Genomic DNA, 56,868 nt, shown 5'->3' on the forward strand with positions numbered 1-56,868 from the left:
AGCCGGGCCAGCTCCACGGCTCGACGACGGAACTCAGGACTCTTCGGTGCCGGCATACGCACTCCTCTCGGACGACCATCGTCGCCTCACTCAAGGTGTCCGGGCTACCGGGGGCACTTCAACCTGGACGTGTTTTCGAGACGACTTCGCGAAAAAAGCAATGCGAAAGCCAGAGACACCACCGCGACCAGATACATGCTGGTTGTCGCAGCGCCGCTCCCTGGCCACATCCAAGCGGCCCCACTGAGCAGCGCTCCGTAGAGTAGCGCCGTTAGGATCACGCACCGGTTCACCCGCTCGATCGCGCCCCGAGCAGCAAACCAGGGATAACCGAGAAACGCCGACAGGGAATCTGGCACAAGGGCTAGCGCGAGTATGAAAAGCATGAGAGTCGGCTCTCCACCGGAAACTTGGCCCGAACCGAAAATCTCTATAAGCGCAGACCCAAGCCATGGAACGCTCGCCGCCAAGGCCGCAAACACCATTGCTGCGACTATCGCAAAGATAGTGACGACATCCCCCCGGGCGGTCCGCGCAGCCCAAGGCAAGACTGCATCTGCCACTGCATCACGCAACCCCCGCGCGGCCTTGGACAGTTGATCAACGAGACTGTACGCGCCTACAACGGCGCTTGGCGCAAGGTTCCCGAGGACCATCAACCCGGCAGAAGAGAGGAAGGCATAACCCAAGTTCGCGCCTCCGAAACCCCGCGCTTGCCAGAGAACCTTGATCGCGCCCCTTGGATCCAAGAAACCACCGAGGTCGGACCTGCGGCGCATGATCACAGCACCAAGAACGGCCGAAAATGACAACGTACAGCTCTGGAACAGACCCACCAACTCCGGACTTTCCGAATCTTTCACGAAGATCAGCACTAGGGCAACGAATGCCGTGCGCCCGAAAGAGAAGATCAGGAGGAAGTCGCTGGGCCGTTCTATTCCCCGGAAATACCACACCGGCTGCATGCACTGCGCCAAGACTGCAGGTGCTAAGCAGAGCATAATCGAACGACGGTCACCGCCCTCCATCGACATAGCTATCAGCACGAGTAGCACTGACCCAGTACATCCGGACCAAAACCGCGCACCGTAGATTGCCGACGCTACTCTTCGCCTTCTAGCGCCCGTCGCTTCACTTACTTGATGCGTACCACGGACCAGCAAACCAGCATCCGCGACAACCGTGATAAACACGTAAACGCCGAGGCAATAAGCGACATCGCCGTACACCTCGATACCGCAGACTGCAATCAAATATGGCGTGATTATCAACGGCGCGAGATAATTCACGCCCTGCAGGCACACCAGCATACCTACGTTTCGAAGTAGACTAGTCACTGCGAAGTGTATTCCCCAGCCAGATCCGCGGATCCGAGAAGAAGTGCCATTACACAGACACCGCATCTCGTCCCGATGCGGCGACTAACTGCCGCCACCCCAAGGCGACATACACCGCTAGAAACAAGATGCTCGCGGCTGCGGGCTGATAGAGCGTTCCATTGGCGAAGAACGAATTGAGCAACAGTAAAAGAACTGCAGCGCAACTAACTCGAACTAGCTTATGCGCGACCCGGTGTGTGCCGCGCAGTTCTTTGGATGCGCCACGAAGCGCCCCAATTAGGGCGATCCCCGAGGCGAAAATCAGAACGGTCGGTAACGCCCCAAATACCGTGAGGACCTCGACGAACTGATTGTGCGCCATGGGAGCAGAGGAGTAATCGGCCGAGACAAGAGCCGTGTCGCCCATGCCGAAGCCACCACCCACGACATACACCAAGGGTTCGCGAAAGTGCGCGAGGGCCTCGAAATTTGCTAACGGTAGATCAGTCAGGCGCGCCCACGCCGATTCCGTGACGGACTGATCATAGTTCCGCACGGACGGTTGATTATCGAATCCGAAACTAGACCCAAGCGCTAGAAGTCGCTCCGACAAGGGTGAACTCAATGAGAGCGCCCCCACCAGTGCCGCCCCAGTCATGGTCATCTTGATGACAACAGAAGGAAATCGCTCGCGGTTGATCCAAACTAACGCCGCAATACCGATAGCTACGTTCGCGAGAGCGGCCTTTGACAGTGAGATAAAGGCGATCGCGACGATCGCCAGAACTACGATTTCTCGCGATGGTGAATTGTAAAGCGCGGAAAGTATGAGGTAACACCCGGCGACAATGCCGAAAGCAGTGAGTGAACCAAGTAGCGACCCAAACCGGATAAATCCCGCGCGCTCGCCTTCAGCCGCGAACCACGAGACCGGCCCCAGAATTAGCTGCATAGGCATGGTTGCAGCTGCGATGACGAAGAATCCGACCATGAACTTCACTGCTCGGACCGCAGTCTCGGGGCTCGGACAATAAGCGGCAAACGCGAGCAGGACTGGAAGCGCGAAGATTAGTCGACTGAAGCCTGTCACCGCCGGCGTTAGGCCAACGTTGAAGAATGTAACTATAGCGCCAAGTGCGCAGACCGCTACCCATCCACCAAAAACTACTAAGGCGCGCCGCGCCACAGGCGTGTCGTCCCGAGCCGTATCGACAAGCACGAGAAAAAAGACGAGTCCGTACAGCGGCAGGTAGACAATTGGGAGAGCGTTTCGCAGCATGTGCAGATTGACCGCCAGAAACGCTACCCGGAAGGCCACTGTAGGACCGAGTACAGCTCTCATTGCGTCCCGCTCGACATGAAGTTATCGTCCTGGCAGAATTCTCTTGGACTGGCAGCGAGAGCTACTGCATTGACGAAACGATACGCACTGTTTGCGTAGAGTCTCGGATTCTTGTCAACGGCATCTAACAAGCGCGCGACCAAGCCAGCGATTCGGAGACCGTTTGCGAAACGAAAAAACTTCCTGGCGAGGCGCACCTTCAGCCGGGCCTGGCTGCCGGGCACCGACAACTGAAAGGTCATAAGTTGCCGCAACTCAGGGTGCTTTCCTACAAGCCGGGGTGCTGACGACTGGCTCGCGAGCTCAATCTTCGCGATATAACGCCGCATGGTAGCGCTACTTTCTCGATGCTCTGACTTTGCCTCCATTGAAGTGACGAGTTCATAACCGGCGCTCGCGCAGCGCATGCCAAAATCAATATCCTCGCCACCATAGCGACGAAAGCCAGTGTCGAAGCCGCCAAGCGAAGCAAACGCGGTGCGAGGGATCGAGAAACTCATCGCAACGACTCGGTGTGGCGGATTTGGCAGAGAACGATCCTCTGGGCCAGCAGTCAAACGATGCTGCGCATCTCGGAATCTGTAGAAGTTCGACTCCCGCACCCACTCCTCCGGAAACCGAATCGAACTGGAAACCACCGCGCCGCCGAGCTCGATCTGGTGAGAAACATGTGCCGCAAGGAAGCGGATACCTATCCGCAGGTCATCGTCGAGGAAAACGAGAATTTGTCCACGACTGGCTCGCGCGCCACAATTCCTCTTGCAGGCAAGATTGTTGTCGGTCAGAAGTCGAGTGACATTGAGACCCTTGGTGCGAGCGCTGGCCACAACTTCACTACAGTCCTCACCCTGAGGAGAATCGACCACGACCACCTCGATCAAACCGGCTGGGTAGTCCTGGCTGCGGAGGTCATCTAGGAGATCCGCAAGGGGTTCGATTCTGCTGTGAGTCGCGATCACAACCGAGACAGACTTGAGTTCGGCTTTCATCGAAGCCCAGACCATTGGCTATGCCGAGACGCTGTCGACACAATGAACCTAACTACGCGACTACTAGTGTCCACTACTTCATAGCCAGCGGGGCACGAGGTTCGCGCCCCCCCCTGCGCCATGGCAATAGCGACACCGCGTATGGCATCCTGTCTGCTCAGCCCAACCATTATGATTGCTCCACTGTCTACCGCCTCTGGACGCTCAATAGCGTCCCGCAGAGTCACGGCGGGAAAGTTCAGTATGGACGATTCCTCGGAGATTGTGCCAGAGTCCGACAACACGCACGCGGCTTCAATCTGAAGTTTGTTGTAGTCATGGAACCCGAACGGGTCCGAAAATTCGATGCCGCTCAGGTCGCGTTTGACGCCGAGTGCGTCAAGGCGCTTCCGGGTGCGCGGGTGGGTGGAAACGACGACACGCTTGCCCCACTTGTCACGTACCGACACGAGGCAGTCGAGCAGCTGATGGAGTCGTTCGGGATTGTCCACGTTTTCCTCCCGATGAGCGCTGACAAGGAAGTACTCACGCGACGTCAGTCCCAAACGGCCCAGGGCGTCTGAAGCGTCGATCTGAGGACGGAACGCCTCGAGTACCTCACGCATCGGGGAGCCCGTCACCAGTATCCGACGCGGATGTAGGCCCTCGGCAAGCAGGTTGCGGCGGGCGTGCTCGGTGTAGGCCAGGTTGAAGTCGGCGACGTGGTCGACGAGGCGACGGTTGGTCTCCTCCGGGACGTTCTCGTCGAAGCAGCGGTTGCCGGCCTCCATGTGGTAGGTCGGGATCCGCATCCGCTTGCCCATCACCGTGGCCACGCAGGAGTTGGTGTCACCGAGCACGAGCATCGCGTCGGGCTTCTCCTCAAGCAGCACCTTTTCGGTGCCGATGAGCACGCCGCCCAGGACCGCACCCAGGCTGGAGGTGTCCACGCCCATGTAGTGATCGGGGCCGCGCAGACCCAGGTCGTCGAAGAAGACCTGGTTGAGGGAGTAGTCGTAGTTCTGGCCGGTGTGGACAAGGACGTGCTGGATGCCCGGGGTGGAGTCGAGCCGCTTGATCACGGCGGCGAGTCGGATGATCTCGGGGCGGGTGCCCACCACGGTCATGACCTTCATGCGGTTGTCTCCTGCGCGATCGTCTCGGGGAACTGGTCGGGGTTGTCCATGTCCAGCAACTGGTCAGCCCAAAACATGGTGATCAACTCGGTGTCTCCCACGTTGCGGATGTTGTGGACCCACAGGGCAGGCATGTCGACGAACGACGGTTTGTTGCCGCTCAGACGGAAGGTCACCACCTCGTCGTGCAGCAAGCGACGCAACTCGATCTGCGCTTCGCCCTTCACGACGAAGAAGCGCTCGACCTTGTGGAGGTGGTAGTGCTCGCCGCGCTTCTGGCCCGGCAGCGTCGTCGACATGAACGCCATCCCGGTGCCGCCGTGGGAGCGGACCGTCTCGTACAGATCTCCACGGTTGTCGCCGTGCACCTGCGGCGACAACGGCCACATGTCGGGGAAGGCCGCAGCGCGGTAGGTATTGAAGAGGTTGCGGCGCATCGGCGTCGAGATGTCGGGCACCTCGCCACGGGTCGCGTACACCTCATGCGTCTCGAGGAAGAAGCGAAGCACCTCGCCGATGCCGATGGCTTCGCCGGGGACGACCTCCGAGACGTCACGGCCCAGCGCGCCGATGAGCGCACCCGCGGCGTCCTGGGCGTGCAACAGCTCGATCTCGCGGTCACCGGTGACTGCGGGCGTGCGCCCCGCAGCAACCTCGTGAGCGAAGGTCGCGACGAAGGAGTTGTAACCTGGGCGGCCGTGCTCACCGAAAAGGTTCGGCAGCAGCAGGTCCGCGAAGTGGCCCCCGAGCTCTTGCGTCGCCTCCTTCACGACCCTAGCGGCCGCGGCCTTGCCGCGACCGTACGGGTTGTCGAGCTGGGCCTGGATCGAGTTGGCGAAGACCACGTCGACCGGCTTTCCGACATTTCTGAGAGCCGCAGCCAGCGTCGTAGCCAGGTCGATGTTGCCTTGCTCGACGGCCTCATCGGACTCCGCGCGATTGACACCGGCGATGTGGATCACGGCGTCGACGCCACCCAGCGCCTCAGCCAAGCGAACGGAGTCCGTGAAGTCCTTTCGCCCCAGTCGTACGGGCTCCCCCAGTTGCAGTGCCCGCAGACGGCACGCGGTGTGCCAGCCGAGGAAGCCGTATCCCCCGGTGATGGCCAGACGTCGGTAGCTCACGGGGTCGGCTCGGCGCTGCGGCCGGCATCCTTCAACTCGCGTTGGATAGCCGGAAGCGTCAAGAGCAGACGCTTGACGCCCTCGACGTCAAGCCGTTCGGTGTTGTGCGAGGTGTAGTCGTGGTCCACAACCTCTGACTCACCCTCCTCGAAGAACAACTCGTACTCGAGAGACCGAGCGTCGAGAGGCACCCGGTAGTAGGCGCCCTGGTCCTCTGCTCGCTGCAGTTCTTCGCGGCTCAACAAGGACTCGTAGAGCTTCTCGCCGTGACGCGTCCCGATCACCCTGATCTCCGGGTCGTCCACCCCAAAGAGCGAGGCGACAGCGCGTGCTAGATCCTCGACAGTGGAGGCTGGCGCCTTGTACACGAACAGGTCACCGGGCTCCGCGTGGTCGAAGGCGTACTGCACCAGGTCGACCGACTCGTCGAGAGACATCAGAAACCGGGTCATCGTCGGGTCGGTGATCGTGAGGGGCTTGCCCTCCTTTAACTGCTGGACGAAGACCGGGATCACCGATCCCCGGCTGTACATCACGTTGCCGTAGCGCGTGATGCACACCGTGGGACCGGACATCCCCCGGTTCCTCGCGTGCGCCTGGGCAACCTTCTCCATCATGGCCTTCGAGATGCCCATCGCGTTGATGGGGTAGACCGCCTTGTCGGTGCTCAGGCATACGACGGACTCGACCCCCGCGCGTTCGGCGGCGCGGATGACGTTGTCGCTGCCGGTGACGTTGGTGAGCACAGCCTGCTGCGGGAAGAACTCGCAGCTCGGCACTTGCTTGAGCGCCGCGGCGTGGAAGATGTGGCGAACCCCCTGGACCGCGTCTTCCACGCTGCGTGGATCGCGGACGTCTCCCACGTGAAACTTCACGCGCCCGTCGCCCAACTCGCGCCGCATGTTGTCCTGCTTGGCCTCGTCGCGACTCAGGATCCGTACCTCGTCCACGCCGGAGGCGAGCAGCCGCCGGACCATCGTGGAGCCGAACGACCCCGTGCCTCCGGTGACCAGGACCGGTCCGTCGTTGCTCACGGCTTCTCCTTCTCAGTGTCAGTGGACGTGACAGCGTCAGCGCCCTTCGTACGGCGGCGCGTTGCCGCTCGTCGCAGGAGTTCTGCCAGGCGTCCTGCCCCGATGTCGCGAGCCATCAGGCGCTCGTACGCCTCGCGGCCTCGAGCGCCCATGGCGGACAACGATGTGTGGTCCAAAGCATTGAACTCGTTGACCGCGGATGCGATCGACGCAGCGTCACCCGGACGCGCCGCAAACCCGGCGCCGTGCTTCGTCACGATGTCCGCGCTGTCGCCGGGCGCTACCACGAGCGCTGGTGACCCGGATGCCAGGGCTGACTGCAGCTTGCTCGGCATCGTCACCGCGAACAGTGGCTCGTCGGCCAGCGCCACGACATGGACGTCGGCCTCCGCTCCGATCCGTATGGCCTCGGGGTACGGGACCGGATCAAGGAAGTGGATACGGGAACTGTCAGCACTCCTGCGGACCAGGTCGGGCTTCGACACCCCATCGCCGAGGAGCACCAGGTGCGCCGGAGCGGTCGCAGGGTCGGTGAACGCATCGATGAGCCCCTCGAGGGCCTGCGCACGTCCGTGGTTTCCGGCGTATAGGAAGAGGCGGGTACCGCCGGGCAAACCGAGCTCTTCCCGTATCGGCTCTCGTCCCACCACTTCGACTGGTTCACTCTCGGGCAGCCAGTTGTAGACCACCGTGACCTTGTTACGCGAGACTCCGCGATCCACCAGGAGATCGACCATACCGGGCGAGATGACAGCGATGTGGTCAGCCATGGCGTAGGTGCGACGCACGAAGCCATCAACAAGTTTGAAGACCGCGCGTGACGACCTCCCGCCGAGAAACCCGGAGGCGAAGATGGAGTCCGGCCACACATCCTGCAACAGAAGCACGTAGGGCTTGCGCCACAGAACGCGGCTGACCATGGCCGGCAGCGCGGCTGTAGCCGGCGACGAATACACGAGCGCGGCGTCGCTGCGGCGCAGCGCGCCTTGGCCCCACAAGGTGCTACTCACAGCCCACGATAAGTAATTCGCCATGCGCTTCATCGGGCTCGAGTTGTGACTGGGGAACAGCGGCGTTCGGCGGACACGGACCCCCTGGCGGTCTTCGACGGAGGCCCTCTTCGCGGAGTACCCGTCGGCAACCCGGCCCGACGGGTAGTTGGGCACCCCGGTCAGGACGTCCATCTCGAGGCCCTGGCCTTTCAGCCCATGCACGATGGACTCGGGCACCCCGGCAGGTTCAGGCGGATACCACTGACAGACGAGCGTCACCCGAGCAGTCACCGGGCCGGAACGCCCTTGACGACAACACCCGGCGGGACATCCCTCACGACGCAGGCACTTCCGCCCACCGTGGCCCCCTTGCCCACCGTGACCCCATTAAGTACGACGCCCCCTACCCCGATCAGGACGTCGTCCTCGAGAACGCAGTCTCCGGATACCGAGGCCAGGGGGTTGACGCTGACGAAGTCGCCGAGTGTCGTGTCGTGTCCGACAGTGCCGTTGAGGTTCAGATGCACGTGACGGCCGAGGGCAATGTTCGTCGTCAGCCGAACTCCCGCGCAGACGACCGTCCCATGGTCGATGCTGACGTCGTACCCGTGCGTCGCCGTCGGATGCACCAACACTGCCGCCTGGAACGAGGAGGCGTCGTACCTCTCGGCGAGGACCCTCCGAACGCTGGGGCTTCCGATGCCCACGACGTAGGACGATGGCTCCTGCCAACCAAGAGGTACCTCCGTTCCACCCAGGTAGGTGACACCCCGCTTCTCAAGTCGGGCGAGGTTCGCAGGGGTCGGAGAATCGTCGACCACGCCAAGCACTTCCCAGATCGCTTCCGGCGAGGCCTCATTGATTGCGCTGATCACGTCCAGGACTTCTCGCCCGAAGCCGCCCGCACCTATGACGACGATCGGCTCAGCCATGATCGCCTCCGACGAACTCGCTCATGGTGACTTCCCCTTCCGCAGAGATCCCGTCGCGACGGATCACTCTGGTAACGGTCTTGACGAGGATGCTGAGATCCAGCAGCAGGGACCGCGAGTCGACGTACTCAAGGTCCCTGGCGAACTTCTGGTCCCACGTGAGGGCATTGCGTCCACTCACTTGGGCGAGTCCGGTGACCCCGGGACGCACCTCGTGGCGTCGGCGCTGCTCGGGGCTGTAACGGTCGAGGTACCGGACCAGCAGAGGACGAGGTCCGACGAGACTCATGTCGCCCTTGACCACGTTGTACAACGTTGGCAGCTCGTCCAGACTCGTCGACCGGAGAAACGCACCGAGGCCGGTCATCCGGTCAGCGTCGGACACCAGCCCCGTCGTATCATCTGGGTCGAGCATCGTGCGGAACTTGACGAGCTCGAAGACGCGCTCGCCCTGCCCGGGACGCGGCTGGCGGAAGAGAACGGGCGACCCGAGCCTGCGCCGGACGAGGACTGCCACGATCGCCTGCAGAGGAAGCGACAGCACGAGGGCCACCCCACCGACGACGAGGTCGATGCCCCGCTTGATCGGGTCGTACCGCTTCATGAGGCCGTGACCCGTCGAAACACGTCCTCGACCCGGGCGAACTGCTCCTCGGTGAGCACCGAGCCCGCCGGCAGGGTCAATCCTCGCTCGAAGATGCGCTCGGAAGAACCGTCGAGGGTGCCGGCCAGGCCGGCCGACACCGGTTGGAGGTGCATGGGCTTCCACACAGGACGGGTCTCGATGCCCGCGCTGTTCATGGCCTCGCTCAACTGGGCGGAGGTCCACGACGACTGCTCGGGGTCGACCACGATGGCGGTCAGCCAGCAGTTGTCCTCGGCGTCGCCGGCCACGCCGAGGATGCGCACGCCCGTCTGTCCGGAGAGCAGCCCCCGGTAGCGTTCGCGCCACTCCCGGCGGCGCTTGATCATCTCGTCGAGGCGAACCAGCTGGGCGCGGCCCAGCGCTGCGAGGATGTTCGAGAGCCGGTAGTTGTAACCGATCTCGGTGTGCTCGTAGTGGGGTACGGGCTCCCGCGCCTGCGTCGACAGCTTCCGCGCGTGAGCGGCAAGCGCCTCGTCGTTCGTGAGCAGCATCCCGCCACCCGAGGTCGTCATGATCTTGTTGCCGTTGAACGACACGACGGACGCGTCGCCGAACGAGCCAGCCGCACGACCGCGATAGGTAGCACCGAAGGACTCAGCGGCGTCGCAGAGCAACCGGGCTCCGGCAGCTTGGGCGATCTCGCCGATGGCGTCGTAGTCGACGCACTTGCCCAACATGTCGACCGGGACGATCGCGGGCACCGAGCGGCCCGCCTTGCGCAGCTCCGCAACCGCCTGTTCGAGAAGCGCCGGATTCATGTTCCCGGTCTCCTCGTCGCAGTCGACGAAGTAGGGTTCTGCGCCGACGTACCGGATGGCGTTCACGGTGGCCGCAAAGGTGAACGTTGAGACGGGGACGACATCCCCCGGGCCGACGCCCCACGAGACGAGCGCCAGGTGGAGCGCGGCGGTTCCGGACGCCAGCCCGACCGCGTGACGCACTCGAACACGCTCAGCCACCTCCTCCTCGAAGGCGGTCAGGTCGGGACCGGCTGGCGCGACCCACCCCGACTTCATCGCACGAAGGACGTACTCCTGCTCCAGCTCGCCCACATCGGGAGGCGACAACAAGATGTCGAAAGCCATCATCAATCCGTTCGAACGCGCGTCACTCGACGGTGACGGACTTGGCGAGGTTGCGGGGCTGGTCGACGTCGTGGCCCATCGCGGTGGCCAGCTCGCACGCGAACAGCTGCAGCGGCACGACCGCGACCAGCGGCTGGAGCAGCACCGGCACCTTCGGCAGGCGGATGAGGTGGTCGGCGTACGGCTCGATCGAGGTGTCACCCTCCTCGGCCAGGCAGATCGTCCGCGCACCACGCGCGCGGACCTCCTGGATGCCCGAGATCATCTTCTCGTGCAGCTGGTCCCGGCCCCGGGGCGGCACGACGCACAGCACCGGCAGCCCCTCCTCGACCAGCGCGATCGGGCCGTGCTTGAGCTCACCGGCCGCGAACCCCTCGGCGTGGATGTAGGCCAGCTCCTTGAGCTTCAACGCCCCCTCCAGCGCCACCGGGTAACCCGCGTGCCGGCCCAGGAACAGCACCGACCGGGTGCCCACGTGGGAGCGCGCCAGCTCGTAGACCTCGTCGGAGCGGGACAGCACCGACGCGATCTGGTCCGGCACCGCCTCCAACTGGTGCATGATCTCGCTGATCTCGTCGCCGTAGCGGGTGCCCTTGACCTGCGCCAGGTAGAGCGCCAGCAGGTAGCAGGCCACCAGCTGGGTCAGGAACCCCTTGGTCGACGCCACGCCGATCTCCGGGCCGGCGTGGGTGTAGATCACCGCGTCCGACTCCCGCGGGATCGTCGAGCCGTTGGTGTTGCAGATCGCCAGCACCTTCGAGCGCTGCAGCCGCGCGTGCCGGATCGCCTGCAGGGTGTCGGCGGTCTCCCCCGACTGCGAGATGGCGACGACCAGCGTGGAGTAGTCGAGGATCGGGTCGCGGTAGCGGAACTCGCTGGCCAGCTCGACCTCGACCGGCACGCGGGTCCAGTGCTCGATGGCGTACTTCGCCACCATCCCCGCATAGAAGGAGGTGCCGCACGCGATGATGATGATCTTGTCGATGTCGCGCAGCTCCTGGTCCGACAAGCGCATCTCGTCGAGCTGCAGCAGCCCGTTGCGCGCGTGGCGGCCCAGCAGCGAGTCCGCGACCGCGCGGGGCTGCTCGAAGATCTCCTTGCGCATGAACCAGTCGTGGCCGTCCTTCTCCGCCGCCGACAGGTCCCAGTCCACGTGGTAGCGCGTGCCCTCGGCCGGAGCCCCGTCGAAGGTCGTGACCTCGACACCCTCCCGGGTGATCGTCACGACCTGGTCCTGGCCCAGCTCCAGCGCCTCACGGGTGTGCTCGATGAACGCCGCCACGTCCGAGCCCAGGAAGTTCTCCCCCTCGCCCAGACCCACCACCAGCGGCGAGTTGCGACGCGCCGCGACGACCCGCGACGGGTCCTGCGCGTCGACCGCCACCAGCGTGAATGCACCCTGCAGCCGCTGGCAGACCCGCTGCATCGCGGTGGTCAGGTCCACCCCGGACTCCACCTGGAGCTCCAGCAGGTGCGCCGCCACCTCGGTGTCGGTCTCGGACGCCAGGACGTGGTGCGCCCGCTCGAGCTCGTCACGGATCCCGGCAAAGTTCTCGATGATCCCGTTGTGCACCAGCGCCACCCGCTGGCTCGAGCCCAGGTGCGGGTGGGCGTTCAGGTCGTTCGGCGCGCCGTGCGTCGCCCACCGGGTATGCCCGATCCCCGTCGTCGCCTGAGGCAGCGGGTGCTGGGCGATCGCCTTCTCCAGGTTCGCCAGCCTGCCGGCACGCTTGTCGTGCTCGAGGCGGCCCTCGGCGACCAGGGCGATGCCGGCCGAGTCGTAGCCCCGGTACTCCAGCCGCCGCAGGCCGTTGATGACGACGTCCTGGGCCTGCTTGTCCCCGACGTACCCGACGATTCCACACACAGGTAAAGAGTCTAAGAGCGATCGGCTCCGCCGGTGGCATTCCGGCGAACCCGTGGACGGGGGCGACCCAGCCCGGCCGCCTCAGATCGCGACAACGACCTCGGCGACGGAGCCGACGGCGGCGACGACCTTCTTGTCGACCGGGTTGGCCTTCGGGGCCAGGGTTCGCAGGGTCCACTCGCCGTCGCCGGCGAAGAAGCGGAAGTGGCCGCTGGCCGAGGTCGGGACCTCCGCGGTGAACTCACCGGACCGGTCGAGGAGGCGGACGTAGGCGTTGCCGACCGGCTCGCCCGACCGCAGGACCTGACCCTGGACGATGGCTTCCTTCGCGACGTTCACGCCGTCGAGCGGGAGACCGCCTTCGGTGGCACCGCACATGTTGTTACTTCCTTCGGGTTCGTTGCTTCTGGTGGTGGTTGGGGCTGGCCGGTGGTGGGTCTGGCCCTGCCTTGGCTTGCGGGGTTTCGAGACGGTTGCTAGCGCAACCTCCTCAACCAGCGGATAAGGCTGGTGGCGGTTTCGAGACGCTTGCTGGCGCAACTCCTCAACCGGCCGTTGCGGTGGGGCTGGTGGCAGGGCCTGGACCTCTTGGGTTCAGGCCCTGCCTTGGCTCACTGGGTTTCGACACGGTCGCGCACTAGCGCGCACTTGCTGCTCAACCAGCGGTGGAGCTTGCGGGGTTTCGAGTCGGTTGCTAGCGCAACCTCCTCAACCAGCAGGTGGGCTGGCCGCTCAGCCAGGCGACGAGGCTCAGGCGTTGCCGGGCTCGTCGCCGAGGGCGACGGGGACGCCGACGAGGGAGCCGTACTCGGTCCAGGAGCCGTCGTAGTTCTTGACGTTCTGGTGGCCGAGGAGCTCCTTGAGGACGAACCAGGTCAGCGAGGAGCGCTCACCGATCCGACACAGGGCGATGGTGTCCTTGGAGTCGTCGATGCCGACCTCGGCGTACAGCGCCTTGAGCTCGTCGTCGGACTTGAAGGTGCCGTCGTCGTTGCAGTTCTTGCTCCACGGGACGTTCAGCGAGGTCGGGATGTGGCCGGCGCGCTGGGCCTGCTCCTGCGGGAGGTGGGCCGGCGCGAGGAGGCGGCCGGCGTACTCGTCGGGGCTGCGGACGTCGATGAGGTTCTTGACGCCGATCGCGTCGACGGTCTCGTCGCGGAACGCGCGGATCGAGAGGTCGGGGTCCTGGGCGGTGTACGTCGCGGCCGCGCGGGTCGGGACCTCGTCGGTGAGCTCGCGGGAGTCGAGCTCCCACTTCTTGCGGCCGCCGTCCATGAGCTTGACGTCCTGGTGGCCGTAGAGCTTGAAGTACCAGTAGGCGTACGCGGCGAACCAGTTGTTGTTGCCGCCGTAGAGGACGACCGTGTCGTCGTTGGAGACGCCGCGCTCGGAGAGCAGCTCGGAGAAGCGGTCACGGTTGACGAAGTCGCGGCGGACCTGGTCCTGCAGGTCGGTCGTCCAGTCGAGCTTGATGGCGCCACGGATGTGGCCCTTGTCGTAGGACGTCGTGTCCTCGTCGACCTCGATCACGACGACCTTCTCGTCGTCGAGGTGGTCCTCGACCCACTGGGTCGAGACGAGGGAGTTCTCGCGGCTCATGTGGTGCTCCTTCTCGGGGACTGTGGGTGGTTCTCGGTGCTTGCGGCTGGTTCTCGGTGCTTGCGGCTGGTTCTTGGCTTGCGGGGTTTCGACACGCTCAGGCCTTGGCGGCCTTCGCTGCTCAACCAGCGGTAGGTCGGCGGGTTTCGAGACGGTTGCTGCGCCACCTCCTCAACCAGCCGCTCGTTGGAGGAGGAGGTACAGCTCGCAGCCGAGGCAGAAGCGGAACAGAGCGTTCAGCAGGGCGGCGGCGAGGGCGAGGCCGGTGGCGACCTGGCCGAGGACGGTCACGCCGGCGAGGAAGCCGACGAAGGCGACCGCTGTGAAGGCGAGGCCGACGCCCTGGGCGAACTGGGGCGGGCGCGGGTCCTCGAGCTCGGCCGGCGGGCTCAGGCGCGGGCGGACGACCCGGCGGAACAGCCACGCGTGGGGCGTGCGCTGGACTCCCCCCAGCGCACCGACGGCGAAGAGGACGGCCTGGATGCCGACGAGCAGCGTCGCGGCCGGCGTCGGGAGGACCAGGACGACGGCGAGCACGACAGCCGTGACGGCCGCGGTGAATTGCGGGCCGCGGGGGTCGACGCCTGGCGGCGTACTGACACGCGGTGGTGCGGTGACGGACATGTCTCTCCTGCTGACCGGACGGGACGGGCGGACCGTTCCCGGGGTCGGCGGAGCCGAGCAGGCGGGAACGTCAGGAGGTACGACAGAGCGACGAGCGGACGCGGCAGTGGTCGACTGCGCGTCGGCGGGTCAGCAAGGTCGTGGACATGCGGACCAATGTAGGCGGGGGTTCGCAACGCGCCCGAATCGGCATCTCAGTGCATGGACACCAGTTCCACGATGCGAGACCGAAACGGATCGAGCAGTGCCTCTATAGTTCGGGCGTGACACGGCGCGCATTCATCACGGGCATCACCGGCCAGGACGGTTCCTACCTGGCCGAGCTGCTGCTCTCCAAGGACTACGAGGTGCACGGCCTCGTTCGGCGCGCCTCGACGCTCAACCGTGGTCGGATCGACCACCTGCACGCGGACCAGCGGCTGCACCTGCACTACGGCGACCTGACCGACGGCGTCAGCCTGAGCAACCTGGTGCGCGACATCGAGCCGCACGAGGTCTACAACCTGGGCGCGCAGAGCCACGTCAAGGTCTCGTTCGAGATGCCGGAGTACACCGCCTCGACCGACGCCGTCGGCACCCTACGGCTGCTCGAGGCCATCCGCGCGTCGGGGATCGACTGCCGCTACTACCAGGCATCGACCTCGGAGATGTTCGGCGCCACTCCCCCGCCGCAGCACGAGGGGACGGCGTTCTACCCGCGCTCGCCGTACGGCGCGGCGAAGCTCTACTCGCACTGGGTGACGGTGAACTACCGGGAGGCCTACGACCTCTTCGCAGTCTCCGGGATCCTCTTCAACCACGAGTCACCGCGGCGCGGCGAGAGCTTCGTGACGCGGAAGATCACCCTCGGCGTCGCGGCCATCAAGCTCGGCGTCACCGACCGTCTCGAGCTCGGCAACCTCGACGCGGTGCGCGACTGGGGCTACGCACCGGAGTACGTCGAAGGCATGTGGCGGATGCTGCAGCACGACACCCCGACCGACTTCGTGCTCGCCACCGGCACGGGCCGGACGGTCCGGGACTTCTGCGAGGCGGCATTCTCCCACGTCGGGCTGCGGTGGGAGGACCACGTCGTCCACGACAAGCAGTACGAGCGACCGACCGAGGTCGACGCGCTGATCGGCGACGCCAGCAAGGCCCGCGAGCTGCTCGGCTGGGAGGCGACGACGCACGCCGACGACCTGGCCCGGCTCATGGTCGACGCCGACATCGAGCAGCTCGGCCGCCTGATCGACCGCTAGCCGTGGCCGTCGCACTCGTCACCGGCGTCGCCGGCCAGGACGGCACCTACCTGGCCCGCGAGCTGGTGGCGCGCGGCCTGCACGTCGTCGGCACCGTGCGGCCGGACAGCTCCGAGGCGACCCGGATGGCGGCGTACCTCGACGGCGTCGACGTGCGGCCGCTGGACGTGCGCGACACCGCTGCGTTCGGCGCGCTGGTCGAGGACGCCGGGCCGGACCTGGTCTTCAACCTCGCCGGGCTGACCTCGGTCGGGCAGAGCTGGCGGGAGCCGGACCTGACCGCGGAGGTCAACGGCGCTGCGGTCGAGCGGATGCTCGGGGTGCTGGACGGGCGGGACGTGCGCTTCTTCCAGGCCTCCTCGGCCGAGGAGCTCGGCGACCCGGCGTCCTGGAGCCCGTACGCGCGCAGCAAGGCGCGGGCGCGGGCGGCCGTCGAGCGGGCGCGGGAGACCGGGGCTTTCGCGTGCGTGGCCACGCTTTACAACCACGAGAGCCCGGTGCGTGGGCCGCAGTTCGTCACGCGGAAGATCACCCGGTCGGTCGCGGAGATCTCGCTCGGCCGGCGCTCCACGCTCACGCTCGGCAACACCGCGGTCACCCGGGACTGGGGCTTCGCCGGCGACTACGCCGCCGCGATGGCCGACCTGCTCGGGCTCGACGAGCCGCACGACGTCGTGCTCGCGACCGGGGTCGGGCACACCCTGGACGACCTGGTGCGGACGGCGTTCGCAGCGGCCGGGATCGACGACCCGGCGGCGTACGTCGAGCACGACCCGGCGCTGATGCGGCCCGCGGACACCCCGGTGCAGGTCGGCGACCCGTCGTCGGCGGAGCGCCTGCTGGGGTGGCGGCCGACGCTCGACCTCGTGGCGCTGGTCGGGCACATGGTGCGGATCGACGTGGAGCGGTTGACTTCCGGCGTGGAGGAGCGCCCGTCGTACCTGCGTCCCGTCGGCTGAGCCCTCAGCGGGCGCGGGAGGAGCGGGCGAAGGCGACCTGGGGGTCGAGGCCGGTGCGCAGCCGCCAGGCGGTGAGGGCGACGGTGAGGCCGGCGAGGTGCTGGGAGCTGGCGAGGTCGACCCCGAGGAGGCGCTCGATGCGGTCGAGACGGGCGTAGAGCGACTGGCGCCGGATGCCGAGGCGGCGGGCGGTCTCGGCCTTGGAGGAGCCGGCGGCGAGGTAGGCGTCGAGGGTGCGCACCAGGTCGGCCGCGTGGGCGCGGTCGTGGTCGATGAGCGGTCCGAGCTGCTCGACCACCAGGTCGCCGAGCGCCTGCGGCTCGGCGCGGACCAGCAGACGGGCCAGGCCGGTGTCGCGGGCGAGCAGCACGCCGGCGGTCACGCCCGAGCGGCGGGCGTGACGGAGCACCTCGCGGGCGCGGACGACGGCGGCGGGGACCACGGCCGGGTCGGTGGTGCCGGCCGAGACGCCGACGAGCGCGGAGCCGAGGCCGGACGCCGACGGCGCGGTCGCGACGACCTCCTCCACCACCGCGCGCAGCCGCTGGGCGGACGACGGTGCCCGGAGGAGCACGACCAGGTCGGCGCCCACCGCGCCCGCCAGCACGGGTCCGGCCACGGCGGCGAAGGCGCGCTCCACCTCGGGGAGCACCTCGACCGCAGGGGTCCGGGGGTCGCCCGCGACCGCGACGACCGCCACCTGCTGGCCCTCCGGGAGGCGCCAGCCGGCGTCCTGCAGGCGGCGGGCCACCTCGGTCGCGCCGACGAGCGTGCCGGCGGCGAGGTCGGTCACCACGGCCTGGGCGAGCGAGGGGCGCTGGCCGAGCGACGGGTGCCGACCGAGCTCCAGCGCGACCGCGACGGCCGCGCGTTCGGCGACGGCGGCGACCGCCGGGTCGTCGGAGGCCAGCACCAGCGTGCCGGCCGGGCCCGACGCCGTACGCACCTCGACGGCGGTGGTGCCCTCGCACGCCGGTGCGCTGATGCTGCTGCGCTCGACGACCTGGCCCTCCAGATCGACGAGCTCCACGCGGCAGCCGGCCGCGCGGGCGGCGGCGTCGAGCAGCGCCCGCATCCCCTGGCCTGCGACGACGGTCGCGAGCAGGTCGCGCCACAGCGCCTCGTCGGACCCGGCCGCGCCGAGCTTGCGCTGGACGAGCAGGGAGTGGAAGTCCTCGACCATCCGCTCGAACGGCACGACCGAGGTCAGCGCGAGCACCACCAGTCCGCGGCGGCGCGCAGCGGCGAGCATCGCCTCGGGCACCACGAACAGGGACCGGCCGAGCTCAAGCCCGAGCGCGGCGCATCCCGCGTCGGCGAGCTGCTCGACGTACGCCGCCAGCTGCTCCGCCGAGCGGCCGTGCAGGCCCAGGCCGGTGCTGAGCAGGACCTCGCCGCCGGCGAGCAGGGTGCCCATCTCGTAGACCTCCGAGGAGTGCACCCAGCGCACCAGCACCGCCTCGGGGTCACCGGCGACGACGTCGACGGCCGCCGCGCGGAAGGACGGCAGCGCGAGCACCTCGGCGAGCGGGACCAGCACGCGGCGTACCTCCTGCAGGGTGAAGGACTGACGGGTCGTCTGCCGAACCGTGTCCGGAGCGAGACAGTATGTCTCTTTCCGCCGCCGCCGGGGTCTGGTCGAGTGGGCTGCATCACGCCCCACCACCACTCGCAGACACCTCAGGAGCGCAGCATGACCCACGACGACCGACAGTTCCTCGACCTCGCGATCGAGCAGGCCCGCACCGGCTGGGACGAGGGCGGCGTGCCGATCGGCGCCGCGCTCGTGCACGACGGCGAGGTGCTCGCGGTCGGCCGCAACCGCCGCGTGCAGCTCGGCAGCGCGATCCGCCACGGCGAGACCGACTGCATCGAGAACGCCGGCCGGCAGCCGGCGAAGGTCTACCGCAACAGCGTGCTCTACACGACCCTCTCGCCGTGCTTCATGTGCGCCGGCACGGCGGTGCTCTACGACATCCCGCGCATCGTGGTCGGTGAGAACCGGACCTTCCAGGCCTCCGAGGACTGGCTGCGCTCGCGCGGCGTGCAGGTCGACGTCGTCGACGACGCCGAGTGCCAGGCGCTGATGCAGAAGATGCTGACCGAGCGGCCGGAGATCTGGGCCGAGGACATCGGGGAGGAGGCGTGACCACGCAGGTGTCGCCAGTCCCCGCGGCCGAGGCGGAGGTCGTCGACAAGGACTTCCCGGTCACGCCGGTGCCGGCGTACGCCCGCAAGTCCTTCTTCTCCCTCGCGATCGTGCTGCTCGGCTTCACGATCTTCACCCCGACGATGCTCGCGGGGGCGGCGCTGGGCACGGCCTTCACCTTCGGCGACCTGCTGCTGGTCATCCTCGCCGGGTCCGCGATCCTCGGCGCCTACGTGGCGGTGCTCGGCTGGATCGGTGCGCGCACCGGCCTGACGACCGTGGTGATGGCGCGCTACTCGCTCGGCACGAGCGGGTCGAAGCTGGCCTCGATCCTGCTCGGGGGCACCCAGATCGGGTGGTACGGCGTCATCATCGGCACGATCGGCGAGCTGACCGCCCAGGCCTTCGACTGGGAGTCGTCCGCTGCCAAGGCCGCGATCATGATCGCCACGAGCGTCCTCATGTGCGTCACCGCCTGCTACGGCTACCGCGGGATGTACTGGGTCTCGGTCGTCTCGACGCCGCTGATCCTGCTGCTCGCGGTGTGGGTCGTCTCGCGCTCGCTCGACGAGGTCGGCGGCTGGAGCGGCCTGGTCGACGCGCAGCCCTCGACGTCGATGACGCTCGCGGTCGCGATCACCACGGTGGTCGGCACGTTCGTCTCCGCCGGCACCCAGGCACCGAACTGGACCCGCTTCGGCCGGACCGGTCGCGAGGCCGTGCTCGCCAGCCTCATCGGCTTCCTGATCGGCAACGGCCTGATGATCTTCTTCGGCGCGATCGGCGCGATCACCTTCGGCGAGGGCGACTTCGTGCTGGTGCTCTACGAGCTCGGCCTGGTCGGCTGGGGCGTGGTGCTGCTGTTCGGCAACCTGTGGAAGAGCAACGCCGACACGGCGTACGCCTTCGGCGTGGCCGGGGCCGAGCTGTTCCGCAAGCCCAGCAAGACGCCGTTCGTCGTCGGCGGTTCGATCATCGGCACCGTGCTCGCGCTGGTCGGCGTGCAGGACCACCTCGTCGACTACCTGGTGCTGCTCGGCATCTTCATCCCGCCGCTGGGCGGCGTGATCATCGGCGACTACCTCGCCCGCTGGCGCGCCGGCATGCCCGAGGGGCACCCGCTGCCGGCCGTCGACGGCCGCAACCTCGCGGCGTACGCCGTGGCGAGCCTCCTTGCGTGGCTCTCGGACCACTACGAGGTGGGCATCCCGCCGCTCGTCGGCATCGTGGTCGCGGTCGCGCTGGCGCTGGTGATCGGGTGGATGCGGACGCGGGAGACCGTCGCCGTCTGACGCTGCTCCGGCTCGATCCGGCCGCCTCAGCCGCCGGCGAACGGCGGCAGGAACTCCACCGACGACCCGGGCGCGACCTCCGTCGCGTCCGGGTCGTTCGTGCCTGTCGGCCGGTCGCCGACGAGCGTCGAGCAGGTGCGCAGGATGTCGCCGAGCCGGTCGGCGTCCGGGTGCAGCGCGAGGGCACGGTCGCGGACCTGCGCGAGGGTGAGCGGGCCGTCGACGGGGAGGACGTCCTCCGGGGTGCCGGCGGCCGCCTTGGCCGCAGCCCAGTAGCGGACGCGGATGGTTTTCGTCTCATTCACGTTGGATCGATCCACTGTGTCCACCACGTTTCGCTAAACTTCTGAGAACTTCACGACCGAGGCCCAGTGTTGCGTCCCGGTCCCCGCCCGCTGAACGGGAGGAGACCATTGTGAGCACCTTGCTGTTGCTGACGAGCGCCCTGCAGCCCTCGGCCGAGGTTCTCCCCGGCCTCGCGCTGCTCGGCCACTCGGTCCGCATCCTGCCCGCCGAGGGCAGCGCGCTGCTCGAGGCCCCCGACTCCGACCTGCTCCTGGTCGACGGGCGCAAGGAGCTCGCGCAGGCCCGCGACCTGTGCCGGCTCATCCGCACGACCGGCACCGACGTGCCCGTGCTGCTCATCGTGACCGAGGGCGGGCTCGCCGTCGTCAGCCACGACTGGGGCATGGACGACGTCGTGCTGCACACCTGCGGGCCGGCCGAGCTCGAGGCGCGGATCAAGCTGGCGATCGGCCGGCTCACCGCGCAGCGCGACGCCGCGGACCCCGACGCCCACGTGATCCGCTCCGGCGAGGTGGTCGTGGACGACGCGACGTACACCGCGAAGGTCGGTGGCCGCACGCTCGACCTGACGTTCAAGGAGTTCGAGCTCCTCAAGTTCCTGGCCCAGCACCCCGGCCGCGTCTTCAGCCGGCAGCAGCTGCTGCAGGAGGTCTGGGGCTACGACTACTTCGGCGGCACCCGCACCGTCGACGTCCACGTGCGGCGGCTGCGCGCCAAGCTCGGCCCCGAGAACGAGACGCTCATCGGCACCGTGCGCAACGTCGGCTACCGGTTCGTCGTGCCGGCCAAGGAGAAGGCGGCAGCCGACGATGCGCGGTCCGTCGAGGCTGAGTCGGAGCCGGCGGAGGCCTGACACGCTTTCGGCGGGTCGCTCGGCTCTTGGTGGGTCTTCCATGCGCCGTCAGCCGGGTCGTGTGCCTGAGGACGCGTGTGTCCGCGTCGAGAGGCACACGACCCCTCGACGCCGACGTCTGTCCCCCGCCTCTGCGCCCGGCCTCCGCGCCGGGCGGTTGTCGACGGCCTGACAGACTCGAGCCGTGGTCGATCTCGAGCTCGTACGCCGTGTCGCCGACGCCGCCGAGGAGGCCGACGGCGCCGCTCCCCTCGACGAGGCGACATGGCTCGCGCTGCGGAACCGGCCGGACTCGGTGCGGTCATGGGTCACCGAGGACGGCGTCGCGCTGCTGATCGGCGAGGACCTGTCGCTCGTGGTGCACCCGTCCGCTCGCGGGCGCGGGGTCGGCGCTGCGTTGGCGGCTGAGGCGGTGCCCGCGTCCGGCCTGGTCGAAGCCTGGTCGCACGGCGACCACCCGGCTGCCGCCCGTCTGGCCGACCGGCACGGGCTGGCGCGGGCGCGCGAGCTGTGGGTGATGCGGCGGCCGTCGTCGGTGCCGCTGCCCGACCTGCCGGTGCGCGACGGCGTGACCGTCCGTGGCTACGCCGACTCCGACGCCGAGGCCGTCGTGCGGGTCAACGCCGCCGCCTTCGCCGCGCACCCGGAGCAGGGGTCCATGGATCTGGACAACCTGCAGGAGCGGATGGCCGAGGGGTGGTTCGACCCGGCCGGGCTGCTCGTCGCCGTCGACACCACGTCCGGCGAGGTGCTCGGCTTCCACTGGACCAAGCAGCACTCCCCCGCCCTCGGCGAGGTGTACGTCGTCGGCATCTCCCCCGCCGCCCAGGGCCGTGGGCTCGGCAAGCTGCTCACGCTGGCGGGCCTGCACCACCTGGCCGACAAGGGCGTCGACGAGGTGCTGCTGTACGTCGAGTCCGACAACGCGCCCGCCATCGCCGTCTACGGCGGACTGGGGTTCGAGCACGCGGCGTCCGACACGCACGTGCAGTACCGACGGTCGTAACGCGCCGCCGGCCGGTCCGGCCGTCAGGTCACTCCGGTGAGGAGCAGGCCTCGCACACCTCGAAGTCGTGCAGGACCGAGCCGTCCTCACGACGCAGCACGAACTGCCGGTGGTCCGTCGTTGCCGCGCATCCCGCGCAGTAGCGCTGGCTGGTGGTCGTCGTCTGCATGCTCAGGTGGTGCCCCGAGCTGAGCCGAACGTCACGGTGGTCTGGTCCACCCACGACAGGTTTTGCCTACCGCAGCCGACCCTTCGATCCGCGGTTACCTAGATTCAGGGAGAAGCGCCGCCTCGCAGTGATCTCTGCCGGCAGCCCGTCGGATCGTCTTTCCCATGACCGCGGAGCCGCTCCCCCTCGAGATCATGGAATGGATGGGGATGGACGAGACGATGGTCCCGTTCGTCCTCGACAGCGCGCCCGACCCGGCAGACGCGCCGATGCCCCTCCGGCCATTGCTCGACCGACCACCTCGCTGACCTCGCCTCGGACGGATCCGGCGACGCATGGCGCCGGCCCGGGCGGGGCCGGTCGTGTCGACGGGGATGCGCTCAGCCGAGAGACAGCGGGCCGCGCGCTGCCCCGTCGCGCGCATGGAGCCCGAGGACCAGGTGTCGGTCGTCATAGAGGGGTACCGACAGGTGCAGTCTCCGCACCCGTTGGTCGTGGTCGGTGCGGCACCCGTGCGCTCGGATGCGGAGCCCCGGTCACGCGTACCGGAAGCCGAGGCCGCCTCAGGGGCTGCCGCGACGCCACAACTCCACAGACGCCGCGAGGCCGGCGACCCACAGCACCAGGACGGGGACGTCGCCGACGTTGAGGCCGTGGTTCTCGCTCACTTTCAGCAGGAGCGGGCCGGCCCAGGGACCGTGGCCGGCGATGAGGAGCACCGACAGGATCGAGACCACCTCCGCCAGGACGACGGCGAGGAGGCGGAGCGGCACCCGACGTACGGTAGCCAGCCCTCCAGAGGCGGCCGGCGACCCCAGGCGGTCGCATCCAGGAGACTTAACCCAAAAGGATGAGAAATCGCTGCGGGGAGGCCCGTCGGGCTGACAGGGTCGAGGGTGCGCCTCGTGCTCCCGGGTGCCGTATCTGCACGCCCTGACACCCGGAGGCTTCGGCTTGGCCACCCCATCCACCCTCGACATCCACCGCGCCCTCAACGGCGCGACGCTCGAGGTCCTCACCAGCGACCACCAGGTCGTGGTCGGCCTGCGCGTCGACGCCGTCCGCGAGCACGCCCCTAACGGGCCGCAGCGCGGGCACACCGTCGAGCTGAGCGCACCGGCGGAGTCGCCGCTGGACCAGGACACCTACACGGTGCGCTGGCCTGACGGCACCCTCGGCTGGCTCTTCGTGGTGCCGGTGGCCGAGCAGGACGGGCGACGGACCTACGAGGCCGTCTTCACCGAGCTGGTGACCGCGTGATCAGCCTTGACCGGCGGACCCTGCTCGTCGGGGCCGGCGCGGCCGCGGTCGTCGGCGCGGTCGGCACCAGCACCGGGATCGTGCACGAGCTGACCGGGGCGCCGGCGTACGCCGCGGTGCGGCCGGTCCGCAGCCGGCTCGCGCCCCACCTCGGCCGCCGGTTCACCACCCGTCACGACGGCCGGACCGTCGCGCTGGTGCTGCGCGAGGTCACCGACCTCGACGCCGGGACCCGCGGCGGAGGGCCGGCGGACCCGGAGACCACCTTCCGCGCCCGCTTCGAGACGAGCGAGGAGCTGCCGCAGGGCAGCTACCGGCTGCGGCGGACCGGCTACGGCGAGAGCGACGTCTTCCTCGTGGCCGGACCGCGTGAGAGCGGCGGCACCAGCCTGACCGGCACCTTCGTCGGCGCCCCCGACCCCGCAGGAGCGGCCCGATGAGCAACCCCTACCTCGGCGAGATCCGGATGTTCGCCGGCAACTTCGCCCCGCAGGGCTTCGAGCTCTGCGACGGTCGGCTGCTGCCGATCAGCGAGCACGACGCCCTCTACGCCCTCCTCGGCACGACCTACGGCGGCAACGGCGAGACCACCTTCGGGTTGCCCGACCTGCGCGGGCGGCTGCCCGTGCACCAGGGCACGGGCACGGGGCTCAGCCCGCGCACGCTGGGCCAGGCGTACGGGACCGAGCAGGTCACCGTGACGACCGCCCAACTGCCGGCCCACCACCACGCGATGACAGCCGCGACCGCAGCCACGAGCACCTCGCCCGTGGGTGCGCTGCCCGGCGTGCCGGTCGGCGGGGCGGCGTACGCCGAACCCTCCGCGGCCGCCCACACCCTGCACGCCGCGACCGTCACGTCCGCCGGCGGCACCCAACCGCACGACAACCGCATGCCGACGCTGGCGATCACCTTCATCATCGCCACCGCCGGCCTCTTCCCCACCCAGTCCTGAGAGGCCGCCATGGACAGCGAACCGATGACCGGCGAGATCGGCGTGTGCGCCTTCTCGTTCCCGCCGAAGAACTGGGCCGTCTGCGACGGCTCGCTCGTCGCCATCGCCCAGAACAGCGCGCTCTTCGCCCTCCTCGGCACGACGTACGGCGGCAACGGCCAGACGAACTTCGCCCTGCCCGACCTGCGCGGGAGCGCCCCGGTGGCCGCCGGGTCGGGGCCGGGCCTGTCGCCGTACGCCCTCGGTGGGGCGAGCGGCGCCGCGACCGTCACGCTCACCGGCCCGCAGGTGCCGGCGCACCACCACCCCGTCGCCGCGGCCGCCACGCCGGCGACGTCGGCCGACCCCCAGGGCCGGGTGCTGGCCACCCAGGAGCAGCAGGCCTATCGCCTCGTCGCCCCCGACCGCGCGCTGCGGCCGGCGGCGCTCGGCACCACCGGCGGCTCCCAGCCCCACGAGAACCGCCAGCCCTACCTGGCGATGACCTTCGTCATCTGCCTGTACGGCGTCTTCCCGCAGCACCCCTGAAGCACCCCGAGACACAGGACGACACCATGGACCACCTCCTCGGCTCCCTCACGCTCAGCGCCCTCCCCTTCGCCCCGCGCGGGTGGGCGCTGTGCAACGGCCAGATCCTGCCCATCGCCCAGAACCAGGCGCTCTTCTCGCTGCTCGGCACCACGTACGGCGGCAACGGGACCGTCACCTTCGCGCTGCCCGACCTGCGCGGCCGCGTCCCGGTCGGGGCCGGGGTCGACCCGCGCTCGGGCTGGACCTACGCGCACGGACAGGTCGGCGGCGCAGAAGCGGTCACGCTCGGCATCACGGAGATGCCGGCCCACACCCACGGCCTGCTGGGCAGCGAGGCACGCGGCGTGACCGGCAGCCCGGTCGACGCCGCGCTCGCCTCCGGCGCGGGGTGGTACGCCGCGGCGCCGGCCGTGGCGATGGCGCCCGCCGCCGTCGCGGCGGCCGGCGGCGGCCAGCCGCACTCGAACGTCCAGCCGTCGCTGGTCCTCTCCTGGCTCATCGCCGTCCAGGGCGTCTTCCCCTCCCGCAACTGAGCCGCCCCGCTCCCGGCGGCCCCGCCGCCACCCTGCCCTGCCACCACTGCACCTCCCCTGACCGGAACGGACCCGCCTGTCTCATGGCCGCTCGTCGCTCCCCCGCCACGCCCGCCACGCCCGCCTCGTCCGGTCGACGCCGAGGGCGGGTGCCGCTGACCGTGAGCACGCTGGCGGCGCTGGCGCTGAGCGGCCTGGCGGTCCTGCCGGTCGTGCCTGGCACGACTGCCCCCGCGGCCGCGGCGACGTTGGCAGGGACCTCGGAGACGCAGCTGAGCACCGCCGGCCCGGCCGTCGGCACGACGGCGGTGGCCACCGACCCCGGCAACGCACGGCACCTCGTGGCGTGGTCCGAGGCCGCGACGGCCGGCGGGAAGAGCACGATCCGAGGTCAGTTCGTGTCCACCGCCGGCGCGAAGGTCGGCGGAAACGGTGCGCTGGCCAGCGTCGGCGGGGCCGCCGACGCGAGCCAGGACGTGGTCGACCCTGCCCTGGCGTGGGACCCGGCGAACAACCGGTTCCTCCTCGCCTACGCCGCCGACACCGTCGCCGACGCGGCGGGCGCGGCGGACACCACGGCGTTCGAGGTCTTCGTGCGCCAGGTCAGCGTCGTGGGCGCCCTCGGCGACCCCGTGCAGGTCTCCCATGCGTGCGCCGACGACACCGACACCGGGTGCGACGCCCGCAACCCCGACCTCGCGGTCGCCCCCGACGGCACCGTCACCGTCGTGTGGGAGGGCAACGACGACACCACCCCGGACCTGCGGACGCGGACCGACGTCTGGGCCCGCACGCTCGGCCCCGGCCTCCTCCCGTCCGCCCCCGAGCCCGTCCGCCTCAGCGCGACGGTCGCGGGCGACACCTCCCTCGACCCCGCCGTCGCGGTAGGCCCCGGGCGCAGCCCGGTCGCGGTGTGGAGCACCCTCATCGGCCCGACGCTGCGGGCGTACGCCGCCACGGTGCCCACCGCAGGCGCCGCCACCGCGCAGCTGCTGAACGGCCCGGGCCCGGACGCGGCGTACCCCGACATCGCCGCCGACGACGCCGGCTGGCTCGTCGTCTGGGACACCGGCGCCGGTCAGGTCGCCGGGACCCGCCTCGCCGCCGGCCCGGTCACCCAGACGTGGGTCGGCACCCTCGGCCTCGGGCGGACGGCCTCGCGCCCCCGCCTCGCCCACGGCGGCGGGAACCGCTGGACGCTCGGCTGGGTCGCCGGCGACGCCGGCTCCGTCCGCCAGGTCGTCGCCAGCGAGCTGCGCCAGAGCGGCACCGCGGCACCGCGGCACCGACCGTCGTCGACGCCGTCGACGTCAGCACTCTCCGCGGCAGCTCCACCTCCGTGCCGACCCGCCCGTCCCTGCCGGCCGGGGGCTCGTACGTCGCGTGGTCGAGCGACGCGGCCGACCTGGCCGCGGGGCAGGCGGCCGTCCACGGCCGCGCGATCGCCACTCCGGTCGACCTGCGCGCCACCGTGACCGGGGTGCCCACCTCGGTCGCCTCCGGCCCCGCGGGATCGAACGAGAGCGGCACCGTCCGCGCGGTCGTCACCGTCACCAACACCTCCTCCGTCGCCGTTGCGGCCACGAACCTCGCCGTGACCCTGCCGCCCGGCCTCGCCGTCGACACCGCCGCGCCGATCCAGGGCGTCACCGGCGGGACCGCCACCGTCACGTCCACCGCGCCGCTCTCCGTCGCCCTCGGCCGGCTCGAGCCGGGAGCCTCGGTCAGCCTCACCGTGGTCGCCCGGGTCGCCGACGACCTCCCTGCCGGTGCGACGCTCATGCTGGCCGCGACCGCGACACCGGCCGACGGCGTCGACAGCACCCCGGCAGACAACACCGCCTCCGCGACCACTCGGGTCGTCGTCGCGCCCCGCCTCTCCTCGATCACCCGCACGAGCCCGAACCCCACGAACGCCGCCTCCGTGAGCTACCTCGCCACCTTCGACACCGCGGTGACCGGCGTCGACGCCGGGGACTTCACGCTCATCGCGACCGGCACCGCTGCCGGGACCGTCGCCGGCGTCGTCCCGCTCAGCCCGAGCAGCTACGCCGTGACCGTCACCGGCGTCACCGGGGACGGCACGCTCCGCCTCGACCTCCGCTCCGGCACCGGCATCATCTCGACCGACGGGGTCACCCTCGCCGGCGACGGGACCGGCTACACCGGCGGCCCGGCGTACACCGTCGACCGCACCGCGCCCACCGTCACCCTCACCGCGCCCGCCGGGCCGGTCAACGGCCCCACCGCCGTCGGCGTCGTCTTCTCCGAGTCGGTCACCGGCTTCGCCGTCTCCGACCTCGTGGTCACGGGCGGCACTGCATCGGGCTTCAGCGGCTCGGGCACGACGTACTCCCTCACCCTCACCCCCGCCACCGACGGGCCCGTCACCGTCGCGGTCCCGGCCCTCGCCGCGAACGACGCCGCCGGCAACGGCAACGCCCCCTCCGCGGTGCTGTCGCGCACCGCCGACCTCACCCGGCCCACGGTCACGCTCACCGCGCCGACCGGCCCGGTCAACGGCCCCTTCAGCGTCGACATCACCGTCTCCGAGACCGTCACCGACCTCGTGGCAGGCGACTTCACCGTCACCCGCGGGACCCTCTCGGGCCTCACCGGCTCCGGCACGACCTACCGCATCCAGGTCAGCCCCGCCGCCGAGGGCACCGTCACCCTCGCCCTTCCCGCCAACACCGTCTCCGACGCCGCCGGCAACGGCAACACCGCCTCCACCGTCCTGTCGCGCACCGCCGACCTCACCGCGCCGTCCGTCACGCTCACCGCGCCGACCGGCCCGCACAACGGGACCTTCACCGTCGACCTCGCCTTCTCCGAGGACGTCGACGGGCTCGCGCTGGGCGACCTCGTCGTCACCAACGGCACGGTCGCGGGACTCACCGGGGACGGTGCGGCGTACACGGTCGAGATCACCCCGACCACCGACGGCCCCGTCGCCATCGCGCTCCCCGCCGGCGCAGTCACCGACACCGCCGGCAACCCCAACGCCGCCTCCGCGCCGCTCACCCGCACCGCCGACCTCACCAGGCCGACCGTCGCGCTCGCCGCGCCGACCGGGCCGGTCAACCGGGCGTACGTCGTCACGCTGGACTTCTCCGAAGCCGTCTCGGGCCTCACTCTGGACGACCTCGTCATCGCCAACGCCACCGCGTCGGCGCTGTCCGGGTCCGGCGCGTCGTGGACCGTCACCCTCACGCCGGCCACCGACGGACCCGTCACGGTGTCGCTGCCCGCCGGCGCGGTCACCGACACCGCCGGCAACCCGAACACCGCCTCGGCCGTCCTCACCCGGACCGCTGACCTGACCCGCCCAACCGTCACGCTCACCGCGCCGGCCGGCCCCGTCAAGGGCACCTTCACCGTCGGACTGGACGTCTCCGAGGACGTCAGCGGGCTCGCCCTCGGCGACCTCGTCGTCACCAACGGAAGCGCCGCCGACCTGTCCGGCGACGACGACGCCTACACCGTCGCGATCACCCCGACCACCGATGGCACGGTCACGATCCAGCTCGCCGCCGGCGCCGTCACCGATGCCGCCGGCAACGGCAATCCCGCCTCCGCGGTGCTGTCCCGCACCGCCGACCTCACCCGGCCGAGCGTCACGCTCTCCGCGCCGACCGGCCCGCACAACGGCGCCTTCACCGTCGACCTGGCCTTCTCCGAGGACGTCGACGGGCTCGCGCTGGGCGACCTGATCGTCACCAACGGGTCGAAGGCGGACCTCGACGGCTCCGGCCGGTCCTACACCGTCGAGGTCACCCCCGCCGCCGACGGCACGGTGACGATCCAGCTCGCCGCCGACGCGGTCACCGACGCTGCCGGCAACGGCAATGCCGCCTCCGCGGTCCTGTCGCGCGCCGCCGACCTCACCAAGCCCACCGTCACGCTGACGGCCCCGGCCGGCCCGGTCAACGGCAGCTTCACCGTCGACCTGGCCTTCTCCGAGGACGTCGACGGGCTCGCCCTCGGCGACGTCGTCGTCACCAACGGCACGGTCGCGGGACTCACCGGGAACGGCGCGGCGTACTCCGTCCAGGTCACCCCTGCCACCGACGGTCCCGTCACCCTCGCGCTCCCGGGCGGCGCTGTCACCGACACCGCCGGCAACCCCAACACCGCTTCGGCCGTCCTGTCCCGCACCGCGGACCTGACCAAGCCGACCGTCACGCTGTCCGCGCCGGCCGGCCCGGTCAACGACACCTTCACCGTCGACCTGGCCTTCTCCGAGGACGTGAGCGGGCTCGCGCTGGGCGACCTCGTCGTCACCAACGGCACCAAGGCAGACCTCGACGGCTCCGGCCGGTCCTACACCGTCAGGGTCACCCCGAGCGCCGACGGCGCCGTCACCATCGCGCTCCCCGCCGGCGCGGTCACCGACATCGCCGGCAACGGAAGCACCGCCTCGGCCGTCCTGTCGCGCACTGCCGACCTCACCAAGCCGACCGTCACGCTCACCGCCCCGACCGGGCCGCACAACGGCACCTTCACCGTCGGACTGGCCTTCTCCGAGGACGTCGACGGGCTCGCGTTGGGCGACCTCGTCGTCACCAACGGCACGGTCGCGGGACTCACCGGGAACGGCGCGGCGTACACGGTCGAGGTCACCCCGACCACCGACGGCCCCGTCACCATCGCGCTCCCCGCCGGCACGGTCACCGACACCGCCGGCAACCCCAACACCGCCTCCACCACGCTGACCCGCGCCGCCGACCTCACCGCCCCGACGCCGGTGCTGAGCGCGCCGACCGGGCCGGTCAACGGCCCGTTCGACCTGACGGTCACCTTCGACGAGACCGTCACCGGCTTCACCGCCGGAGCGCTCGAGGTGACCGGCGCGACGCTGGGCACGGTCACCACCGAGCCGGGCGGCACGACGTACGTCGTCACGGTCACGCCCGACGCCGAGGGCGACGTCGAGGTCCGGCTGCCCGCGGGCGCCGCGACCGACGCGGCCGGCAACCCGAGCCGTGCCGCGACTCCGCTGACCCGGCGCGTCGACACCACCCCGCCGACCGTCACGCTGACGACGACCGCCGGCAACCCGACGAGCGGCAGCACGATCACGGTCGTCGCGACCTTCTCCGAGCCGGTCACCGGCCTCGTGGCGGCCGACATCGGGGTCACCGGCGGCACGGTCCGGAGCGTCACCGGCGCGGACGAGCGCTGGGAGATCATCGTCGCGTTCACCGGCAGCCAGGTCGCCGTCCGGCTGCCCGCGAGCGCGGCCCGCGACGCCGCAGGCAACCCGTCGACCGCCTCGGCCACCGTGCGCCGCAGCCGCGACACCTCCCAGCCGACCGGCGCGTTCACCTCCCCCACCCGCCCGGAGACCAACCGGAGCCCGATCCCCGTCACGCTGACCTTCTCGGAGCCCGTGAGCGGGTTGAGCGCGAGCGCGTTCGAGGTCGTCAACGGCCGGGTCGCGGCACTGCGGGGCGGCCCGTCGGCGTACGAGCTCGACCTCGTCCCCACCGCCGACGGCGAGGTCCGCCTGACCCTGCCCGCGGGCCGGGTGTGGGACGCGGCCGGCAACGGCAACGCCGTGGTCGGGCCGTTCGTCCGCGTCTTCGAGAGCACCGGAGCGACCACGACCATCACCGCGCCCGCCGGCTCGCCGACCCGGGTCGCCGACATCGAGCTGGTCGTCGCGTTCTCGCGCGCGGTGACCGGCCTCGCCGCCGACACGGTCTGGGCCGGGCTGACCGGGGCGAGCCTGGTCGAGGTGCGGGCGATCGACGCCCGGACGTACGTCGTCGCCGTCCGCGCCGACGGCCCCGGCGAGGTCGTCCTCGACCTGCCGCGCGGAACCGCCCGCACCCCGTCGGACAACCCGTCCGAGCCCGCCCGCGCCGTCGTCGTCCACGACCCGGTCGCGCCGACCGCAGCCCTGCGCCGGGCCCCCGGCCAGGCGGCGGTCAGCAACGCCGACGTGGTCCGCTTCGTGCTGGAGGCCGACGAGCCGGTCACCGACCTCGCCGCCGCCGACGTGCGGGTGGCGGGCACGACCGGCGCCGCCGAGGTGGAGGTACGCCGCACGGGCCCCGCCACCTTCGCCCTCGCGGTGCGCGGTATGACTCGTCGCGGGGCGGTGTCGGTGGCGCTCCCGGCCGGTGCGGTCACCGACCTCGCCGGCAACCCGCAGGCGGCCGTCGCGTCGCCGGGCATCGACTGGGCGCCCGACCTCCAGCCGCGGATCCGGCTGGTGACCGACGACCTGCGCTGCACCGGCGGCGACCGGACCCGGCTGCGGGTCGAGGTCCGCGGAGCCGGGAACGTTGCGCTGACCGCGTCCACCGGCAACGACCGGCTGCTCCCGTCCGGCTCGCTGAGCACGTGGGGCAGCGGCCTGGTCCGGACGCTCGCAGTCGACCCCGCCGACGCCCGCTCCGGCTCCGCGAACATCGTCCTGCTGGCCACCAGCCCCGCCGGCCGGGACCGGCTCGTGGTCCGCCTGCAGGTCGGCTCCGCCGACGACGTCCTGGTCGGCACGAGCGGACCCGACGTGCTCGTCGGACGCGGCGGCGACGACGTGCTGCGCGGCACGGGCGGCCCGGACCTGCTCTGCGGCGGGGCCGGCGCCGACCGGCTCCTCGGTGGCGGCGGGCACGACACCCTCGACCCCGGCGACGGCGGCTGGACGCTGCGCGGCGGCGCCGGGGCCGACGTGTTCTGGGTGCGCCCGGGTGTGCGCGTCCTCGACCACGACGCCCTGGAGGGTGACCGCCGGCTGCGGTGAGGGGCGCAGCGACCGTCCGCAACCGGCGTACGGCTCAGCGGCCGGGCGCGTCCCGGCCGTCGGCCTCCTCGGGCTTGCCGTGGGTCTCGCGGATCTCGCGGCCCTTGGCGACGTCCTCGGCGATCTTCTCGTCCTGCTTGTCGATGTTGCGGGTGTCGCGCGGCGGGAGCTGGACGGTCTTCTCCGCGGGGATGCCGGCCTGCAGCTCGCGGCCGCGCTCCAGCTCGGAGTCGAGCTCGGCGCCGAAGAGCAGCGCGAGGTTGGTGATCCACAGCCAGAGCAGGAAGACGATGACGCCGGCGAGCGAGCCGTAGGTCTTGGAGTAGGAGGAGAAGTTCGCGACGTAGAAGCCGAACAGCGCGGAGGCGACGACCCAGACGACGATCGCGAGCAGCGCGCCGACGGAGATCCAGCGGAACTTCGGCTGCTTGATGTTGGGGGTGACGTAGTAGAGCAGCGCCACGATGACCACGACCATCAGCAGCAGCACTGGCCACTTGGCGATGTTGAAGACGGTGATGACCGTCGAGCCGAGACCGATCTGCTTGCCGATCGCGTCCGCCGCCGGGCCGGAGACGACCAGGCCGGCGAGGACCACGGCCACGAGCGTCACCAGGACGAGGGTCAGCAGCAGCATGATCGGGCGGAGCTTCCAGAACGGGCGCCCCTCGCGGATCTCGTAGATCCGGTTCATCGCGCGGCCGAACGCGCCGACGTACCCGCTCGCCGACCACAGCGCCGTCGCGAGACCGATGATCAGCGCGATCCCGGCGCCCTGCGAGGACGCGAGCTCGGTGATCGTCGGCTCGAGGGTGTCGGCCTGCGAGCCGGCGCCGATGTCGCGCATCACCTGGAGGATCTGGTCGACGGTCTTCTGCGGGTCCGAGACCAGCCCGACGACCGAGGTGAGCGCGATGAGGGCGGGGAAGAGCGCGAGGACGGCGTAGTACGTCAGCGCCGCCGCCACGTCGGTGCATTGGTCCTTGGAGAACTCCCGCGCCGTCTTGCGGACGACGTACAGCCACGACCGCTTCGTCAGGTCACCTGGCGAATCGGGCTTCGCGGGGTGCTCCTTGGGGTCTGCGGTGCTCGTGTGGCGGGACATGGTTGCTCGGTTTCCGCAGGTGGGTGCGGCAAACCCCCGCGTCGTGGTGCGCGAGGATGACGGCCGTGAAGACGATCCTCGCCGCGGCAGGTGCCGTGGTGCTGCTGGTGGTCGCAGGACCAGCCGGAGCGACCCGACCTCCTTCCCTCGAGATGTCGTCGCCGACGACGTTCGAAGCAGACCGACCTCTCGAGCTGCGCCTGAAGCTGCGCGGAACCCCCCAGGTGCCCACCGCCGGCTCGCTGCGGCTCGTCGTGCGGCAGTCCGGCGCCGTCCTGTGGTCCAAGACGAAGCCGTTGAACGACCACCGGGCTGCGCAGTTCGTGGTCCGGCCGCTCCCGGCCGGGAAGTACGCGGTGGTGGCGAAGCACCTGCCGCACGAGGACTCGACCCTCCCGTTCATGAAGACGAGGCGCACGCTCGTCCTTGAGTGACCCGCGTCCCTCACCAGGTGTCGTCGACGGCTCGCTGGCGTGGCAGGTTTCGACACGGTTGCTGCGCGACCCCTCAACCAGCCGGAGTGCGCTCGAGCGGCGGTGGGGTCAGCGCAAGGGGCGCACGTGCAGCCCGACCTCGGGGTCGACGACGACCTCCTGGGCGGCGGCGATGCCGTCGACGAGCAGCTGGGCGGCGGTGGGGTCAGCGCAAGGGGCGCACGTGCAGCCCGACCTCGGGGTCGACGACGACCTCCTGGGCGGCGGCGATGCCGTCGACGAGCAGCTGGGCGTCGGTGGGGACGTTGCGCTTGAGGAGCGCGAGCGCGATCGGGCCGAGCTCGTGGTGGCGGGCGGAGGTGCCGACGAAGCCGACCGACTTCTCACCGCTCATCACGTCGGCGCCGCGGGTGGGGAGCCGGTTCTCGCTGCCGTCGAGGTGCAGCAGCGTGAGGCGGCGGGGCGGGCGGCCGAGGGTGTGGACGCGAGCGACGGTCTCCTGGCCGCGGTAGCACCCCTTGTCGAGGTGCACCGCGCGACCGATCCAGCCGACCTCGTTGGGGATCGTGCGGTGGTCGGTGTCGAGGCCCAGGCGCGGCTCGCCGCGGGCGATGCGGAGCGCCTCGAAGGCCCAGAGGCCGGCGGCGGGGCCGGCGGCCGCGGCGTACGTCGCGAGCTGGTCGCGCGGGACGAGGTCGTACTTGGCCGGCTGGTTTCGAGACAGGCGCTGCGCGCCTTCCTCAACCAGCCGAGGCGCGCGCCAGGTCACCGCGAGGTCAGGGACCAGCGAGATCTCGACGCGGGTCATGAACTTCATCCGCTCCAGCCACTCGACGAGCGCCGGGCCGGCGCCGGGCTCGGTGTGGGCGGTGAACGCCGAGCCGTCGTCGTACCCCTCGAAGGCGTGCTCGACGTGGCCCTGCGGGCTGAGCACGAGCGCCTGGGTCCAGGCACCGGGGGCGAGGTCGAGGAAGTGCTGGGTGGTGAGGTTGTGCAGCCAGGTCAGCCGGTCGGGGCCCTCGATGCGCAGCACGTCGCGGTGGGAGAGGTCGACGAACCCCTCACCGGACTCGAGCGCGCGCTGCTCGCCGTTGAACGAGCCGTAGTGCGCCGCCACCGGCGCGTCGACGTCGTTGCCGGCGACCGCGCCGGGCAGGTCGAGCAGGGGGCTGGTCATGAGGACTCCTCGGTCGGCGTGCAGGTGGTGCAGTGGCCGAACACCGTCAGGTGACCCACGTCGGCCACGAACCCGTCGGCCTCGAGCCGGTCGGTGAGCGGCTTCAGCACATCAGGGTCAACGGAGACGACCTTCTGGCAATTCCGGCAGACCAGGTGGAAGTGCTCGTGGTCGGAGATCGAGTGGTACGTCGGCGCGCGGTCGCTCAGGTGCGCGTGCCGGACCAGGCCGAGCTCCTCGAGCACCTCGAGCGTCCGGTAGACGGTGGAGATGTTGACCGCCGCGGACTGCTCGCGGACCTTCCCGAGCACCTCGTCGGGCGTGGCGTGGCCGAGCTCCTCGACCGCGCGCAGCACCATCTCGCGCTGCGGGGTCAGGCGGTAGCCGCGCGCCCGGAGGCGTTCGCGCCAGTCGCTGCTCTCGGCGGGCCCGGCCATCTCGCCCGCCCTCAGGCTCGCTGCAGGCGGGCCCACAGGTGCGGCTGGAGCGGCTGGCCGACGGCCGCCATGTCGTAGGCGTAGAGCAGGTCGCCCTCGACGTTGCCGTACAGGCGGTGGCCCGCGGTGACCTCCTTGGCCGACTCGGTGCGCGCGACGGCGTCGGTGGTCAGCTCGAGCTTGCCGTTGTCGGCGGTGCCGTACCAGATCTCGACGAACCCGGTGTTGTGCGTCAGCACCAGCTCGACCTGCCCCTCGGGGCGGCAGCGCAGGAAGCCGGTCTCCTGGGCGCCCTGGCGCACGGTCTTCCCCTCGTCGTCGACGATCCACGAGCGGGCGAAGTAGTGGAGGAAGGGGCGGCCGTCCTGCTGGAAGACGAGCTCCTGGCCGTACTGGTACGGCTCGATCGTGGGGTAGTCGCCGCGCCCGTTGCCCCGCCAGGTGCCGAGCATCCAGGCGACCGGGCCGCAGTCGGGGTGGAGGTTCTCCGGGATCTGGAAAGGCACCCGCCCACTCTAGGGTGATGCCCATGTCGCGCCCACTCGTCGTCAAGGTGACCTGCGGCTCCGAGGACGCGGAGCGCTGCAACCAGGCGTTCACGGTGGCGGCCTCCGCGGTGGCGGCGGGCGCGGATGTCTCGTTGTGGTTGACCGGCGAGGCGGCGTGGTACGGCGTGCCGGGCCGCGCCGAGGCCTTCACGCTGCCGCTGGCCACCCCGCTGGCGGACCTGCTGGCGGCCGTCGTCGTCGGCGGCACGGTGACCGTGTGCACCCAGTGCGCCGCGCGCCGGGGCATCACCGAGGAGCAGCTGCTGCCGGGCGTGGTGATCCGCGGTGCGGCGTCGTTCGCCGAGGAGGTCCTGCAGCCGGACGTCCAGGCGCTCGTCTACTGACGCCTCACGCACGTCGCCCGGCCGATACGATCCGGCGCCATGAGCGCCGCACCCCCTCCTGACGAAGGTGCGACCGCCCGCGGCTGGCGTCGCCGGCAGCGGCAGGCCACCGCGCCCACGCCGCCGCTGACCCACGAGGAGGCGCTCGCCCGGCTCGCCGAGCAGACCGCCGCCGCCGACCAGGCCACCTCGCTGCGCCGCGCCGCCGAGCTGGCCGCCTCCGAGCAGGCCGCCGAGCGGCTCGTCGCCGAGGAGTCCGCGCGCGCCGCCGCCACCGAGGCCGAGGCCGCCCACCGCCGGGCCGCCGAGCTCGCCGACGCCGCGGCCGAGGCGCAGGCGGCCGCCGCCGCGCTGTCGTCGCAGGCCGCTGCCGCGCTGGCCGCCGCCGAGGGACGCGAGGCCGCCGAGGCCCGGCTCGACGAGGCCGTCAGCGGACGCGCCGCCGCCGAGGAGGCCGCCGCCGAGGCAGCCCGGCGCCACGAGGAGGCAGCGTCGTACGCCGCCGAGCAGGCCGCCCTTGCCGCCGAGGCCGCGTCCGCGCGGGAGGTCGCGGACACCGCGGCCGCCGAGCAGGCCCGCCTCGCTGCGGAGGCACACGAGGCGCGGCTCGCGGCCGAGGAGTCCGCCGCCGACGCCGCTCGCGAGCTGGCCCAGGCCGAGGCCCGCGCGGCCGAGCTGGCCGACGCCAACCGGGAGGCCACCGAGGCCCGTCGCGCCGCGGAGGAGGCCGCCGCCGCGGCCGCCGCTGCGCTGGAGACCGTTTCTGCCCGGGCCGAGGAGCTGGCCGTCGCCCGGGCCGCGGCCGACGAGGCCGCCGCCGAGCAGGCCCGCCTCGCGGCCGAGGCCCACTCGGCACGGGAGGTCGCCGAGCAGGCCGCGCGCGAACGCGCCGACGAGGCTGCCTTCGCCAGCGCCGAGGCCCGCGACCAGGCCGCGCTCGCCGCCTCCGCGGCGGCCGCCGAGCACGCCGCGCTGCTGGCCGCCGAGGAGCAGGCCGGCATCGCCGCGGCCGCCTCCGAGCTCCGGGCCGCCGCCGACGAGATCGCCACTGCCCACGCCCGCGACGCCGCCGAGGCTCTCCAGGGACGCCGGGTCGCCGACGAGTCCGCCGCCGAGCAGGCCCGCCTCGCGGCAGTCGCGCACTCGGCCCGCGAGGTCGCCGAGCAGGTCGCGCGCGAGCGCGCCGAGGAGGCAGTCGCCGCGAGCGCCGAGGCCCGCGACCAGGCCGCTCTCGCGGCTGCGGCCGCCGCGGCCGAGCACGCCGCCCTCGTCGCCGCCACCGAGCAGGCCGAGGTGGCGCGGGTGGCCGCGGCCGAGCGGCTCTCCGCCGACGAGGTCGCCGCCGAGCACGCCCGCGACGCCGCGGAGGCGCTCGAGGGACGCCGGGTCGCCGACGAGTCCGCCGCCGAACAGGCCCGCCTCGCGGCCGAGGCCCACGGGGCGCGGGTCGCCGCCGAGCAGTCCGCCCGCGAGCGGGCCGCCGAGGCGGCGGCGGCGTCGGAGTCGGCGTACGACGCCTCGGTGCTGGCCGCCGCGGCCGCCCAGGCCGAGCACACCGCGCTCGTCGAGGCGACCGGTCAGGCCGAGGCCGCCCGCGCGGCCGCCGAGGCGCGGGCGAGCGCCGAGGAGTCCGCCGCCGAGCAGGCCCGCCTCGCGGCCGAGGCGCACGCCGCCCGGACCGCCGCCGAGGAGGCCGCCCGCGTCGCGACCGAGGCCCGGGAGACCGCCGAGCGCGACGCCGCCGACCACGCCCGGCTGGCCGCCGAGGCCGTCGCCGCCCGCGAGGACGCCGAGCGCCGGCTCGCCGAGCTCACCACCGAGCTGGCCGCCGCCCAGGAGGCCCGCCTGGCCGCCGAGCGCGCCGCCGAGGAGCAGTCGTCGCTGCGGCTCGTCGCCGAGGAGAAGGCCGAGCAGCGGGCGATGGACCGCAGCGCCGTCGAGGCGTCCGTCCGGCACCAGGCCGAGCTCGTCGAGGCCGCCCTGCAGGACCGGCTCGTCGCCGAGCAGCGCGCTGCCGAGCTGGCTGAGCAGCTGGTCGAGGCGCGCGGTGGCGAGCCCGCGTCGGCCCGCCACGTCGCAGCCGTCCCCACCGACTCCGCTCCCGTCACCGACGCCCCCGCCACCGGCGTGCGCCCCTCCGCTGCCCCGGCCACCCCGATCGCCCCTCGCAGCGGGGTGCCGCGCTGGTTCTACCTGCTCGGCGCGGCGCTCGCGGTGGGGCTGACGGCGTTCGCGTGGTTCGAGGGCTACGCCGAGCCGCTGCTGCTCGTGGTCGGCGCCGTCGTCGCGGTCGCGTTCGTGGTGGCCTGGGCAACCTCGGCGTCGAAGGCGCAGGTCAGCGTCGCCGACGGCATCGTCGACATCCGCGACGGCGCCAGCCACCACACCTTCGACCTGACCAACCCGCACACGGAGGTCGAGGTCGAGGGCGAGCCCGGCGCACGCGGGTGGAAGGTGCTGTTCCTGCGCCGCAGCCTGCCGCCGTTCGAGGTCGACGCCTCGATGGTCGACCCGCACGAGTTCACTGAGGCGCTGCGGCGCTGGCGGCCGGGCCTGTAGCCCTCCGGAGGTCGGGCGCGGCTCAGGCGGGTCGGAGCTGCGCGCGCACCCGGTCGGCGATCTCGGCGACGGCGGCGCGGGAGGTGCGGCCGGCACCGACGATGTTGAAGAAGCCGTGGATCTGGTCGGGGAACCGGCGCGTCTCGACCTCGACCCCCGCGGCGGCGAGCTTCGCGGCGTACGCCTCGCCCTCGTCGCGGAGCGGGTCGAAGCCGGCGGTGACGACGTACGCCGGCGCGAGCCCGCTCGGCAGGTCGGCGCGCAGCGGGGCGACGCGCGGGTCGGTGCGGGTGGCCGGGTCGGGGGTGTAGGAGGCGACCGCGAGGTCCATGAACTCCTGGGTGAGGAACAGCCCCTTGCCGAACATCCGCTTGCTCTCGGTCTCCCCCGACACGTCGGTGGCGGGGTAGACGAGCAGCTGCCACGCGAGCGGCAGCCCCTCGCGGGCCGCCTCGATCGCGACGTGGGCGCTGAGGTTGCCGCCGGCGGAGTCGCCGCCGATCGCGATGCGCGCGGGGTCGGCGCCGAGGGCGGTGGCGTGGTCGAGGACCCAGCGGTACGCCGTGAGCGCGTCGTCGTGGGCGGCCGGGAACGGGTGCTCGGGGCCGAGGCGGTAGTCGACGGCGAGCACCCGCACGCCGGACCGCTCCGCGATGAACCGGCAGCTGGCGTCGTGGGTCTCGAGGTCGCCGAAGAAGAAGCCGCCGCCGTGCAGGAAGACCAGCAGCGAGCCGGGCGTCTCGACCGGACCGCAGGCGCTGGAGGGCGTGTAGAGGCGGGCGAGCAGCCCACCCGCGTCGACCTCGCGCACCGAGCCGACCGCCTGGCGGCCGGCGGTCAGCCCGGACTGGCGGACCGCGGCCTGCCGCCCGAGCTCGACCTCGAGCGACTCGATCGCGGGCTCGCGGGTCAGCTGCTGGATGCGCAGCATGAGCTGGAGGTCGACCGCCAGCACCTGCCCGTCGCGCTCCAGCGGTGGCCCGGCCAGCACCCGCTGGACGGGGGCGGGCAGGCCCAGCAGCGCCCGCAGGACGGTGGCCTCGATGACGGTCCTCGCACTCACGGGCGCCGACAGTAGCGGCCCGGGCGGTCGTCCCGTCGTCCATCCGTCGTCCAGCAGTCGTCCACGCGGAAGCCCCGCGCGGGCCGCTCCCCAGGGCCGTCCGAGGGACACCTCCCGTTCACCCGCCGGTGCCACACTGACGGCGTGACCCTGGAGACCGGACCGAGCGAGGACGTGCTGCCGCGCGACCGCGTGCCGCACGACTCCTTCGACGTCGAGCCGCCCTACCTCCCGGACCACGAGGCGGTCGCGGCGGTGGAGCAGTACGACGACCGGTTCCTCGACCGCGAGCTCTCCTGGCTGCACTTCAACCAGCGGGTCCTCGAGCTCGCCGAGGACCTCGAGCTGCCGCTGCTCGAGCGGGTCCGGTTCCTGGCGATCTTCACCAGCAACCTCGACGAGTTCTTCATGGTCCGGGTGGCCGGCCTGAAGCGCCGGATCGCCGCCGGGCTGGCCGTCCGCGCCGCCTCCGGGCTGATGCCGCGCGAGGTGCTCGAGCGGATCTGGCGCACCGCCCGGGAGCTGAGCGAGCGGCAGGTGTGCCTCTTCCGCGACGAGATCGACCCGGCCCTGCGCGCGCAGGGCATCGAGATCGTCCGCTGGGGCGAGCTCGACGAGCGGGAGCAGAAGCACTGCAAGAAGCACTTCAAGGAGCGCGTCTTCCCGGTCCTCACGCCGCTGGCGGTCGACCCCGCGCACCCGTTCCCCTACATCTCGGGGCTCTCGCTGAACCTCGCCGTGGTGCTGCGCGACCCCGGCACCCGCAAGGAGCACTTCGCGCGGGTCAAGGTGCCCCCGATCTTCGCCCGGCTCGTGCCCCTGGGCGGCCAGCGGTTCGTCCCGCTCGAGGACGTGATGCGCGATCGGCTCAAGAAGCTCTTCCCTGGCATGGAGGTGCTGGAGGTCCACACCTTCCGGGTCACCCGCAACGAGGACCTCGAGGTCGAGGAGGACGACGCCGAGAACCTCCTGGCCGCGCTCGAGAAGGAGCTGCTCCGCCGCCGCTTCGGCCCCCCGGTGCGGCTCGAGGTGGAGGAGACGATCAGCCCCGCCGTGCTCGACCTGCTCGTCTCCGAGCTCGGGGTGGCCGAGGAGGAGGTCTTCCGGCTGCCCGGACCGCTGGACCTGCGGGCGCTGACGAGCATCGCCGACCTGGGCCGCGAGGAGCTGAAGTACCCCGCGTTCGTCCCCACGACCCACCCGCTGCTGGCCGAGGTCGAGTCGGCCGCGCCGGTCGACGTGTTCAAGGCCGCCCGCCGCCACGACGTGCTGCTGCACCACCCCTACGACTCGTTCGCGACCTCCGTCCAGCGCTTCCTGGAGCAGGCCGCTGCGGACCCGCACGTGCTGGCGATCAAGCAGACGCTCTACCGGACCTCCGGCGACTCCCCGATCATCGACGCGCTCGTCGACGCCGCCGAGGCGGGCAAGCAGGTGCTGGTGATCGTGGAGATCAAGGCCCGCTTCGACGAGGAGGCCAACATCCGGTGGGCCCGCAAGCTCGAGCAGGCCGGGTGCCACGTCGTCTACGGCCTCGTCGGGCTCAAGACGCACTGCAAGCTCTCGATGGTGGTGCGCGAGGAGGACAGCTCCGGCGGCGGCATCCGTCGCTACACCCACATCGGCACGGGCAACTACAACCCGAAGACCTCCCGCACCTACGAGGACCTCGGCCTCATCACCACCGACGACACCATCGGCGAGGACGTCGCCCACCTGTTCAACAACCTCTCCGGCTGGTCGCGCAACGCCTCCTACGAGGAGCTGCTCGTCGCTCCGGACTCGGCACGCTCGGGCCTGGTCGAGCGCATCCACCGCGAGATCGCCCACCACCGCAACGGCCGCCCGGCCCGGATCCGGCTCAAGGCCAACTCCGTGGTCGACGAGGCCGTCATCGACGCGCTCTACCTCGCCTCCCAGGAGGGCGTGCCGGTGCAGATGCTCATTCGCGGCATCTGCTCGCTGCGGCCCGGCGTGCCGGGCCTCTCGGAGACCATCGAGGTGCGGTCGGTGCTCGGCCGCTTCCTCGAGCACAGCCGGGTCTTCTGGTTCGACAACGGCGGCGAGCCCGAGGCCTGGATCGGCTCGGCCGACATGATGCACCGCAACCTCGACCGCCGGGTCGAGGTGCTCGTCCGGCTCCCCGGCGAGGCCACCCGCCGGGCCGTGGACGAGCTGCTGACGCTCGCCTTCGACGACGACACCGACGCGTGGGTCCTCGGCCCCGACGGCGCGTGGACCCGCACGCGCGGCCCCGTGCACCTGCAGGACACGCTGATCGAGCGGCAGCGGCGCCGGCGCGTGGCCGGCTGACCTGCCGTGTCACCGCGGGGATCCGGCGGTGATCTGACGGCGCTGCGGCGGCGCGGCGGCGTACGACGGGGCCGGCCGCGCGGCGGCGTACCCGGCGGCGTACGGCCGAAGTCTTTGCCGAGGTGACGGGACAGACGCCGTCCTCGCTTGCGTGATCTCACGAGCGAGCCCCTACGCTGTTCAACGCTCGTTCCCCCGTCGTTCAGGAGTCACTCCGTGGGACTGCGTTTCCGCCCGGTCGAGGCCACGTTCTACGACCAGTTCACCGAACAGGCGAACCACCTCGTCACCGGCGCGAAGATCCTCGCCGAGATGCTTGCCGACGGCGCCGACCACCAGGCCGTCGCCCAGCGCATGCGCGATGCCGAGCACGCCGCCGACGAGACCACCCACGCGATCATCCGCAAGGTGAACAGCACGTTCATCACGCCGTTCGACCGCGAGGACATCTACGCGCTGGCCTCCGGCCTCGACGACGTCATGGACCACATGGACGAGGTCGTCGACATGATCCTGCTGTACGAGGTCCGGCACATGCCTGCCGAGGTCTCCGGGCAGGTCGAGCTGCTCCAGCGGTGCGCCGACCTGACCGCGGCGGCGATGCCGAACCTGCGGTCGATGCAGTCGCTCGAGGAGTACTGGATCGAGATCAACCGCCTCGAGAACGCCGGCGACAAGAACCACCGCCGGATCCTCGCCAACATCTTCAGCGGCGAGCTCAAGACGATCGAGGTGCTCAAGCTCAAGGACATCGTCGAGTCCCTCGAGGACGCCATCGACGCGTTCGAGTCGGTGGCGAACACCGTGGAGCAGATCGCCGTCAAGGAGTCCTGACCGGTGGAGCTCGCGATCATCATCGCGGTGGTCGTGGTCGCCCTCGTGTTCGACTACACGAACGGGTTCCACGACGCCGCCAACGCCATCGCGACCTCGGTCTCCACCCGGGCGCTCACGCCCCGGGTCGCGCTCGGGCTCGCGGCGGTCATGAACTTCATCGGCGCCTTCCTCGGCCAGAAGGTCGCCAAGACCGTCTCCGAGGTCATCACGTTCCCCGACGAGATGCTGGCGACCAACGCCAGCCATGCGCTCGTCGTGGTCATGGCCGGCCTCGCCGGCGCGATCACGTGGAACATGATCACCTGGTACTACGGCCTGCCCTCCTCCTCCTCCCACGCCCTCATCGGCGGCCTGGTCGGCGCGGCCCTCGCGGCCGGCGTCACGGTCTCGTGGGACACCGTGATGGAGAAGGTCGTCATCCCGATGCTCATCTCCCCGGTCTTCGCCTTCGCCGCCGGCTTCGCGGTGATGCTCGCGATCATGTGGATCTTCCGGCGGGTCAACCCGCACAAGGCCCACCGCGGCTTCAAGCTCGCCCAGACCGCCTCGGCCGCCGCCATGGCGCTCGGCCACGGCCTCCAGGACGCGCAGAAGACGATGGGCGTCATCTTCCTCGCGCTGCTCGCCGGTGGGTACGTCGGCGCCGATGACGACCTGCCGCTGTGGGTGATCTTCGCCGCCGCCGCCGCGATCTCGGCCGGCACCTGGAGCGGCGGCTGGCGCATCATGCGCACCCTCGGCCGCCGCATCATCCACCTCGACCCGGCCCGCGGCTTCGCCGCCGAGTCGGTCGCCGCGTCGGTGCTCTACACGACGGCGTACGCCTTCGAGGCCCCGATCTCCACCACCCACACCATCACCTCCGCGGTCATGGGCGTCGGCGCCACCAAGCGCTTCTCGGCCGTCCGCTGGGGCGTCGCCCGCTCGATCGTCGTCGCCTGGGTCTCCACCTTCCCCGCCGCCGGCGCCGTCGCCGCCTTCGTCTACCTCGTCTGCCGGTACGTCTTCCACCTTCCGTAGGTCGGCTTCGGCTCGTCACTCCGGGTGACCCCGTGTCCCCGGCGTGGCGGTCGTCTGTCCACAAGCTGGCGGCCATCGGCCGTGTAGTCCGTGACATTTGGCAGGTGAATCCGGCCGAATCGCCTGCGGAACGTCACGGACTACCCCGACGGGGCGAGCGGCTGATCGGCCACCGAGCGAGCCATCAGCCGGTCGACCGGCGAGTGGCTCAGGCCGCCCAAGGACGGAGCCATCGCTGGCGGAGCTCCTCCGGCAGCGCCCGGCGGGCGGCGACGGTCGAGGTGTCGGGCCAGTACGACGGTCGTGCCAGGGTCCAGCTGCGCGGCGCCGGCGGTCGGTGGACGGCGCGCTCGTAGGCCCTGGTCAGCCGAGCCAGGAACGGCCGCGGGTCCCGCCCGTCGTGGCCGAGCATGACGACGTACTCCAGTCCGTGGCTGCGGAAGAGCTCCTCCCGGTCGAGGTCGCGCGAGCGCTTCGCTCCGGCGAGGTGGAGCGCTCCGTCGTACTCACCGACCACCCCCACGACGGGGTCGAAGAGGTCCGGCGTGCCGATGTGCCGGCCGGCGAGGTCGAAGACCGGGACGTTCGACAGGGGCCGGGGCAGGCCGGCCCGATGGGTCCAGAGCAGCCGCATCAGCACCTCGCCCGAGGACCAGCTGTTCTCCGACGCGAAGGGGATCGCGGCCCGGCACTGCGGGATGCCCGTCCAACCGCGGTGCCGCGCGGCGTACTCGCGCATCTCCTCGATCGAGACCACGTCGTCACGCGCCGCCATGTCGAGGTGGACCACCGCCAGCTCGAGGGTCGGCATGTAGCGCATCTCGAAGCAGACGGCGCGCGCCGGGGAGGTCATCCGTACGCCGTCGAGGTCGACCAGGTCCCGCGGGTCGAGCCGCTCGGCAGACACATCGATGCCGCGCTGCGGGCGGATGTCGTCGCAGGAGGTCACCAGCGTCACCGGCCGCACCAGCCGACCGTCGAGCCCCCGGCCGTCGAACCACTTCGCGCCGGCCCACCGCAGGGCGCCCCAACCGGTCACCCCGCCATGCTCCGGCAGCACCGCAGCCGCCTCGACGATGCGCTGCTCCGGCACCGTGCCGTCGACCTCTGCGGGCACGTAGAGTCCGCGCGAGGACGACCGCCACGCCGGGGTGCGCGCCTGCCACCGCGTCGGCCCGCCGGGCGTCCCGACGCGCACCGGCCAGGTCACGGGTGGGCGTTCGGGGGTCACGCTCCCACCCTGCCCAGATCCGGCGGGCTGCTCCTCGGTTCTCCACAGGCTGCGCCCGGTGCTGGCCGTCGTCGGGATAGTCCGTGACGTTTCGCAGGTGATTCGGGCCAGATCGCCTCCCGAACGTCACGGACTACGCCGGCCGCCCCCGCCGACCTGCGAATCGTCACGGACTACGCCGCCAGCCGCCGCCGACCTGTGGACAACAACGAACGGAGACAGCGACCAGGACTCAGGGAGCGACGACCTCGGAGGCGACGAGGGCGGAGCGGGTGAGGTGGGCGACGAGGAAGGAGGCGGGGGCGAGGGAGGGGTCGGGGAGGTCGAGGGTGGCCAAGAGGTCGGGCAGGACAGGCCGGTGGGTGCAGACCACGAGCGGCGAGCGAGCGGCGACGAGGGAGGCGACCAGGGAGGTGGCGAGCCGGGCGAGGCCGGTGGGGGTGGCGTCCTCCTCGGAGAGCACCGGTTCCTCGCGCAGGGCCAGGCCGGCGGCGCCGGCGTACGGCAGGACGGTCTCCACGCAGCGCACGGACGGCGAGGTGACGATCGCCGCGACGCCGTACGCCGAGAGCAGCGGCACGAGGGCGAGCGCCTCGTCGCGGCCGGCGGGGGCGAGGGGGCGGAGGCGGTCGTCCTCGCGCCAGCGCTTGCGGGGGTGGGCCTGGGCGTGGCGGAGCACGACGAGCGGCACCGACCCGCGCGGGACGCGGAGGGCGCCGGCCAGGGTCTCGCGGTCGTGGTCGTAGGTCAGCCGGGTGGGCGCGTCGTCGAGCGGGACCCAGGCCACGGCGTCGATCTCGTCGCCGCAGGTGTGGCCGGAGACGTCGAGCGATGCGCCGGGGCGGACCCGGCCGAGCCAGTAGTGGACGTGCTTGCGACGCCCGCCGGAGATCGCGTACCGCTGGCCGGGCAGCGGCGGGCCGAGCCGCACCGGCAGACCGGTCTCCTCGGCGACCTCGCGCACGGCGGCGACCGCGGCGGGCTCCCCGGGGTCGAGCTTGCCCTTGGGGAGGGACCAGTCGTCGTACGCCGGGCGGTGCACGAGCAGCACCGACCGCTGTCCGTCGATGCGCTCGAGCACGACCGCTCCCGCGGACTGCACGTCCATGCCGGTTAGTCTCACACCCGTGCCGAGGCGGTGGAGGTTCCTGGCGGTCGCCGTGGCCCTCGTGGTCGTCGCCGGAGCCGCGTTCGCCGGCTGGCGATGGTGGTCGGGCCGCGACACGACCGACCTGCAGCGGGCGATGACGCTGGCGCCGGCGGACGGCGAACGGTTCTCCTTCACCGACTGGGCCGCAGTCCGCGCCGAGCTCGACAGCGACGTGGACGCCGACTCCCCCACCGACGACGTGCGCCGCCTGCTCGACGGCGCCTTCGACGCCGACCTCGCCTCCACCTCGGCGTTGGTCGAGAGCGCCGAGCCGCTCCAGGCGCGCTACGGCTTCTCCCCCGCCAGCCTGGAGTGGGAGCTGTTCAGCCAGGGCGCGGCCGGCGCGGTCGTGGTCATGCGGGTCGCCGACGGCGGCACGGACGCGGTCGCGGACCGCCTGCGGCGGCTGGGGTACGACGAGCCCGACGACGACACCGGCGTCTGGGGCGGCGGCGACGACCTGGTGGCCGGCGTCGGCGTGACCCCCGAGCTGGCCCACCTGGCCCTGGACGAGGACCGCGACCTGGTGCTCGGCAGCGACAACGCCGACTACCTGCGCGGGCTGGTCGAGCGCGACGCCGACCGCGGGGTCGACGACGACCTCGACGCGGCCGTCGACGCCGCCGGCGACGCGGTGAGCGCGGCGGTCTACACCGGCGACCACGTCTGCAGCGCGCTGGCGATGGGCCAGGCCGACCCGGCCGACGCCGAGGAGGGCGAGCGCCTGACCGACGCGGCCGGCGGGGTGCACCCGCTGACCGGGTTCGTCATGGCGGCGCAGCCCGGCGGCGGCGTACGCGTCGCCATGGCGCTCGAGGACGGCGACCGCGCCCGCCAGGACGCCGACGCCCGGGCGACGCTGGCGGCGGGGCCGGCGCCGGGCCAGGGCGGCGACTTCGCGGACCGGTTCGACCTGGGCCGGGTCGCCGCCGACGGCAAGGTCGTGACGATGGAGCTCGAGCCGACCGAGGGCAGCTACGTGCTCAGCGACCTCTCGACCGGCCCGATCCTCTTCGCGACCTGCTGAGCCCTCAGCGGAACGTCCGCAGCCGCAGGCTGTTGCCCACCACGAACACCGACGACAGCGCCATCGCGGCCCCCGCCAGCATCGGGTTGAGCAGCCCGGCGGCCGCCAACGGCAGCGCCGCGACGTTGTAGCCGAACGCCCACACCAGGTTGGACCGGATGGTCCCGAGCGTGCGCCGGGAGAGGCGTACGGCGTCCGCAGCGACCCGGAGGTCCCCGCGCACCAGCGTCAGGTCGCTGGCCTCGATGGCGACGTCGGTCCCGGCGCCCATCGCGATGCCGAGGTCGGCCTGCGCGAGCGCGGCGGCGTCGTTGACCCCGTCGCCGACCATCGCGACGACCCGGCCCTCGGCCTGCAGCCGCCGCACGTGGGCGACCTTGTCCTCCGGCATGACGCCGGCGACGACCGAGTCGGGGTCGATGCCGACCTCGAGCGCCACCGCACGGGCGGCGCGCTCGTTGTCACCGGTCAGCAGCACCGGTGCCAGGCCGAGCTCCCGGAACCGCGCGACCGCCTCGGCCGAGCCGTCCTTGACGGTGTCGGCCACGACGAGCACGCCCCGCGCGGCGCCGTCCCACGCGACCGCCGCGGCCGTGCGGCCCGCGGTCTCCGCCGCATCGACGGCGGCGAGGAGAGCGTCGTCGAGCGGCGTGCCGAGCTCCGCCAGCAGCGCCGGCCGGCCGACCACGACGTCGTGGCCGTCCACCGACCCGCGCACCCCGCGGCCGGGCAGGTTCGCGAAGTCCGTCACCGTGCCGGTGCGCCCGTCGGCCACCGCCCGCGCGATCGGGTGCTCCGAGGCCGACTCGAGCACACCGGCCAGGCGGCGTACGTCGGCGGGGTCGGTGCCGTCGGCGGCGACCACGTCGACCAGGGCCATCCGGCCGGTGGTGACCGTGCCGGTCTTGTCGAGCACGACCGTGTCGACGCGGCGGGTCTGCTCGAGCGCCTCCGGCCCGCGGACCAGGATGCCGAGCTGGGCGCCCCGGCCGGTGCCGACGAGCAGCGCGGTCGGCGTGGCCAGGCCCAGCGCGCACGGGCAGGCGATGATCAGCACCGACACCGCCGCGGCGAACGCGGCCGAGGTCGCGACACCGGTGCCGAGCCAGAAGCCGAGCGTGCCGAGGGCCAGCGCGATGACGACCGGCACGAAGACGCCGGAGACGCGGTCGGCGAGCCGCTGGGCGCGGGCCTTGCCGCTCTGCGCGTCCTCGACCAGCCGCGCCATCTGCGCGAGGCGGGTGTCGGAGCCGACGCGGGTGGCGCGCACGACGAGCCGCCCGCCGGCGTTGACGGTCGCGCCGGTGACCGCGTCGCCCGGGCCGACCTCGACCGGGACCGGCTCGCCGGTCAGCATCGAGGCGTCCACCGCGGACGTACCGCTCTCGACCACGCCGTCGGTCGCGACCTTCTCCCCCGGCCGCACCACGAACACGTCGTCCACGGCCAGCCGGTCGGCCGGCATGGGGGTCTCGACCCCGTCGCGGAGCACCACGACGTCCTTGGCGCCGAGGTCGAGCAGCGCGCGGAGGGCGTCTCCGGCGCGGCGCTTGGACCGCTTCTCGAACCACCGGCCGGCGAGCAGGAACGTCGTCACACCGGCGGCGGTCTCGAGGTAGATGTTCGACAACCCGTCGGTGCGGTCCACGCTCAGCTCGAACGCGTGGGTCATGCCCGGGTCGCCGGCGCTGCCCCAGAGGAGCGCGACCAGCGACCAGCCGAACGCCGCCGTCACGCCGACCGAGACCAGGGTGTCCATCGTCGTCGCGCCGTGCCGGGCGTTGACGACGGCCGCGCGGTGGAAGGGCCAGGCCCCCCAGACCGCGACCGGCGCCGCGAGCGTCAGCGAGAGCCACTGCCAGTGGTCGACCTGCAGCGCCGGCACCATCGCCATCGCGATGACCGGCACGGTGAGCAGCGCGCTGACGACCAGCCGGTCGCGCAGGGCGTCGAGCTCCGCGTCGCGGCTGCCCATCTCGCCGGAGCCGGCTCCGGCGGGCTCGGACGTCGGCAGCGTGGCGGAGTAGCCGGCCGCCTCGACGGTGGCCAGGAGGTCCTCCGGCGTCACGGACTCGGCGTACCGCACGCGCGCCTTCTCGGTCGCGTAGTTGACGCTCGCCTCGACCCCGTCGAGCTTGTTGAGCTTGCGCTCGATCCGGTTGGCGCACGAGGCGCAGGTCATCCCGGTGATCGCCAGCTCGACGTCGGTGGTCCCGTCAGTGGTCCCGTCGGTGGTCAGGTCAGTGCTCATGGTCGTGCCCGTCACCCTCGCCGCTCTCGTCACCAGTACCCGAGCCGTCGCCGTGGTCGTCGCCGGAGCCGTCGCCGTGGCTGTGGGTGGAGTGGTCGTGGCCCGCACCCCCGACCTGCACGGTGAAGGCGGCGGTGCGCACGACGCCGTCGTGCTTGAAGTCCAGGAAGAGCCGGTAGGCGCCCACCGACGGGAACGCCGTGTGGAACTCCGCACGGTCGCCCTCCTCGGGGTGCACGTGCAGGTAGCCGAGGTCGCCGGAGCGCAGCGCCACCAGGTGGCCGCTCGCGCCGAGGTACGGCTCGAGCTCGACGACCTCGCCGTCCTTGCTCACCGTCGCGGTCACGGTCGACGCGGTGCCGACGGTGAAGCCGCCGCCGAGGTTCACGTCGTACCCGTCCACGCTCGCCGCGAGCTCCTGCTCGCCGAGCGCCTCGGGCTCGAAGTCGCCCGGCACGAGGAGGTCCGCGCCCAGCACGTGCGCCTCGCCGCCGGTCGGCTTGAAGTCCGCGAAGACCCGCCACGGCCCGGGCTCGAGGTCGACGTCGACGCGCCAGGTGCCGTCGTCGTCCATCGCGGGGTGGACGTGCTGGAAGCCGGTGAGGTCGCGGCGCACGACGACGAGGTGCAGGCGCTTCTCGTGCGCCACGTCGTACGCCGTCACCGGCCCGTCCTCGCCCTCGATCGTGAACGCGAGCTCCTGGCGCCCGCTCGGCAGCGTGGGCTCGGCCAGCGTCAGCGTGTGCCCGTGCTCGCTGACCTGCAGACCGGCCGCGGCCGCGGCACCGGCAGCTCCGTGCTCATCGCCGTGCCCGCCGCCGTGCCCGCCGGCGGCCGCGTCGTCGTGCCCGTGGGTCGAGCCGTCGGTCGCGACGCTCTCCTCGTCCGGACCGAGCCACCGGCCGCCGGCCCACCCGGCCGCGAGCACGAGGGCCAGCATCGCGACGAAGGCGGCGACGCGCGTCGACGTACGCATCAGGACAGCTCGTAGCCGGCCTCGGCGACGGCGGCCGCGACGGCCGACCGGTCGAGCGGCTCGGCGCTGGTGACGACGACCTCGCCGCTGGTGTGGTCGGCGGTGACCGACTCGACGCCGGCGAGCTCGCCGATCTCCTCGCGCACCGACGCCTCGCAGTGGGCGCAGGTCATGCCGGTGACGGTCCAGGTGGTGCTCGTGCTCATGTCTTCTCCTCCGGGATTCGTGGGGTGGTCGTGCGCGGCAGGGGTCAGGACTTCACCAGGCGCGTGATCGCGGCCATGGCCTCGTCGACCTTCTCCCTGCCCTCGGCCTCGCCCGCGCGGGCCGCGTCGACGACGCAGTGGTTCATGTGCTCCTCCAGCAGCCCCAGCGAGACCGCCTGGAGCGCCTTCGTCATCGCGGAGACCTGGGTGAGGATGTCGATGCAGTACTGCTCCTCCTCCACCATCCGCTGCAGGCCGCGGGCCTGACCCTCGATGCGGCGCAGCCGCTTGAGGTAGTCGTCCTTGTGCGAGAGGTAGCCGTGCTGGTGCTCGTGCGTCGGCACGGGGGTCTGGTCGTCCACACCTCGACCATACCCATAGGGGGTACCCGTTTCAAACCGACGGCGCAGGTCCGGACGCGCAAGAACCCGCCGGACCAGGTGGTCGGGCGGGTTCGGAGCCGGGGTACGCCGCGGCGCGGGCGCGAGGGGCCGGGCGGTCAGTCCTCGCGGCGGGGCTGCGGGGTGACGCCGAGGATGCGGTCGATCTCGTCGTCGCTGAGGTGCTCGTCGGACTCGCTCGCGGCGATGATCAGGTTGGTCGTCAGTTCGACCTCGCCGAGCAGGTCGGCGTCCTCGAGCGTCACGTCGAACTGATCGTGCACGCCAGTCTCCCTGTGCTCGCTCGCGGCCTGTCGTTCCTCGTTCATCCGCTCCAACCTTCCCTGGCCACTCTACGGTCAAACCTGGTCCGACACCGTGGCCCGGACGGGTGGTTCCTGGGTGGCGCGGACCACCCTGGCCGGCCCCGGGGGGTCGGCGCCCGTGATGGACCGGCGGCAAGGTCCGGGAACGGCCCCGGACATGGCACGAGGCCCCACCCGCGTGCGGGTGGGGCCTCGTGTGAGAGACCTGGGCAGGTGCTGCCCGGCGCTCCGTCCTGCTACGAGCGTGAGCTCGCAGGGATCAGACGGGGCGGACGTTCTCGGCCTGGGGACCCTTGGGGCCCTGGGTCACGTCGAACTCGACCTTCTGGTTCTCGTCCAGGGACTTGTAGCCCTGGGTCTGGATCGCCGAGTAGTGCACGAAGACGTCGTCGCCGCCGTCCTCCTGCGCGATGAAGCCGAAGCCCTTCTCAGCGTTGAACCACTTCACGGTGCCCTGAGCCATTGTGCTCAATCCTCTTTCGTCGGGGCGAGAGTCGCCACCTCGGCGACCCGCACCAGATGCGGTGACACGTCGCTCCGACCCGTGATTGGTTGCACCACAGAACGAAAACGCCGTTGGATCACAAACTCCGCGGGCGTCAGACCAGCTGGAACTTGCACCTGTTGCAGGCACGACAGTACCAAGCCCGGGCCGCTTGCAAACCTTTCGGAGCGACTTCTGTGGAAGCAGGGGGTGAAGGTCCTGCGAACCACCCGTGCCAGAGACCTCCTGCGCGGAGTCATCCGGGCCCCGGACGGGTACGGCAGAGACGTGCCGCAGACCCGTCCGACCCCTCCGCCGCCGGCCCGCCGCGGCGCGCTGCGGGGGCCCCGTCCAGGACTCCTGGTGGTGCTCCTGCTGGGCCTCCTGGCGGTCCTCGCGCCGGGTCTCGCGCTGACGCCCGCCGGGGCCGCACCCGCCGACGGCGACCAGCCACGCGTCGTACGCGTCGGGACCGAGGGGGTCTACCCGCCCTTCAGCTACCGCGACCCCGAGTCCAACGAGCTGACCGGCTTCGACGTCGACATCGTCCGCGCCGTGGCCGAGGAGGCCGGATGGGACCTGCGGTTCGTGGAGGCGCCGTTCGACTCGCTCTTCCCCGCGCTGGACTCCGGGCGCCTCGACGTCATCGCCAACCAGGTGACGGTCACGCCCGAGCGCGAGGCGCGCTACCTGTTCAGCACGCCCTACACCTACTCGCGCGGCGTGGTCGTCACCGCCGCCGACACCGACGACATCACCTCGCTGGAGGACCTCGAGGGCCGCACCAGCGCGCAGACCGCGAGCAGCAACTGGGCCGAGGTCGCCCGCAACGCCGGCGCGAAGGTGCAGTACGTCCAGGACTTCGGCCCCGGCGTCGAGCTGCTGATCCAGGGCCGCGTCGACGCGATCGTCAACGACAACATCGCGGTGCTGGACTACCTGGCCACCTCCGGCACCGACGAGGTGAAGATCGCCGGGCCGGCCGGCGAGGAGGTCCTCGAGCAGGCGCTCGCCTTCACCCGCCGCGACACGCAGCTGCGCGAGGAGGCGGACGCGGCGATCGCCGCGCTGACCGAGGACGGCACGCTCGCCGAGATCTCCGAGGGCTACTTCGGCGCCGACGTCACCGTCGAGGGCGGCACCACCGACGTGGACGTCCAGGCCTCCGACACCCGTGGCCGCTGGGAGGTCGTCCAGGACACCGCGTGGCCGATGTTCGTCGGCCTGCTGAAGGGCACCCTCCCGCTGACGGCGGCGAGCTTCGTGATCGGGCTCGCGCTGGGGCTGGCCGCCGCGCTGGCCCGACTCTCCTCGATCCGCGCGCTGGACTGGATCGCCCGGTTCTACATCTCCGTCATCCGCGGCACGCCGCTGCTCGTGCAGCTGTTCATCGTCTTCTACGGCCTGCCCCAGATCGGGGTCGACCTCGATCCCTACCCCGCGGCGATCATCGCGCTGAGCCTGAACGTCGGTGGGTACGCCGCGGAGATCCTGCGCGCCGCGATCCTCTCCGTCCCGCGCGGGCAGTACGAGGCCGCGACCGTCATCGGCATGGACTACGGGCAGTCGATGCGCCGGGTCGTGCTCCCCCAGGCCGCCCGCATCGCGGTGCCGCCGCTGTCCAACACCTTGCTCTCGCTCATCAAGGACACCTCGCTCGCCTCGCTGGTGCTGGTGCCTGAGCTGTTCCGGGAGGCGCAGGTGACCGCGGCCGCGACGACCGAGTACCTCCCCCTCTACGCGCTGGCGGCGCTCTACTTCTGGGTCGTCTGCTACGTCGTGAGCGTGGCGCAGGGTCCCCTCGAACGACGACTGAGCAGGTACGTGGCATGAGCGAGCTGATCGAGGTCCGCGGGCTGGAGAAGTCCTTCGACCAGCCGGTGCTGCGTGGGGTGGACTTCACCGCCGCCGCGGGCACGGCCACCGCCGTGCTGGGCCCGTCGGGCTCGGGCAAGACGACGCTGCTGCGGTCGTTGAACGTGCTGGAGACCCCCGACGCCGGGCTGGTGCGCATCAGCGACGCGCGGCTCGACTTCGGCGAGCCCCCGGCCGGCAAGGCGGCGTACCGCCAGGCCGTCAAGGCCCTCCGTGCCCGCAGCGGCATGGTCTTCCAGTCCCACAACCTCTTCCCGCACCGGACCGTCCTGGAGAACCTCATCGAGGGGCCGGTGCAGGTGCAGCGCCGCGACCGGGCCGAGGCCGTCGAGGACGCCCGGGCGCTGCTGGCGCAGGTCGGCCTCGCGGGCCGGGACGACGCCTACCCCGCGCAGCTGTCCGGCGGCCAGCAGCAGCGCGTCGGCATCGCCCGGGCGCTCGCGCTGCGCCCGGAGGTGCTGCTGCTCGACGAACCGACCTCCGCACTCGACCCCGAGCTCGTCGGCGAGGTGCTCGACGTCGTCCGCGACCTCGCCCAGCAGGGCTGGACCCTCGTCATCGTCACCCACGAGGTGCGCTTCGCCCGCGACGTCGCCGACCAGGTGCTCTTCCTCGACGAGGGCCGCATCGTCGAGCGCGGCGGGCCCGAGGTGCTGACCGACCCGCGCGAGGAGCGCACCCGGCGGTTCCTCAGCCGGGTGCTCGACCCCGGCTGAGGACGGGCCCGTCCGGCGGACTCAGAAGGCGCACGACACGCGCGCGTTCCCGAAGACGACGTACCCCCTGCCGAACGTGGTCTCCGTGGCCTCGATGCGCAGGCGGAGACCGTGCGCGAGATCCACGGAGACCGGATGGCTCTGCCCGAGCGCCAGGCCGCCCTGAGTCCACATCTCGACGCTGTCGACCTTGATGGTCGCCGTGGACCGGGTCGCCGACTCGGCGGCGTCGTCCAAGCCGACCGTCGCCTCGAACCGTCGGCACGACTTGGACAGGTCGTACTCGCCCCAGCTGGTGTAGCCCGGCGAGCCCGCCATCGCCATCGACTTCGCGTACGTCACCGCGTTGACGCTCCACGAGCCGTAGTCCGGCTCCTCTCCACCTTCGTCCACCTGCGGCGGAGTCCGGTCGTAGAGGTAGTACCAGCCGTAGACGTCGACCGTGAGTCGCTCGCTCGCCGAGGGGGCGAGGCCGACCGATCCCGGGAACACCACTCGTAGCGGCAGCCCACGTCCGGCCGTGGTCACCGCCACCGTGGCCGTCCACTGACCCTCGCTCACCTGGGCACCCCCGATCGCACCCCAGGACCTGGCGCCGGCGTCGTACGCCTGCACCTTCAGTCGGCGGCCGTCGAGGTTGCTGGCGGTCCCGCTGAGGGTGAAGGGCACGCCCGCCTCGACCTCGGTGGCGCTGGCGGCCTCGATGGTGACGGCGGTCGGCTCGGCATCCTGCGGCGGCGTGCCCATCCGCACGGTCACCGCACGACTGCATCGTCCCTGCACGCAGGCCCGGTACTTCCGGTCCCCGCTGCGGATGTCCTCGGTGTGCCGGAACTTCCCAGACGTGGAGGTGCGCTTGCGCGCCTCGACGTGCCACGCAGACCCCGGCCCACGGTCCTTCTGGTAGATCACCACCCGTGCCGGCAGTCGCGCGCCGACGACCTTCCCGCGCAGCGTCACCGTGTCGTGCTGCTCGACCCACGTCGAGCTGGCCGCCAGCGTGACGCTGACGCCTGCGGCTGCGGCTGCACGCGGAGCTTCCGGCGGCCCGTCCAGTGCGTGGGCCGTGGACGAGGAGGGGACCCCGAGGGCGGCGGGAAGGAGCGCCGCGAGCAGGAACACCTTCGGTAGAAGTGTCATGGTTCCTCCGGGGTCGCGGCGGGCAGGACGCCGGCCAAGGACGTGACGCCCCAACCTCCGCTCCGCGACGCGCCAGCCACGTCGCCTACGTTCGGTAAGGACCAGGCGCACCCGCCTCGAGTCTCCAGGACGCGGCCGTCGCCATGCTCGTCCTACCGCGGCGGGTGCCCGACAGCACTTGACTGGGAGCCCTAGGTCCGCTGGCCCCGGAGGTGGGGGCACTTGACCGGAAGCCCTAGGTCGGCTGGCCCGGAGGTGGGGGCACTAGGCTGCGAGCTCCGTATGGCTCGTTCCCGGGCTCCTTGCCAGAGAAGTCCCGAGGGTTCCTGCCATACGCCCGGGCCTCTAGCTCAATGGGCAGAGCAGGAGACTTTTAATCTCTTGGTTGTGGGTTCGAGTCCCACGGGGCCCACCAAGTCTGACCTGCTCGTACGCGCTTGCTCGCCAACTTCAGTTCCGGGTGCCGGGTCCCCATGCTCACCGTCTGCTAACGCCAAACCGTGAGCGCCAAGGACGAGCCGCGCGACCTGCTCCGCTGCCGACGCCGCGACGGCGGGCTGCACGTGGCTGTAGGTATCGGCCGTCAGGTACAT

General features: G+C 71.3%; 55 protein-coding genes and 1 tRNA gene. 24 read left to right on the plus strand and 32 right to left on the minus strand.

Annotation, left to right across the window (positions count from 1 at the left end):
- Positions 1-104 precede the first annotated feature (104 nt).
- From QWY29_RS18145 to QWY29_RS18210, 14 genes are all read right to left on the minus strand, one after another.
- Positions 105-1,403: an oligosaccharide flippase family protein gene (locus QWY29_RS18145; RefSeq protein WP_300962578.1), complete on the minus strand. Its 1,299-nt coding sequence runs from the start codon at positions 1,401-1,403 to the stop codon at positions 105-107.
- On the minus strand, positions 1,387-2,637 hold the full coding sequence (locus QWY29_RS18150; RefSeq protein ID WP_300962579.1) for a hypothetical protein: 1,251 nt from the start codon (positions 2,635-2,637) through the stop codon (positions 1,387-1,389). The genes QWY29_RS18145 and QWY29_RS18150 overlap by 17 nt, the downstream gene beginning before the upstream one ends.
- Positions 2,638-2,657: 20 nt before the next feature.
- A complete protein-coding gene (locus QWY29_RS18155) occupies positions 2,658-3,650 on the minus strand; it encodes a glycosyltransferase family 2 protein (protein ID WP_300962580.1) in 993 nt (330 codons plus the stop codon).
- Positions 3,647-4,765 (minus strand): non-hydrolyzing UDP-N-acetylglucosamine 2-epimerase, encoded by a 1,119-nt coding sequence (gene wecB, locus QWY29_RS18160; RefSeq protein WP_300962581.1) that lies wholly within the window; start codon positions 4,763-4,765, stop codon positions 3,647-3,649. Before wecB ends, QWY29_RS18155 begins: the two co-directional genes overlap by 4 nt.
- Positions 4,762-5,889, minus strand: coding sequence for a polysaccharide biosynthesis C-terminal domain-containing protein (locus QWY29_RS18165; protein ID WP_300962583.1), 1,128 nt, complete (start codon positions 5,887-5,889; stop codon positions 4,762-4,764). Before QWY29_RS18165 ends, wecB begins: the two co-directional genes overlap by 4 nt.
- Complete coding sequence (locus tag QWY29_RS18170; protein ID WP_300962584.1) at positions 5,886-6,923, minus strand: SDR family NAD(P)-dependent oxidoreductase; 1,038 nt, start codon at positions 6,921-6,923, stop codon at positions 5,886-5,888. Before QWY29_RS18170 ends, QWY29_RS18165 begins: the two co-directional genes overlap by 4 nt.
- The gene (locus QWY29_RS18175; protein ID WP_300962585.1) at positions 6,920-8,152 is read right to left on the minus strand and encodes a glycosyltransferase family 4 protein; all 1,233 of its coding nucleotides are present in this window, start codon (positions 8,150-8,152) and stop codon (positions 6,920-6,922) included. Before QWY29_RS18175 ends, QWY29_RS18170 begins: the two co-directional genes overlap by 4 nt.
- A 50-nt stretch (positions 8,153-8,202) precedes the next feature.
- Positions 8,203-8,847 (minus strand): NeuD/PglB/VioB family sugar acetyltransferase, encoded by a 645-nt coding sequence (locus QWY29_RS18180; RefSeq protein WP_300962586.1) that lies wholly within the window; start codon positions 8,845-8,847, stop codon positions 8,203-8,205.
- On the minus strand, positions 8,840-9,451 hold the full coding sequence (locus QWY29_RS18185) for a sugar transferase (RefSeq protein ID WP_300962587.1): 612 nt from the start codon (positions 9,449-9,451) through the stop codon (positions 8,840-8,842). Before QWY29_RS18185 ends, QWY29_RS18180 begins: the two co-directional genes overlap by 8 nt.
- Positions 9,448-10,578, minus strand: a complete 1,131-nt coding sequence (locus QWY29_RS18190) for a DegT/DnrJ/EryC1/StrS family aminotransferase (protein WP_300962589.1) — start codon at positions 10,576-10,578, stop codon at positions 9,448-9,450. The genes QWY29_RS18185 and QWY29_RS18190 overlap by 4 nt, the downstream gene beginning before the upstream one ends.
- Positions 10,579-10,600: 22 nt before the next feature.
- Positions 10,601-12,445, minus strand: coding sequence for a glutamine--fructose-6-phosphate transaminase (isomerizing) (gene glmS / locus QWY29_RS18195; protein ID WP_300962590.1), 1,845 nt, complete (start codon positions 12,443-12,445; stop codon positions 10,601-10,603).
- Positions 12,446-12,526: 81 nt separating this feature from the next.
- Entirely contained in the window at positions 12,527-12,823 is a 297-nt protein-coding gene (locus tag QWY29_RS18200) for a DUF1416 domain-containing protein (RefSeq protein WP_300962591.1), read from the minus strand.
- Positions 12,824-13,195: 372 nt separating this feature from the next.
- A complete protein-coding gene (locus QWY29_RS18205; protein ID WP_300962593.1) occupies positions 13,196-14,044 on the minus strand; it encodes a sulfurtransferase in 849 nt (282 codons plus the stop codon).
- Between the two features lie 171 nt (positions 14,045-14,215).
- Positions 14,216-14,668 (minus strand): DUF4395 domain-containing protein, encoded by a 453-nt coding sequence (locus tag QWY29_RS18210; RefSeq protein ID WP_300962595.1) that lies wholly within the window; start codon positions 14,666-14,668, stop codon positions 14,216-14,218.
- 263 nt (positions 14,669-14,931) lie between these two features.
- Between QWY29_RS18210 and gmd the strand changes: the two genes are divergently transcribed.
- Together gmd and QWY29_RS18220 are read left to right on the plus strand one after the other, a co-directional pair.
- The gene (gene gmd, locus QWY29_RS18215) at positions 14,932-15,909 is read left to right on the plus strand and encodes a GDP-mannose 4,6-dehydratase (protein WP_300962596.1); all 978 of its coding nucleotides are present in this window, start codon (positions 14,932-14,934) and stop codon (positions 15,907-15,909) included.
- A gap of 2 nt (positions 15,910-15,911) precedes the next feature.
- Positions 15,912-16,868 carry a GDP-mannose 4,6-dehydratase gene (locus tag QWY29_RS18220; RefSeq protein ID WP_300962598.1) on the plus strand — a complete coding sequence of 319 codons (957 nt, stop codon included), beginning with the start codon at positions 15,912-15,914 and terminating at the stop codon, positions 16,866-16,868.
- Positions 16,869-16,872: 4 nt separating this feature from the next.
- Here the strand turns inward: QWY29_RS18220 and QWY29_RS18225 are convergent, their stop codons facing one another.
- On the minus strand, positions 16,873-18,408 hold the full coding sequence (locus tag QWY29_RS18225; protein WP_300962600.1) for a PucR family transcriptional regulator: 1,536 nt from the start codon (positions 18,406-18,408) through the stop codon (positions 16,873-16,875).
- A gap of 153 nt (positions 18,409-18,561) precedes the next feature.
- Here QWY29_RS18225 and QWY29_RS18230 point away from each other — a divergent pair, with 153 nt between their 5' ends.
- Both QWY29_RS18230 and codB read left to right on the plus strand, forming a co-directional pair.
- Entirely contained in the window at positions 18,562-19,017 is a 456-nt protein-coding gene (locus tag QWY29_RS18230) for a nucleoside deaminase (RefSeq protein WP_300962601.1), read from the plus strand.
- Positions 19,014-20,309 carry a cytosine permease gene (gene codB / locus QWY29_RS18235; RefSeq protein WP_300962603.1) on the plus strand — a complete coding sequence of 432 codons (1,296 nt, stop codon included), beginning with the start codon at positions 19,014-19,016 and terminating at the stop codon, positions 20,307-20,309. Before QWY29_RS18230 ends, codB begins: the two co-directional genes overlap by 4 nt.
- Positions 20,310-20,335: 26 nt before the next feature.
- Here codB and QWY29_RS18240 read toward each other — a convergent pair whose 3' ends face one another.
- Positions 20,336-20,614 (minus strand): MoaD/ThiS family protein, encoded by a 279-nt coding sequence (locus QWY29_RS18240; RefSeq protein WP_300962604.1) that lies wholly within the window; start codon positions 20,612-20,614, stop codon positions 20,336-20,338.
- Positions 20,615-20,724: 110 nt separating this feature from the next.
- Here QWY29_RS18240 and QWY29_RS18245 point away from each other — a divergent pair, with 110 nt between their 5' ends.
- Both QWY29_RS18245 and mshD read left to right on the plus strand, forming a co-directional pair.
- Positions 20,725-21,468 carry a winged helix-turn-helix transcriptional regulator gene (locus QWY29_RS18245; RefSeq protein WP_300962605.1) on the plus strand — a complete coding sequence of 248 codons (744 nt, stop codon included), beginning with the start codon at positions 20,725-20,727 and terminating at the stop codon, positions 21,466-21,468.
- A gap of 184 nt (positions 21,469-21,652) precedes the next feature.
- Positions 21,653-22,474: a mycothiol synthase gene (mshD, locus tag QWY29_RS18250; RefSeq protein WP_300962606.1), complete on the plus strand. Its 822-nt coding sequence runs from the start codon at positions 21,653-21,655 to the stop codon at positions 22,472-22,474.
- Positions 22,475-22,502: 28 nt separating this feature from the next.
- On the opposite strand, the gene QWY29_RS18255 is transcribed toward mshD, so the two are convergent.
- Positions 22,503-22,643 (minus strand): hypothetical protein, encoded by a 141-nt coding sequence (locus tag QWY29_RS18255; RefSeq protein ID WP_300962607.1) that lies wholly within the window; start codon positions 22,641-22,643, stop codon positions 22,503-22,505.
- Positions 22,644-22,807: 164 nt separating this feature from the next.
- Between QWY29_RS18255 and QWY29_RS18260 the strand changes: the two genes are divergently transcribed.
- Positions 22,808-22,951, plus strand: coding sequence for a hypothetical protein (locus QWY29_RS18260; protein ID WP_300962609.1), 144 nt, complete (start codon positions 22,808-22,810; stop codon positions 22,949-22,951).
- A 255-nt stretch (positions 22,952-23,206) separates the two neighbouring features.
- On the opposite strand, the gene QWY29_RS18265 is transcribed toward QWY29_RS18260, so the two are convergent.
- Positions 23,207-23,416 (minus strand): hypothetical protein, encoded by a 210-nt coding sequence (locus QWY29_RS18265; RefSeq protein WP_300962610.1) that lies wholly within the window; start codon positions 23,414-23,416, stop codon positions 23,207-23,209.
- Between the two features lie 181 nt (positions 23,417-23,597).
- Between QWY29_RS18265 and QWY29_RS18270 the strand changes: the two genes are divergently transcribed.
- The 7 genes from QWY29_RS18270 to QWY29_RS18300 all read left to right on the plus strand — a co-directional run bounded on the left by QWY29_RS18270 (position 23,598) and on the right by QWY29_RS18300 (position 32,676).
- Positions 23,598-23,903 (plus strand): DUF6916 family protein, encoded by a 306-nt coding sequence (locus tag QWY29_RS18270; RefSeq protein ID WP_300962612.1) that lies wholly within the window; start codon positions 23,598-23,600, stop codon positions 23,901-23,903.
- Complete coding sequence (locus QWY29_RS18275; protein ID WP_300962613.1) at positions 23,900-24,343, plus strand: DUF6916 family protein; 444 nt, start codon at positions 23,900-23,902, stop codon at positions 24,341-24,343. The genes QWY29_RS18270 and QWY29_RS18275 overlap by 4 nt, the downstream gene beginning before the upstream one ends.
- On the plus strand, positions 24,340-24,858 hold the full coding sequence (locus QWY29_RS18280; RefSeq protein WP_300962614.1) for a phage tail protein: 519 nt from the start codon (positions 24,340-24,342) through the stop codon (positions 24,856-24,858). Before QWY29_RS18275 ends, QWY29_RS18280 begins: the two co-directional genes overlap by 4 nt.
- A gap of 9 nt (positions 24,859-24,867) precedes the next feature.
- Entirely contained in the window at positions 24,868-25,386 is a 519-nt protein-coding gene (locus tag QWY29_RS18285; RefSeq protein WP_300962616.1) for a phage tail protein, read from the plus strand.
- Positions 25,387-25,412: 26 nt separating this feature from the next.
- Positions 25,413-25,922, plus strand: a complete 510-nt coding sequence (locus tag QWY29_RS18290) for a phage tail protein (protein WP_300962617.1) — start codon at positions 25,413-25,415, stop codon at positions 25,920-25,922.
- A gap of 149 nt (positions 25,923-26,071) precedes the next feature.
- On the plus strand, positions 26,072-27,397 hold the full coding sequence (locus QWY29_RS18295) for a hypothetical protein (protein ID WP_300962618.1): 1,326 nt from the start codon (positions 26,072-26,074) through the stop codon (positions 27,395-27,397).
- A gap of 305 nt (positions 27,398-27,702) precedes the next feature.
- Positions 27,703-32,676, plus strand: a complete 4,974-nt coding sequence (locus tag QWY29_RS18300) for a beta strand repeat-containing protein (protein WP_300962693.1) — start codon at positions 27,703-27,705, stop codon at positions 32,674-32,676.
- A gap of 34 nt (positions 32,677-32,710) precedes the next feature.
- On the opposite strand, the gene QWY29_RS18305 is transcribed toward QWY29_RS18300, so the two are convergent.
- Positions 32,711-33,781, minus strand: coding sequence for a YihY/virulence factor BrkB family protein (locus QWY29_RS18305; RefSeq protein WP_300962620.1), 1,071 nt, complete (start codon positions 33,779-33,781; stop codon positions 32,711-32,713).
- 65 nt (positions 33,782-33,846) lie between these two features.
- Here QWY29_RS18305 and QWY29_RS18310 point away from each other — a divergent pair, with 65 nt between their 5' ends.
- Positions 33,847-34,215 (plus strand): hypothetical protein, encoded by a 369-nt coding sequence (locus tag QWY29_RS18310; RefSeq protein ID WP_300962622.1) that lies wholly within the window; start codon positions 33,847-33,849, stop codon positions 34,213-34,215.
- 205 nt (positions 34,216-34,420) lie between these two features.
- On the opposite strand, the gene ygfZ is transcribed toward QWY29_RS18310, so the two are convergent.
- The 3 genes from ygfZ to QWY29_RS18325 are packed head-to-tail and all read right to left on the minus strand — an operon-like array spanning position 34,421 to position 36,335.
- Entirely contained in the window at positions 34,421-35,392 is a 972-nt protein-coding gene (ygfZ, locus tag QWY29_RS18315; RefSeq protein WP_300962623.1) for a CAF17-like 4Fe-4S cluster assembly/insertion protein YgfZ, read from the minus strand.
- Entirely contained in the window at positions 35,389-35,829 is a 441-nt protein-coding gene (locus QWY29_RS18320) for a Fur family transcriptional regulator (protein ID WP_300962624.1), read from the minus strand. Before QWY29_RS18320 ends, ygfZ begins: the two co-directional genes overlap by 4 nt.
- Before the next feature lie 11 nt (positions 35,830-35,840).
- Complete coding sequence (locus tag QWY29_RS18325) at positions 35,841-36,335, minus strand: heme-binding beta-barrel domain-containing protein (RefSeq protein WP_300962625.1); 495 nt, start codon at positions 36,333-36,335, stop codon at positions 35,841-35,843.
- A 23-nt stretch (positions 36,336-36,358) separates the two neighbouring features.
- Between QWY29_RS18325 and QWY29_RS18330 the strand changes: the two genes are divergently transcribed.
- Together QWY29_RS18330 and QWY29_RS18335 are read left to right on the plus strand one after the other, a co-directional pair.
- Positions 36,359-36,721 (plus strand): DsrE family protein, encoded by a 363-nt coding sequence (locus QWY29_RS18330; protein ID WP_300962626.1) that lies wholly within the window; start codon positions 36,359-36,361, stop codon positions 36,719-36,721.
- A 39-nt stretch (positions 36,722-36,760) separates the two neighbouring features.
- Entirely contained in the window at positions 36,761-39,280 is a 2,520-nt protein-coding gene (locus tag QWY29_RS18335; RefSeq protein ID WP_300962627.1) for a coiled-coil domain-containing protein, read from the plus strand.
- A 22-nt stretch (positions 39,281-39,302) separates the two neighbouring features.
- Here the strand turns inward: QWY29_RS18335 and QWY29_RS18340 are convergent, their stop codons facing one another.
- Positions 39,303-40,343 carry an alpha/beta hydrolase gene (locus QWY29_RS18340; RefSeq protein WP_300962628.1) on the minus strand — a complete coding sequence of 347 codons (1,041 nt, stop codon included), beginning with the start codon at positions 40,341-40,343 and terminating at the stop codon, positions 39,303-39,305.
- A 255-nt stretch (positions 40,344-40,598) separates the two neighbouring features.
- Between QWY29_RS18340 and QWY29_RS18345 the strand changes: the two genes are divergently transcribed.
- From QWY29_RS18345 to QWY29_RS18355, 3 genes are all read left to right on the plus strand, one after another.
- A complete protein-coding gene (locus tag QWY29_RS18345; protein WP_300962695.1) occupies positions 40,599-42,656 on the plus strand; it encodes an RNA degradosome polyphosphate kinase in 2,058 nt (685 codons plus the stop codon).
- Between the two features lie 216 nt (positions 42,657-42,872).
- Positions 42,873-43,490, plus strand: a complete 618-nt coding sequence (locus QWY29_RS18350) for a DUF47 domain-containing protein (RefSeq protein ID WP_300962629.1) — start codon at positions 42,873-42,875, stop codon at positions 43,488-43,490.
- A gap of 3 nt (positions 43,491-43,493) precedes the next feature.
- Positions 43,494-44,513, plus strand: coding sequence for an inorganic phosphate transporter (locus QWY29_RS18355; protein WP_300962630.1), 1,020 nt, complete (start codon positions 43,494-43,496; stop codon positions 44,511-44,513).
- 208 nt (positions 44,514-44,721) lie between these two features.
- On the opposite strand, the gene QWY29_RS18360 is transcribed toward QWY29_RS18355, so the two are convergent.
- Entirely contained in the window at positions 44,722-45,744 is a 1,023-nt protein-coding gene (locus tag QWY29_RS18360; protein ID WP_300962632.1) for a hypothetical protein, read from the minus strand.
- 232 nt (positions 45,745-45,976) lie between these two features.
- Positions 45,977-46,852, minus strand: coding sequence for an NUDIX hydrolase (locus QWY29_RS18365; protein WP_300962634.1), 876 nt, complete (start codon positions 46,850-46,852; stop codon positions 45,977-45,979).
- A 19-nt stretch (positions 46,853-46,871) separates the two neighbouring features.
- On the opposite strand from QWY29_RS18365, the gene QWY29_RS18370 reads away from it, so the two are divergent.
- Entirely contained in the window at positions 46,872-47,921 is a 1,050-nt protein-coding gene (locus tag QWY29_RS18370; RefSeq protein ID WP_300962635.1) for a hypothetical protein, read from the plus strand.
- Positions 47,922-47,925: 4 nt separating this feature from the next.
- On the opposite strand, the gene QWY29_RS18375 is transcribed toward QWY29_RS18370, so the two are convergent.
- The 6 genes from QWY29_RS18375 to QWY29_RS18400 form a co-directional block, all read right to left on the minus strand.
- Complete coding sequence (locus QWY29_RS18375) at positions 47,926-50,172, minus strand: heavy metal translocating P-type ATPase (RefSeq protein ID WP_300962636.1); 2,247 nt, start codon at positions 50,170-50,172, stop codon at positions 47,926-47,928.
- Entirely contained in the window at positions 50,162-51,148 is a 987-nt protein-coding gene (locus QWY29_RS18380; protein ID WP_300962637.1) for a DUF8832 domain-containing protein, read from the minus strand. The genes QWY29_RS18375 and QWY29_RS18380 overlap by 11 nt, the downstream gene beginning before the upstream one ends.
- Positions 51,148-51,354, minus strand: a complete 207-nt coding sequence (locus QWY29_RS18385; RefSeq protein WP_300962638.1) for a heavy-metal-associated domain-containing protein — start codon at positions 51,352-51,354, stop codon at positions 51,148-51,150. Before QWY29_RS18385 ends, QWY29_RS18380 begins: the two co-directional genes overlap by 1 nt.
- Positions 51,355-51,398: 44 nt before the next feature.
- Positions 51,399-51,716, minus strand: coding sequence for a metal-sensitive transcriptional regulator (locus QWY29_RS18390; protein WP_300962639.1), 318 nt, complete (start codon positions 51,714-51,716; stop codon positions 51,399-51,401).
- Between the two features lie 137 nt (positions 51,717-51,853).
- Positions 51,854-52,018 (minus strand): hypothetical protein, encoded by a 165-nt coding sequence (locus tag QWY29_RS18395; protein WP_300962640.1) that lies wholly within the window; start codon positions 52,016-52,018, stop codon positions 51,854-51,856.
- Between the two features lie 301 nt (positions 52,019-52,319).
- On the minus strand, positions 52,320-52,523 hold the full coding sequence (locus QWY29_RS18400; RefSeq protein WP_056863399.1) for a cold-shock protein: 204 nt from the start codon (positions 52,521-52,523) through the stop codon (positions 52,320-52,322).
- Positions 52,524-52,907: 384 nt separating this feature from the next.
- Between QWY29_RS18400 and QWY29_RS18405 the strand changes: the two genes are divergently transcribed.
- Together QWY29_RS18405 and QWY29_RS18410 are read left to right on the plus strand one after the other, a co-directional pair.
- Positions 52,908-54,377, plus strand: coding sequence for an ABC transporter substrate-binding protein/permease (locus QWY29_RS18405; RefSeq protein ID WP_300962642.1), 1,470 nt, complete (start codon positions 52,908-52,910; stop codon positions 54,375-54,377).
- Complete coding sequence (locus tag QWY29_RS18410; protein WP_300962644.1) at positions 54,374-55,135, plus strand: amino acid ABC transporter ATP-binding protein; 762 nt, start codon at positions 54,374-54,376, stop codon at positions 55,133-55,135. The genes QWY29_RS18405 and QWY29_RS18410 overlap by 4 nt, the downstream gene beginning before the upstream one ends.
- Positions 55,136-55,156: 21 nt before the next feature.
- Here the strand turns inward: QWY29_RS18410 and QWY29_RS18415 are convergent, their stop codons facing one another.
- Complete coding sequence (locus QWY29_RS18415) at positions 55,157-56,275, minus strand: NPCBM/NEW2 domain-containing protein (RefSeq protein ID WP_300962646.1); 1,119 nt, start codon at positions 56,273-56,275, stop codon at positions 55,157-55,159.
- Between the two features lie 339 nt (positions 56,276-56,614).
- On the opposite strand from QWY29_RS18415, the gene QWY29_RS18420 reads away from it, so the two are divergent.
- Positions 56,615-56,690, plus strand: a tRNA-Lys gene (locus QWY29_RS18420).
- The last annotated feature ends 178 nt before the right edge of the window (positions 56,691-56,868 follow it).

This window comes from Nocardioides abyssi (genome assembly GCF_030412915.1).
Taxonomy (GTDB): domain Bacteria; phylum Actinomycetota; class Actinomycetes; order Propionibacteriales; family Nocardioidaceae; genus Nocardioides; species Nocardioides abyssi.

Coding starts and splice junctions, on each gene's coding strand:
- wecB (WP_300962581.1), bottom strand. CDS start 4,765: ATGAAGGTCATGACCGTGGTGGGCACCCGCCCCGAGATCATCCGACTC.
- QWY29_RS18205 (WP_300962593.1), bottom strand. CDS start 14,044: ATGAGCCGCGAGAACTCCCTCGTCTCGACCCAGTGGGTCGAGGACCAC.
- QWY29_RS18305 (WP_300962620.1), bottom strand. CDS start 33,781: ATGTCCCGCCACACGAGCACCGCAGACCCCAAGGAGCACCCCGCGAAG.
- QWY29_RS18335 (WP_300962627.1), top strand. CDS start 36,761: ATGAGCGCCGCACCCCCTCCTGACGAAGGTGCGACCGCCCGCGGCTGG.
- QWY29_RS18320 (WP_300962624.1), bottom strand. CDS start 35,829: ATGGCCGGGCCCGCCGAGAGCAGCGACTGGCGCGAACGCCTCCGGGCG.
- QWY29_RS18365 (WP_300962634.1), bottom strand. CDS start 46,852: ATGGACGTGCAGTCCGCGGGAGCGGTCGTGCTCGAGCGCATCGACGGA.
- QWY29_RS18415 (WP_300962646.1), bottom strand. CDS start 56,275: ATGACACTTCTACCGAAGGTGTTCCTGCTCGCGGCGCTCCTTCCCGCC.
- QWY29_RS18330 (WP_300962626.1), top strand. CDS start 36,359: ATGTCGCGCCCACTCGTCGTCAAGGTGACCTGCGGCTCCGAGGACGCG.
- QWY29_RS18210 (WP_300962595.1), bottom strand. CDS start 14,668: ATGTCCGTCACCGCACCACCGCGTGTCAGTACGCCGCCAGGCGTCGAC.
- QWY29_RS18260 (WP_300962609.1), top strand. CDS start 22,808: ATGACCGCGGAGCCGCTCCCCCTCGAGATCATGGAATGGATGGGGATG.
- QWY29_RS18300 (WP_300962693.1), top strand. CDS start 27,703: ATGCTGGCCGCGACCGCGACACCGGCCGACGGCGTCGACAGCACCCCG.
- QWY29_RS18255 (WP_300962607.1), bottom strand. CDS start 22,643: ATGCAGACGACGACCACCAGCCAGCGCTACTGCGCGGGATGCGCGGCA.
- ygfZ (WP_300962623.1), bottom strand. CDS start 35,392: ATGACCAGCCCCCTGCTCGACCTGCCCGGCGCGGTCGCCGGCAACGAC.
- QWY29_RS18200 (WP_300962591.1), bottom strand. CDS start 12,823: ATGTGCGGTGCCACCGAAGGCGGTCTCCCGCTCGACGGCGTGAACGTC.
- QWY29_RS18145 (WP_300962578.1), bottom strand. CDS start 1,403: ATGCGGTGTCTGTGTAATGGCACTTCTTCTCGGATCCGCGGATCTGGC.
- QWY29_RS18375 (WP_300962636.1), bottom strand. CDS start 50,172: ATGAGCACTGACCTGACCACCGACGGGACCACTGACGGGACCACCGAC.
- QWY29_RS18380 (WP_300962637.1), bottom strand. CDS start 51,148: ATGCGTACGTCGACGCGCGTCGCCGCCTTCGTCGCGATGCTGGCCCTC.
- QWY29_RS18410 (WP_300962644.1), top strand. CDS start 54,374: ATGAGCGAGCTGATCGAGGTCCGCGGGCTGGAGAAGTCCTTCGACCAG.
- QWY29_RS18290 (WP_300962617.1), top strand. CDS start 25,413: ATGGACCACCTCCTCGGCTCCCTCACGCTCAGCGCCCTCCCCTTCGCC.
- QWY29_RS18285 (WP_300962616.1), top strand. CDS start 24,868: ATGGACAGCGAACCGATGACCGGCGAGATCGGCGTGTGCGCCTTCTCG.
- QWY29_RS18185 (WP_300962587.1), bottom strand. CDS start 9,451: ATGAAGCGGTACGACCCGATCAAGCGGGGCATCGACCTCGTCGTCGGT.
- QWY29_RS18190 (WP_300962589.1), bottom strand. CDS start 10,578: ATGGCTTTCGACATCTTGTTGTCGCCTCCCGATGTGGGCGAGCTGGAG.
- QWY29_RS18385 (WP_300962638.1), bottom strand. CDS start 51,354: ATGAGCACGAGCACCACCTGGACCGTCACCGGCATGACCTGCGCCCAC.
- QWY29_RS18230 (WP_300962601.1), top strand. CDS start 18,562: ATGACCCACGACGACCGACAGTTCCTCGACCTCGCGATCGAGCAGGCC.
- QWY29_RS18180 (WP_300962586.1), bottom strand. CDS start 8,847: ATGGCTGAGCCGATCGTCGTCATAGGTGCGGGCGGCTTCGGGCGAGAA.
- QWY29_RS18400 (WP_056863399.1), bottom strand. CDS start 52,523: ATGGCTCAGGGCACCGTGAAGTGGTTCAACGCTGAGAAGGGCTTCGGC.
- QWY29_RS18155 (WP_300962580.1), bottom strand. CDS start 3,650: ATGAAAGCCGAACTCAAGTCTGTCTCGGTTGTGATCGCGACTCACAGC.
- QWY29_RS18280 (WP_300962614.1), top strand. CDS start 24,340: ATGAGCAACCCCTACCTCGGCGAGATCCGGATGTTCGCCGGCAACTTC.